This is a genomic window from Pseudomonas sp. GM79 (assembly GCF_000282495.1).
Classification (GTDB): domain Bacteria; phylum Pseudomonadota; class Gammaproteobacteria; order Pseudomonadales; family Pseudomonadaceae; genus Aquipseudomonas.
In genome coordinates this window covers 1-56,620 of sequence record NZ_AKJE01000041.1, presented here as the reverse complement: position 1 = coordinate 56,620, position 56,620 = coordinate 1, and the positions used below count along the sequence as shown (strand labels likewise).

Sequence of the window (56,620 nt, the reverse complement as noted above, 5' to 3'; positions counted from 1 at the left end):
GAAGGAATTGCCGCTGGGCACGGCCTATGCGATCTGGACTGGCGTGGGTGCGGTGGGCACGGTGATCGCCGGGATCATTTTGTTTGGTGAGTCCATGGCGTTGTTTCGGCTGGCGAGTGTGGCGTTGATTATTGCCGGGTTGGTTGGGCTCAAGGTTAGCGCTTAGGCCACTACCGCTTTCGCGAGCAAGCCCGCTCCCACATTTGACCGCATTCCCAATGTGGGAGCGGGCTTGCTCGCGAAGAGGCCCGCAAAATCACCGACTACCTGACGCCCCCACGCAATTCCCCCACCAACCCTTGCAGTGTCGCCGGTTCAGCCACTTCAACGGCCACCGCCGGCCCCGCCACCAATGTCACCCGCGACCACAACCGACGAAACATCCCCTTGTTCGGATCGCGACTGAAGAAACTCCCCCACAACCCCTGCAATGCCAGCGGAATCACCGGCACCGGCGTTTCTTCGAGAATCCGTGTCAGCCCGCCCTTGAACTCGTTGATCTCGCCATCGGCGGTCAACTTGCCTTCAGGGAAAATGCACACCAGTTCGCCGTCCTTCAGATACTGGGCGATGCGGGTGAAGGCTTTTTCGTAGATCTGAATGTCTTCCTGACGTCCGGCAATCGGAATCGTCCCCGCCGTACGGAAGATGAAGCTCAGCACCGGCAGATTGTAGATTTTGTAATACATCACAAAGCGAATCGGCCGACGCACTGCGCCGCCAATCAGCAACGCATCGACGAACGACACATGGTTGCAAACCAGCAATGCCGCGCCTTCATCGGGAATCAGCTCCAGATTGCGATGCTCAACGCGGTACATGGAATGGCCAAGCAGCCAGATCATGAAGCGCATGCTGAACTCGGGGACGATTTTGAAGATGTAAGCATTGACGCCAATGTTCAGCAGCGACACCACCAGGAACAGCTGCGGGATCGACAGCTTGGCAATGCTCAGCAAGACGATCGACACAATCGCAGAGACCACCATGAACAGGGCGTTAAGAATGTTGTTGGCGGCGATCACTCGCGCCCGTTCGTTCTCGACAGTACGCGACTGGATCAGCGCATACAGTGGCACGATGTAGAAACCGCCGAAGACCCCAAGACCAAGAATGTCGATCAACACCAGCCAGGCGTGACCGAACCCAAGGACTTCGATCCAGCCATGACCGGCAACGCTGTCTGGAATCGCGCCGGAGTGCCACCACAGCAACAGGCCAAACACCGTCAGACCGAATGAGCCAAACGGCACCAGACCGATCTCGACTTTGCGCCCGGAGAGTTTCTCGCAGAGCATCGAACCCAGTGCGATACCGACCGAAAACACGGTAAGAATCAGCGTCACCACCGTCTCGTCGCCGTGCATCCATTCCTTGGCATACGCCGGGATCTGCGTCAGATAAATCGCCCCGACAAACCAGAACCATGAGTTGCCGACGATCGAACGCGATACTGCCGGAGTTTGCCCCAGGCCCAACTTCAAGGTAGCCCAGGACTGGCTGAAAATGTTCCAGTTCAAACGCATTTCCGGCGATGCCGCGGCAGCCCGGGGAATGCTGCGGCTGGCCAGGTAACCGAGCACGGCGATGCCGATGATTGCCGTGGACACGACCGGCGCATAGTTGCCGGCCGACATCATGATACCGGCACCAATGGTCCCGGCGAGAATCGCCAGGAAAGTGCCCATTTCCACCAGGCCGTTGCCGCCCACCAGCTCTTCTTCGCGCAAGGCCTGCGGCAGGATCGAGTACTTCACCGGCCCGAACAGCGCCGAGTGGGTGCCCATGGCAAACAACGCGACCAGCATCAGCGACAGGTGATCGAACATGAAACCGACCGCACCCACCGCCATGATGACAATTTCCCCAAGCTTGATCAGACGGATCAGCGCGTCCTTGGCAAACTTTTCCCCGAACTGCCCCGCCAGGGCCGAGAACAGGAAAAACGGCAAGATAAACAGCAACGCACACAAGTTGACCCAGATCGAGCGGTCACCCTCGATGGTCAACTTGTACAAAATGGCAAGGATCAACGACTGCTTGAAAATGTTGTCGTTGAAGGCCCCCAGCGACTGCGTGACAAAAAACGGCAGGAAGCGCCGAGTGCGAAGCAAGGTGAACTGCGAGGGGTGACTCATCTTCCATGTGTCCCTGATGTTGGGTAGCTGATGCTGGATGAAAAAGCGGCGTGACAATTGTTATTGGAATGTCGAACGTCGATCCAGGCCACAGATTACCCAATCTTTGCCGGTTATTTGTTTAATCCTGCAATGCACGGCGAAACAAACAACTCACCTCGCCATGCGCCCTGCACCGTGCGTTTGGCAACAATCAGCCACATCACCGCCAGCAACGCCACCAGTACACAGCCAAAGACACTGAAAAACGTCAGGTGCAACGTGCTCGCCAGGTTCAACGTCGCCAAAGAATAGACGCCCAACGGGAAAGTGAAGCCCCACCAGCCGAGGTTGAACGGGATACCGGCGCGCAAGTAACGCACGGTGATCAACAGCGCAATCAGCATCCACCAGAGCCCGAAGCCCCACAGCGTGATGCCGGCCACCAAGCCAAGCCCTGCGGCGATCTCGCCGATACCCGGTAAACCGTTGGCGGCAAAGATCGCTGGCGCGTCGGCCCCCAACAGCAACATGCCCAGCGCACCGGTGCCAATCGGCCCAAGGGCCAGCCAGCTTGAGGCGGCCATGTTTTCGTGGGGCAATTTATGCAACGCCATACGCAGCAACAGGATAGTCAGAATGCTGAACGCCACCGGCAGGGAAAAGGCCCACAGCACGTAGCTGGTCACCAGCACCACCAGTTGTGAATGAGCATCGGCCAGATGCGGCGCCAGCAACCCGCCGCTGGCCGCCGCCACTTCCGCCGCCACCACCGGTAACAGCCAGACTGCGGTCATCTGGTCGATGCTGTGCTCCTGACGGGTGAACATCATGTAGGGAATCAATACGCCACAGGCCAGCGACATCGCCACGTCCAGCCACCACAGCACTTGGGCGAGATGAATCACACCGTCACCCCAGCGCGGCAAACCGAACAACAGAAGACCATTGATGAGGGTCGCAAGGCCCATGGGAATGGTGCCGAAAAACATCGAAACCGTGGAGTGCCCGAAAATCCGCCGCGCCTCGTCGAAGAACATGACCCAACGCGCGGCATACATGGCCGTGAACATAACAAACAGAACAATATTGAACAGCCACAGGCCTTCGGCAAACGCATGCAGACCGCGATTCGCCACCGGCAATTGCGCAAGCGCGAGCGCCAATACACCCGTGCCCATGGTCGCCGCGAACCAGTTGGGGGTGAATTGGCGGATGGCTTCTCGAGGGTGCTGCAAATGACTGAGCGGTTTGATACCGGGTTTAACGCTATGGGTGCAGGTCATGGTGAACTCCTGTCCTCTCGTGAGGTGGAGCTCATGATAGATCCGAATCGAATATCGATATAACTGGCAATATCTATAACTGTTATCTATTTTACAGATACATAATCAGACGCAGACTTTGACGGAGTGCATTGGTTGATCGATATTGCATTGAGTGAGTAACACCCGCCTTCGCGAACAACCCCGCCCCACACTGGATTGAGGGTGCCCACATATTTTGTGTTCACTGACGATCGAGTGTGGGAGCGGGCTTGCTCGCGAAGAGGCCCCCAAACACACCAAAAATCGAACTGACTCCCAACCTGCGACACCCCGCCACGTCACGACCTTGGTCGACACTGACTAACTCAAGCGGTCATGCGAGACTGTCCTGACCGGGCGGAGTCCCGGAGGTCTTTTTGTCTGGAGTTCCCATGTCGCTGTCCATCGGGCTGATCGCCACCGTCGCCCTGGCCTATATGGCCATCCTGTTCGCTATCGCCTTTTACGGTGACCGGCGCAGCACACCGTTGCCGCCACGGATGCGTGCCTGGGTGTACAGCCTGTCGCTGGCCGTTTATTGCACCAGTTGGACATTCTTTGGTGCCGTGGGCCAGGCGGCCGAGCAACTCTGGTCATTCCTGCCGATCTATCTCGGGCCGATCCTGCTGCTGGTGTGCGCGCCGTGGGTCCTGCAAAAAATGGTGATGATCAGCAAGCAGGAGAACATCACCTCCATCGCCGACTTCATCGCCGCCCGCTACGGCAAATCCCAGTCGCTGGCGGTGGTGGTGGCGCTGATCTGCCTGGTCGGCGTATTGCCCTACATCGCTTTGCAGCTCAAGGGCATCGTGCTGGGCGTGAACTTGCTGATTGGCGCCGGTGCTGACGCCATGGGCACACGCGCGCAAGACACGGCGCTGATCGTGTCGTTGGTGCTGGCACTGTTCACCATCGTTTTTGGTACCCGCAACCTCGACGCCACAGAACACCACCGCGGCATGGTGCTGGCGATTGCTTTTGAGTCGCTGGTCAAGCTGTTCGCTTTTCTCGCAGTCGGCGCGTTCGTGACCTACGGCCTGTACGACGGTTTCGACGACCTGTTCGACCAGGCCATGCTCGCCCCGCGCCTCGAGGCGTACTGGAAAGAAACCATCAACTGGCCGTCCATGGTGGTGCAAACCGGCGTGGCGATGATGGCGATCATCTGCCTGCCCCGGCAGTTCCATGTAACCGTGGTGGAAAACATCGATCCTCAGGATCTACGCCTGGCCAAGTGGGTGTTCCCGGCCTATCTGGCGCTGGCGGCGCTGTTTGTCGTGCCGATCGCACTGGCCGGTCAGATGATGCTGCCCAGTTCGGTACTGCCGGACTCATTCGTCATCAGCCTGCCTCTGGCCGAATCTCACCCTGCCTTGGCGATGCTGGCGTTTATCGGCGGTGCTTCGGCGGCGACCGGTATGGTGATCGTGGCCAGCGTGGCGCTGTCGACCATGCTTTCCAACGACATGCTGCTGCCGTGGTTACTGCGGCGTAACAACGCCGAGCGGCCGTTCGAAGTATTCCGCCAGTGGATGCTTTCGGTGCGCCGGGTGAGCATCGTGGTCATTCTGCTGTTGGCCTACGTCAGTTATCGACTGCTGGGCTCCACCGCGAGCCTGGCGACCATCGGCCAGATCGCCTTCGCCGCCGTGACCCAACTGGCCCCGGCCATGCTCGGCGCGCTGTACTGGAAACAGGCTAACCGTCGAGGGGTGTTCGCGGGGCTAGCCACTGGGACGTTCCTCTGGTTCTACACCCTGGTGTTGCCGATCGCCGCCAAGAGTCTCGGCCTGCCCCTGAGCAGTTTTCCGGGGCTGGCATGGCTGCAAGGCAACCCGTTGAACCTGCCGATCACGCCGCTGACTCAAGGCGTGGTGCTGTCCCTGGCGGGCAACTTCACCCTGTTCGCCTGGGTCTCGGTGCTGTCGCGCACGCGGGTTTCGGAGCACTGGCAGGCCGGCCGCTTCATCGGCCAGGAAATCAGCGCGCGACCCAACGCCCGCTCAATGCTGGCAGTACAAATCAACGACTTGCTGCAACTGGCTGCCCGTTTTGTCGGCGAAGAACGCGCTCGTCAGAGTTTCATCCGTTTCGCCTACCGTCAGGGCAAAGGCTTCAGCCCGACCCAGAACGCGGACGGTGAATGGATCGCCCATACCGAACGCTTGCTAGCCGGTGTACTCGGCGCATCTTCGACCCGGGCAGTGGTAAAAGCCGCCATCGAAGGTCGGGAAATGCAGCTCGAGGACGTGGTGCGGATCGCCGACGAAACTTCGGAGGTGCTGCAGTTCAACCGAGCCTTGCTGCAAGGCGCCATCGAGAACATCACCCAGGGCATCAGCGTGGTCGACCAGTCGTTGAAACTGGTGGCCTGGAACCGGCGCTACCTTGAGCTGTTCAACTACCCCGACGGTTTGATCAGCGTGGGCCGGCCGATTGCCGACATCATTCGCTACAACGCCGAACGCGGCCTGTGCGGCCCCGGCGAAGCGCAAGTGCATGTCGCCCGCCGCTTGCACTGGATGCGTCAGGGCCGGGCTCATACCTCCGAACGGTTGTTCCCCAATGGTCGAGTGATCGAGCTGATCGGTAACCCGATGCCCGGCGGCGGTTTCGTCATGAGTTTCACCGACATCACCGCGTTCCGCGAGGCCGAGCAAGCGCTGACCGAAGCGAACGAAGGCCTCGAGCAACGGGTCATCGAACGGACCCACGAACTGTCGCAACTCAACGTTGCCCTGACCGAAGCCAAGGGCACCGCCGAATCGGCGAACCAGTCGAAAACCCGTTTCCTGGCCGCCGTCAGCCATGACTTGATGCAACCGCTGAACGCTGCGCGACTGTTCTCTGCCGCCCTCTCCCACCAGGAGGAAAACCTATCCAGTGAAGCCCGGAAACTGGTTCATCACCTGGACAGTTCACTGCGCTCGGCCGAGGACCTGATCAGCGACCTGCTGGACATTTCCCGCCTGGAAAACGGCAAGATCAACCCTGATCGCAAGCCCTTCGAGCTCAATGATTTATTCCATACGCTAGGCGCCGAGTTCAAGGCTCTGGCGCAGGAACAGGGGCTGAAATTTCGCGTCAGGGGCAGCGCGCTGCGGGTCGATAGCGACATCAAACTGCTGCGACGGATTTTGCAGAACTTCCTGACCAACGCCTTCCGCTACGCCAAAGGGCCGGTGCTGCTCGGTGTTCGGCGGCGCAACGGCGAGCTATGCCTTGAGGTCTGGGACCGTGGACCGGGTATTCCAGAAGACAAACTGCAGGTGATTTTCGAAGAATTCAAACGCCTCGACAGCCACCAGACCCGGGCCGAGAAAGGTCTGGGCCTAGGCCTGGCGATTGCCGATGGGCTGTGTCGCGTGCTGGGTCACACCTTGCGCGTGCGTTCCTGGCCGGGTCGCGGCAGTGTGTTCAGTGTCAGCGTACCGCTGGCTCGGGTACAAGCCGCGACGCCGGCCAAAGTGGCCGAACTTAATGGCCATTTGCTAAGCGGCGCGCAGGTGCTGTGTATCGATAACGAAGACAGCATTTTGATCGGCATGAACAGTTTGCTGACGCGCTGGGGTTGCCAGGTCTGGACCGCGCGCAACCGTGAGGAATGCGCAACGCTGCTCGGCGATGGGATGCGCCCGCAACTGGCGCTGGTGGATTACCACCTGGACGATGGCGAAACCGGGACCGAGTTGATGGCCTGGTTGCGCACGCAACTGGGCGAGCCGGTGCCAGGGGTAGTGATCAGTGCCGATGGACGGCCGGAGACGGTGGCCCAGGTGCATGCAGCTGGCCTGGATTACCTGGCCAAACCGGTGAAACCGGCGGCGTTGCGGGCGTTGTTGAGTCGGCATTTGCCGTTGTAATGCGGCAGGTTTGAACCCTGCAGTGGGGCGATTGACGCCTTCGCGAGCAAGCCCGCTCCCACAGTGGATTGGTGTTGTTGCACAAATAGAGTGAACACCACAAACCCCTGTGGGAGCGGGCTTGCTCGCGAAGCTTTTCGGCTACTCCGGCAGTTCGGCCAAGCCATCGACATCCGTCATCGCTCGCTCCAGCAGGTCCGCCGGCAAGCTCTTGCTGGCCCGCGCTCCGAGCAACTTGAGCTGCTCGCTGCGGCTGACCAGGTTGCCGCGGCCTTCTGTCAGCTTATTGCGTGCAGAGCTGTAGGCCTTGTCCAGTTGCTGCAGGCGATTGCCGACTTCATCCAGATCCTGAATGAACAACACGAACTTGTCGTACAGCCAACCGGCGCGCTCGGCGATTTCCCGGGCGTTCTGGCTCTGGCGTTCCTGCTTCCACAGACTGTCGATGACCCGCAAAGTGGCCAGCAACGTGGTCGGGCTGACGATCACGATATTGCGGTCGAATGCCTCCTGAAACAGCGTCGGCTCAGCCTGCAACGCCGCAGAAAACGCCGCTTCGATCGGGACGAAAAGCAGAACGAAATCCAGGCTGTGCAAGCCGTCGAGCCGCTTGTAGTCCTTGCCGGCCAAGCCTTTGACGTGAGTGCGCAGGGACAGCACATGCTGCTTGATGGCGATCTGGCCGATGGCATCATCCTCGGCCGCCACGTATTGCTGATAGGCCGTGAGGCTGACCTTGGAATCGACCACGACCTGCTTGTCGCCGGGCAGGTAAATAATCACATCCGGCTGGAAACGCTCACCGTCCGGCCCCTTGAGATTGACCTGGGTCTGATACTCACGCCCCTTCTCCAGACCCGCGTGCTCAAGCACCCGCTCGAGAATCAGTTCGCCCCAGTTGCCTTGGGTTTTCTGCCCTTTCAAGGCGCGCGTCAGGTTGGTGGCTTCATCGCTCAGGCGCAGGTTCAGCTGTTGCAGCCGCTCCAGTTCCTTGGCCAGGGAAAAACGCTCGCGGGCTTCGGCTTGATAGCTTTCCTCAACGCGCTTTTCGAACGACTGAATGCGCTCCTTCAACGGATCGAGCAACTGCCCCAAACGCTGCTGACTGGTTTCGGCAAAACGCTGCTCACGCTCGTCGAAGATCTTGCCCGCCAGCTCGGCGAATTGCGCGCGCAGCTCGTCTCGCGAGCCTTGAAGGTCGTTGAGACGCTGCTGATGGCTTTCCTGCTGCTCACGCAGCTCGGCATTGAGGGAGGCGGCCTGAGCGTCGAGGCGACGCAACTCAGCCTCTTTGCCGGCGCGTTCGATGTTCCAGGCGTGAGATGCGTCGCGGGCGTCGTCGCGTTCGATCTGCAGCAGTTCGACTTCACGGCGCACCGCGGCCAGATCCGCTTGTTTGGCGGCATTGGCCTGGCTCAGGTCAGCGATTTCATCACGGCAAGTATCAAGCTGGGCATTCAAGCCGTCCTGCGTCAGTTGGGCAATGGCAAGGCGCTCTTCCAGTATTGCCAGCTCGGCCTGCCCCGCACTCGCCCGACGCTGAAGTTGCCAGGCCAGTACCAGTAACGGCAACCCAGCGCCAGCCAGCCCCAGCAATGCGCTGGTCAAGTCCATCGCCATAGCCACTCCTGCCGATTCGATAAAGCGTGAAGGTTAACCAAGGCGTCAGGTCTTGGACAGCTCAGTCTTCGCTCAGGCCCAGTTCCTGTTGCGCACGTCGGTCGCCCGCACGCGCGGCCTGACGCAGGAGCTCCTGGCCAATGCGCCGATCCCGGGCGTTACCGCATTCGCGGCACATTAGCAGGCCGAGACGGCTTTGCGCGGCCACCACGCCTTCACGGGCAGGCTGCTTAAGCAAGCGTCCGGCGAAGTGTTTGATGTTGGAGTTTTCGCCCAGGCGCGGGCTGTCGAGTAGCCACTCGGCCACGCGCATCGAAAAGCGCTTGGGTGGGGTAACACTGAGGGGGGTGGAAGCAGCAGAGATTGGTACTGAGCGAAACTTCATAAAGCACTGTAGGGCAGATCGGAAGGCGCGCCACTCTACTCTTTTTTTCGTACAGGTAAAGTCGAAAAAAGCCTGCACGCCCGTCCTAGAGCAAGCGCTTGGGACAATCCACAGAAGCTGTGGATAACTCAGTGGACAACCGCCTTTCAACTCGCGCAAAGCCGTGTGGCGTGGGGCTCGCAGTCAAACTGACGATTTTTTCACCAGTAAAAAAAAGCGATGTTTTTCATTGACTTAAATTTTCATTACAGGCACCCACTCCCGTTGAGGCAAGGATGACAGTGGGATGACAGTTCGCGCAATTTATGTGCACAAGTACCTGTGAGGCGGTTATATCGATGCGCTTTTTCGGCGCGCTTTTCGGTAGCGTCTGGGGATAAACCCGAGCAACCCTTGCCGCCGGTCGATCCTGACTCGCTCGTTCTCTCGGATCAACGGTCGGGTTCTGGGCTATTGCGGGGCACTGGCCTGCTCTTTGACCGCTCAATCGAGACTTGCCGACAGGCACTTCAGCGCTTTTTTTCAAACAGACTTCCCTTCCACAGCTCAATCCGTTAGTATCCGCGGCGTTAGTACCAAGCTGAAAGTCAATTCTGGTCGAACAAATCCCCCGGTCAGCCTTCCCTAAGAGAAGCCTCCACCGACAAAACGGGATCGACCACCTCGATGGTTTCCAGGTAAATCTTGCGCAAACACAGCCTTTGAATCGAAAGCAAAGGGTGTTGCCAAGCTCACTTACTCTGACCGAACCAGCCTGCAAATTGATCAGGATCTTCACCCCGGGCCCAGAACCTTTGCCCTTGATGTGTTGCCTGCCCTCCTAAGTACCTACCTGCCAGCCCAAGCGCGCCAATTTATCAGCGCTTCAAACTGGCTGCTTTGTTCCAGTCGGGTTCTTCGTTCGACCAATGGTGGTCGTCGTCACTGGAACGTTTTAACTTTGCACGGTTCTTATCCGTGTCGCTTGTAGGAACACCAATTATGTCCACTCAAATCCACACTCAGGATGCCATTCGCACCCTAACCAACGCTTTTGCTCCAATGAACTGCCTGATTATGGCCGCTCGCAAAGGCTGCTTCAGCTTCACTCTGGTCAACGAACACGGCATCGCTCGTCATAGCGAACGCCTGTACCCTGATCAATACTCCAGCGCAGAACCGCTGCAGGCTGTGATCGAGCGTACTCGCCAGGCACTGGTTGCCTGAGACGCCAGAAAAGCTGAAAACCTAAAAAGCCCTGCTGAAAAGCGGGGCTTTTTATTGCCCGATGTTTCTCATTTCGTAACCTGCGGCTAAGCACCAACCGATATAACGGTTATAACTCGAAGCTGGAAATATTTTAAAAACAGTCCTTTACAGCGAAATAATGACACTACACTTCAACTCAAGCGGCTTGATCCGCTTGCGGCGAGCCTGAATCGATCCAACTGCTGCCAAGGCCCTTCAGGTATCGCCGACCACTTCCTGTTTCGAGGGCTTTATGGGAATCGCTGCCAGCGAACTGTGTCGTTATGTGATCCGTCCGACGTTGATCTACCTCGGACGCCATAGCGCAACTGCCGAATCCCTGCTACTGGGCATCGCCGCCAGTCAGTCAGCCCTTGGTTCAGCCCTGCATGACCGCCGTGGACACGGCCTGTACCGAATCACCGAACCCCGCCACCAGGCCCTGTGGGATCACTATCTGGCCCTGGACCCGGATCGGGCAAGCCTGGTCCGCGGCCTTGCCAGCCAGCATGCTTTTCTCAGCGGGCCGCATCTGGAATTGACCGTCAACCTGCGTTACGCCACCGCCATTGCCTGGCTGCTGGTAGAAGAACAGAACACTCCCCTCCCCGCCTCCGATGACTTGTTGGGAATGGCCCGAATCTGGCGCCAGACTTTCCAGCCCCAAGGTCGTCTGCGAGATTTCACCTACGCGTGGCAAACCTGTGTTTCATCGTTGAATCAGGTCGCCTGCTAAGCCACCCATTTCCGAAAATCGCACAACAGGTAGCGATTTTGGTCGGATTGTCCTACAAAACCGCTCTAACTCAAGCGTTACAGGCTATAGCGCCCAGACGAAAATCTTGGTAATTTCCGCCCCGGTGATCACCAGGAATTCTAATAATGAAAAAAGTAATGCTCAAAACCACCATTAGCCTCGCCGTTGCCATGGCATCCACCCAACTCTTCGCAAGTGGCTTCGCGCTCAACGAACAAAGCATCAGCGGGATGGGGACAGGTTTTGCCGGGCGATCTTCATCTGCCGACGACGCATCTACAGTTTTTGGTAACCCTGCCGGCATGTCTCGCCTCAAGCGCGAACAAGTGAGCGGTGGTGTTGCATTTATCGACGCACACGCTGATATCAGTGATGCGAGCTCCAGCCCGAATAGTGGCACCAACAAAGGTGACATGGTCCCTTTCATGGGCGTGCCCATGGGCTACTACGTAAAGCCAATCGATGACCAGTGGGCATTCGGTTTCGGCGTCTACGCTCCATTCGGCCTGGTGACCGACTACGAGAACGGCTTCGCCGGCAAATACTTCGGCAGCAAGAGCGAAGTCAAAATCGTGACTCTCCAGCCAACCGTCAGCTACGCCTTCAACGACAAGGTGTCGATCGGTTTTGGTCCGACCATCAACCACATTTCCGGCACTCTGGAATCGAACCTGTCGATCACTCAGGCCGCGCCGGACGGCAAGGTCAAGATCGAGGGTGACGACACCGCGCTGGGTTACAACATCGGCGTGCTGGTTCAAGCCACCAACAGCACGCGCGTCGGCCTGACTTACCACTCGAAAGTGAAGTACAAGCTCGAAGGCGACACCAAGGTCAATTACAACCTCCTCGGTGCCGTTGGTCAGAACCCGAACCAGAAGTACGATGCGTCGCTGGACATCACCACGCCTGAATCGGTCGACTTCTCGGTCACTCATCAACTGGATGACCAGTGGACGCTCTACGCAGGTAGCACCTGGACTCGCTGGAGCCGCCTGAAAGAAATCACCGTCGAAAACAAAGGCGTTCCGGCCCTCCTCAATGGCCAGTTCGGTACCATCACCGAAGAGCAGAACTGGCACGACACCTGGGCGCACGCCATCGGCGCTTCGTACCAGTTGAACAAACAATGGGTTCTGCGTACCGGCCTGTCCGTTGACCAGGCACCGACCAATAACGAAAACCGGTCCCCACGCATTCCGACTGGCGATCGCAAGATTTTCAGCCTTGGCGCTGGTTGGAGCCCGACCGACGACCTGACCATCGACGTAGCGTACTCGTACCTGCGCGAAGAGTCGGTCAAGGTCAACAACAGCAACGGCCGTCAGAACTACAGCGCAGAGTATGAAAACTATGCGAACGGTTTCGGTGTTGGCGCGACATACCGTTTCTGATGATTCACGGCGACTCCCTCGCCGCCTGAATTGAAAAAGCCCCGCGCTCTTGTACAGAGGCGGGGCTTTTTAGTGCGTGTCGATCAGGGTTTCGATGCGAGGGCTTTCTCCACCGCCTCGATGAACTCAGGATTATCCGGCTTGGTCAGGCTGGAGAAATTGGCGATCACCTTACCTTGGCGATCGACCACGTACTTGTAGAAATTCCACTTCGGCGAACCGCTTTGTTCAGCGAGAACCTTGAACAAATGCGTTGCGTCATCGCCGCGGACTTTCTGCGGCTCGGTCATGGTGAAAGTCACGCCGTAGTTCACGTAACAAACCTTGGCAGTCTCTGCGCCATCCTTGGACTCCTGCTTGAAGTCATTGGACGGCACACCAACCACTTCAAGCCCTTGATCCTTGTAACGCTGATACAGCGCCTCAAGGCCTTTGAATTGCGGAGCGAAGCCACAGAAGCTCGCGGTATTGACCACCACCAGCGGCTTACCGGCGAAGCGCTGGCACAGATCGATGGATTCCTTGGCGCGCAGCTTGGGCAAAGAGCCTTGTAGCAACTCCGGGCATTCTGCCGCCTGGGCCAGCCCGGTAAAAGCCATCAACAATGCGGGAACTGCAAGCCAACGCATCAGCATGTCGGTGCATCCTTGAACAATCGTCAGAAAACGAAATTACTCGCCTTCGCCGCTCGCTAGCAAGCACCCATGCCCAGCTGCATCAATGCCAGGCCACCCTGATGCCAGCCCCACCATGCCAGGGCCAGCAACAATATCCCGACGCCGATAGCAGCCATCTGCGGCCAGAGACTGTTCATGCAGCACTCATCCGGGTTTGCAGACGCGCCACCGGCTGCTCGCGCACCGGCCAGTTCAGAGCTGCGGCCACCAGACTCAAGAGAATCGCCACTTGCCAGATCAAGTCATAACTCCCGGTTCGGTCATACACCACCCCACCCAACCAGCCGCCGAGGAACGAGCCGAGCTGATGGAAGAGGAAAACGATCCCACCGAGCATGGACAAATTTCGTACACCGAACAAGGTCGCCACCGTGCCATTGGTCAAGGGCACCGTCGACAACCAGAGAAACCCCATGGCCATGCCGAACAGATAAGCCGTGACCTGAGTGACCGGCGCCCAGAGGAACAGCACAATCACCACCGCCCGCAATAGATACAAACCGGTGAGCAAGCGCGGCTTGGACATCCGCCCGCCGAGCCAGCCAGCGGTGTAGGTGCCGAAAATATTGAACAGACCGATCAGCGCCAGCACCGTGGTGCCGACGGAGGCTGGCAAGTGCTGGTCCACCAGATAAGCCGGCAAGTGCACGCCGATGAACACCACCTGAAAACCGCAGACAAAAAAACCGAACGCCAACAGCCAGAATCCTGAATGGGAACAGGCTTCGCGCAGCGCTTCAGAGAGGGTTTGCTCGTGTCCGAGAACCGGCAGCGGCTTGTCCTTGAGCATGCTCACCAGCGGCACGATCAGCGCCACCACCAGGCCCAACACCAGCAATGCCGCAGACCAGCCAAGCCAGCCGATCAACCCCAGCGTGCCGGGCAACATGGCGAATTGACCGAAAGAACCGGCGGCGCTGGCGATGCCCATGCCCATGCTGCGTTTTTCCGGTGGCACGGCACGGCCGACCACGCCGAGGATCACCGAGAACGAGGTGCCCGACAGGCCGATGCCAATCAACAGCCCGGCGCTCAAGGACAAGGTCACCGCCGAATCGGACAGCCCCATGAACACCAGACCCAGGGCGTACAGAACACCACCGATCAACACCACCTTCGCAGCGCCAAAGCGGTCGGCCAGTGCGCCGGTGAATGGCTGCGCCAGGCCCCAGATCAGGTTCTGCAAAGCAATGGCGAAGGCAAACACCTCGCGGCCCCAGCCGAACTCGGCACTCATAGGCGCCAGAAACAGCCCGAAACCGTGTCGCACCCCCAAGGACAACGCCAGAATCAGCGCACTCCCCAACAGCACCCAACCGCATGTACGCCACATCGATGTCATTGTTGTTCTCCGGTAGCGGGTATATACCCGCTTAAGATCGAACAAACTGGCCTCAAGCCAGTTCGTCCAGCAGTTTCAGCAAGGTTTCACGCTTCTCGGCACCCAGACGGTCGATCAACCGCTGCTGCGCCGCTTCCCAGGCTGGCAACGCCGCCGCCAGGCGTTCGCGCCCTGTCTCGGTGAGCAGGACGATGCGATTGCGCATGTCCTCACCCTCGATCAGTGTCACCAGACCTTCGCCCTCCAGCACCCGCAGATTGCGCCCCAAGGTGCTGCGATCCAGGCCCATGGCCTCGGCCAGAGACGAGATGCTCGGCTGATCCAGACGCTGCAGATTGCACAGCAGAGAATACTGGGCAACGTTGATCCCGAAGCCGTCGAGGGCGCCGTCGTAGTGCCTGCTGACGCCACGAGCGGCGCGACGCAGGTTAGTGCACAAACATTGAGAAGGAAGCATAGTGCGTGTATATACCCGCGGTTAAATGAATGCAAATTTTTTGATACATATTACCCATAGGAGCGAGGCTTGCCCGCGAAGGCGGCGGCACAGCCAACATTGATATCGACTGACACTTCGCCTTCGCGGGCAAGCCTCGCTCCTACAGGGGTTCAGAGCAGTGCAAGCCCCACCAGCACCGCCACTTCCAGCAATTCCAGCAACGCCCCCGCGGTATCGCCCGTCGTCCCGCCCAATCGTCGCACCATCACTTGCCGCAACCAGACAAACATCGCTGCCGCCAGTGCAAGCGCCCATACGGCGCTGAAGCCAGCCATCAGCACACAGGCCAAAGCACTGATCGCCAACACCTGTTTGCCGGCCAAACGCGGCAGATGATCGGCCAGCGCCTGCCCCAGCCCACCGGGACGCACGTAAGGTGTGGAGAGGAATAAGCCCAGTAACGCGCTGCGGCTAATCAATGGAACGATGATCAGGATCACACTGTGCTGCTGCTCGATCAACGCCAGCAACGCGGCAAACTTGAGCAGCAATACCAAGATTAGCGTCACCACCGCGATAGGCCCGCTGCGCGGGTCTTTCATGATGGTCAAGGTGCGTTCACGGTCGCCGTAACCCCCGAGCCACGCATCGGCGCTATCGGCCAGGCCATCCAGGTGCAATGCCCCGCTGAGCACGACCCAAACACTCAGCAGCAGTGCGGCGTGAAGCAATAATGGCGCGCCCAGCAATAGCCAGTTCAGCCCCCACAGAATGGCGCCGAACAGCAAACCGACCAGCGGATAAAACAGCAGCGACCGGCCCAATTCCTCGGGCGTCGGCATACCCGGCAAACGAATCGGCAGGCTGCTCAAAAATTGCAGGGCGATCCAGAACGGCAACATGGTCAGATCGCTTCCCTTAACAAGACGCCGGGTTCGACCGACAACGAGAACAACGCACCGTGGCCAACTTCAACGTTGAGCAACTGCTCACGCGGCAATCCGCGCGCTTGAGCCAGCAACAAACGCATGACGCCGCCATGGCTGATCAGCAAGATTCGCTCACCCGCATAGGCCGTGTGCAGCCGTTCGATGGCCGCCAACACCCGCGCTGAAAAGTCCGCAACCGGCTCACCCTCGGGCGGCGTGAACGAATAAGGATCGGCCCAGAACAAGCCCAACGCCTCGGCGCTGGTCTCCATCAGCGCCGCCGCGCTCTGCCCTTCCCAGGCGCCGAAGTGCAGCTCTTGCAGGTCCTTATCCAGCTGCACTGGCAACCCCAGTTGCACCCCAAGCTCGTCCGCAAAGCGTGCGCAACGCTGCAACGGCGAACTGACCAGTCGATCCCAGGGCCCCTGCTCGATCACCGCGGCGCGCATCTGCGCCCAACCCTTGCCGGTCAGCGCATCGTCGAGGCTGCCGCGTAAACCGCCGCCGAGTTCGGTTTCGCCATGGCGCAACAGGTCCAGGCGCAAGGTCATGCCGGGCGATCCGCCACTGCGGCTTCGGCGAACGTCGCCATCTGCCCGTGCAGGTCGCAGGCCAGACGCAACAATGGCACGGCCAACGCCGCACCACTGCCCTCGCCCAGTCGCAGGCCAAGGTCCAGCAACGGTTCGGCGTTCAGGGTTTCGAGCACATGGCGATGGCCTGGCTCGGCGCCGCGATGACCGAACAGCAACCACTCACGGCAGGCCGGATTCAAACGCACCGCCACCAGCGCAGCGACACTGCAAATAAACCCGTCGACCAACACCGCGACACCTTCCTGAGCACAGGCCAGGTACGCGCCGACCAGCGCAGCGATTTCGAAACCGCCGAGGTTGAACAAAGTTTGCAGCGCATCGCTACGCTGAGCGCCATGCAACGCCAAGGCACGTTCAATGACTTGGGCTTTATGGCTGACACCCGCCGCGTTCAATCCGGTGCCCGGGCCAGCCAGATGCACCACCGGGCAATCGAGCAACGCACAGGCCAACGCGCTGGCCGCAGTGGTGTTGCCGATGCCCATTTCGCCACCGATGAACAACTGCGCGCCGGCTGCGATGGCGCGCTGCACACTGTCGCGGCCGGCCTGCAAGGCGAGTTCACCCTGGGCCTGAGTCATCGCCGGCCCCTGAACGAAATTCGCCGTGCCCGGGCCGATGTTCAGGTGACGCACACCCGGCAGGTTCAACGACGGCGTCACGGTGCCGAGGTCGACCACTTCCAGGGAAGCCCCCAACTGCCGCGCCAACACGCTGATCGCCGCGCCACCGCTGACAAAGTTGAGCAGCATCTGCCCGGTGACTTCCTGCGGAAATGCCGACACGCCTTCAGCAACCACACCATGGTCACCGGCAAAAATCGCAATCCACAGCTGATCGAGCGTCGGTTTGACCTGCCCCTGCAACCCGGCCAGTTGCACCGCCACCGATTCGAGCCGGCCGAGTGAGCCCGCGGGTTTGGTCAGTTGCTGTTGACGCGCCTGCGCCTGTTCGACCGCTTGCGCGTCGATGGGCTTGCACGGGTTCAGCCACCAGGCGTGAGTCATAACGCAGTTCCTTTCAAAGTCAGGGGCAGGCCGGCAACGGTCAGGACGACTCGCTGACAGCACTCGGCCAAGGCTTGATGCAGCCAACCGGCTTCATCGACATAGCGGCGAGTCAATTCGCCCAACGGCACGACACCCATCCCGGTCTCGTTGCTGACAAAAATGATTTCACCCGGCAATGACGCCAGGCAGTCCAGCAGGGCTTCGCGCTCGGCCGACAAGCGCTCGGCATCGTCGAGCATCAGCAGATTGGTCAGCCACAGCGTCAGGCAATCCACCAGCAAGCAACGATCGGCACTGGCGCTTTCGCGCAGCACGCGGGCCAGTTCCAGCGGTTCTTCGATCAATGCCCATTCGGCCGGACGACGGGCGCGGTGATGGGCCACCCGTTCGTTCATTTCACCGTCATGAGATTGGCTGGTGGCGATGTAGGTGGCTATATAAGTGACTTGGAGCTGACTGTCTGTCGCCAGTTTTTCAGCCAGACGGCTTTTGCCGGAGCGGGCGCCGCCGAGGATCAGTTGCAGCATGGTTTATTCCTTAAAATGTGCGGTGAGGCCACTTCAGTCTTCGCGAGCAAGCCCGCTCCCACAGGGGGAATTGTATTGGTCACAAAGTGGCGTAACACCTCACATACAATGTGGGAGCGGGCTTGCTCGCGAAGAGGCCAGCACATTCACTCTAAAAACCGCAGAGCTCACGCAACAGCGAAGTATCCAGATGCTTCTCCACCAGATCCGCCAACCGTTCGATATCGCGCTCGCGCAAAGCGTGGTAATCGACCTCCTGCACATCCTGCAACCCGGCCCAGCGCAACAGCGCACTGCACGCCGCCGGTGACTCGAACAGCCCATGCAAGTACGTGCCGAATATCTGCCCATCAACACTTTGCGCGCCATCGCAGCGACCATCGTCGAGCTGCACGGCGGCAATTTCCAGCGCCGCCCCGGTGGTCACGCCGGCATGAATTTCATAGCCACTGACCTGCGCATTTTCCAGTGCCAAGCGCCCACGCACATTGCGCAACTGCTTTTCTTCTTCGAGCTGCGTTTCGAACGCCAGCAGGCCCAAGCCAGCACTGGAACCCGGCGCGCCTTCGAGGCCCAGCGGGTCGTGCACCTGCTCGCCGAGCATTTGCAGACCGCCGCAGATCCCCAGCACTTTTCCGCCGTAGCGCAAGTGCCGCGAGATCGCCGTGTCCCAACCGTTGGCCCGCAGGTACGCAAGGTCGCTGCGCACGCTTTTCGAGCCGGGAAGAATGATCAGGTCGGCCGGCGGAATCGCCTGACCGGGGCCGATGAATTGCAGGTCCACTTGCGGATGCAGGCGCAGCGGATCGAAATCGGTGTGGTTGCTGATACGCGGCAGTACCGGCACCACCACTTTCAATACTTGATCGGCCTTGTCGGTCTGACGCTGATCGAGACCGTCCTCGGCCTCAAGATGCAGGTCCATCACATAAGGCAAAACGCCGATCACCGGTTTGCCAGTGCGCTCTTCCAGCCAGTCGAGGCCTGGTTGCAGCAAGGCGATGTCGCCGCGAAACCGGTTGATGATGAAGCCTTTGACCCGCGCCTGTTCGCTGGGGGACAGCAGCTCCAGCGTACCGACCAAATGCGCGAAAACTCCACCGCGATTGATGTCGGCAATCAGCACGACCGGGCAGTCCACCGCCTCGGCAAACCCCATGTTGGCGATGTCGCCGGCCCGCAGGTTGATCTCTGCCGGCGACCCCGCCCCTTCGACCATCACCACCGGATACGCCGCACTCAAACGCTCATGGGAGGCCAGCACCGCTTGCATGGCGATGGCTTTGTAGTCGTGATAGGCAACCGCGTTCATCGTCGTGACCGCGCGACCATGAATGATCACTTGGGCGCCGGTATCGCTATTGGGTTTGAGCAGCACCGGGTTCATGTCGGTGTGCGGTTCAAGGTTGGCGGCCTGGGCCTGCACCGCTTGAGCGCGACCGATCTCGCCACCGTCAGCAGTCACCGCGCTATTGAGAGCCATGTTCTGCGGCTTGAACGGCACGACACTCACGCCCTGGCGCGTGACCCAGCGACACAGCGCCGTCACCAGCGTGCTTTTACCGGCGTCGGACGTGGTGCCCTGCACCATCAACGTTGTCATGGGTTTTCCTTGGCATAGGTTTGCAGGGCTTGTTCGAGGCGTGACCAATCCGCCTCATCCGCCGGCAAGCCAAACCGCACGCTGCTGTTGTGGGTGAACAACCGCAGCAGAATGCCGCGCCGGGCCATGAATTCATGCAGCGCTTCGGCGCACTCGGTGATCAGCCATTGGAACAATGCGCAGCCGCCCTGAGGTTTGAAACCGTACTGCTCAAGCAGCAACGCCAGACGCTCGCCGGCCTCGTCAGTACGAATGCGCTGTCGGGTGTGCCCGTCCGTATCCGTCAGGCACGCCTGACCCAGCACTCGGGTCGGACCGCTTACCGCCCAAGGCCCGACCTGTTCGGCCAGCAGCTTGAGCAACTTGCGCTCGGCCAGCACAAACCCCAGTCGCACACCGGCCAGGCCGAAGAATTTGCCGAAGGAGCGCAGCACGATCAAACCGATCTGATTGGCAAACGGCGCCAGACTCAAATGCGGGGTGTTGTCCATGAACGCCTCGTCCACCACCAGCCAGCCTCCGCGCTGGGCCAGCCGCGCATGCCAATCCAGCAGGCGAGCCGGAGTCAGGCTCAACCCGGTGGGATTGTTCGGGTTGACCACCACCAGCACGTCGAGACTGTCGAGAAAGAAATCGACTTCCGACTCCAGCACTTCACGCACGATGTACCCGTTGCGACGCCAGGCTTCGGCGTGTTCGGCGTAACACGGCGACAGCACGCCGACCTTGCCGGCCCGGCGCAAACGCGGCAGCAATTGAATCGCCATTTGCGACCCGGCCACCGGCAACACCTGAGCCGCACCGTAATAGTCGCAGGCAGCCTGCTCCAGACCGTCATCGGTTTCCGGCAGCCGCGCCCAGGCCCGCAGCGGGATGTCCGGGACCGGGAATGGCCAAGGCGCCAGGCCACTGGACAGGTCGAGCCAATCGGCTTCGGCAATGCCGTATTCAAGCGCCGCCTTGCGCAAGCGGCCACCGTGTTCAAGCATAGAATTCAGCCCCCACGCAGAGAATCAGCAGCCATAACCATACCCCGCGCTGGACCAATTGCCAGCCACGGTCGATGGAATCGGCATCCGCCGGCACGCCTTCGCCCAATTGCGGACGCTGATGCAGTTCACCGTGATAAATCGCCGCCCCGCCCAACTCGACACCCAGCGCGCCAGCACCGGCCGCCATCACCGGCCCGGCATTCGGGCTGTCCCAGGTCGGGCCCTGGGTACGCCAGCACTTCAGCGCCAGTCGGGTTTTACCCAGCAGCGCGTAGGTCAACGCCACCAGGCGTGCAGGAATGTAGTTCAGAACATCATCGATCTTCGCCGCGGCCCAACCGAAACGTTCGAAGCGATCGTTGCGATAACCCCACATCGCATCGAGGGTGTTGCTCAGGCGATAGAGCACCACGCCGGGCGCACCCGCCACGGCAAACCAGAACAGCGCGGCGAATACCGCATCACTGCCGTTCTCCAGCACCGACTCGGTGGCGGCGCGGGCGACTTCGGTTTCATCCAGTTCGCTGGTCTGACGGCTGACCAGATAACCAACACGTTTGCGCGCCTCGATCAGATCATCGCCGCGCAGGGCCTTGGCCACCGGCTCGACGTGCTCGCCGAGACTGCGCATGCCGAGGGCACAATAGAGCAAGAGAATCTCGACAATCCAGCCAACGTAAGGCGCCCAGGAAAGTGCGGTGGCCAACAAGGTCAGCGGCACGACCGCCATCACCCAGGCCGTAACCCCGTGACTGCGCCAGCCGCGGCCACCGGAGTTGAAACGTTGCTCGATGCGATCGGCAAAACGACCGAACGCCACCAGCGGATGCCAGCGTTTGGGTTCACCCAGCAGCGCATCCAGCGCGACCGCGGCGACACTCAACAACGCCACACTCATTGACTCACTCCCCAATAATTTTCATACAGCAATTCGCTGAGTGGACGCGCCTGCGCCCAGCCTTCAAGTACCAGCATCGGCGCCGGATAGAATTCCTTGACCGGCCCCAGGCAAAGAACAGCCAAAGGCTTGGCCCCGGCCGGTAAGCCCAACAAGTCCGCCAGGGCTTGTGGCTCGAACAGCGACACCCAGCCCATGCCCAGGCCTTCGGCGCGGGACGCCAGCCAAAGGTTCTGGATGGCGCAGGACAGCGAGGCCATATCCATTTCCGGCAGCGTACGACGGCCGAAAATGTGCCGTTCACGATCGTCCATCAGCGCGGCAACCAGTACCTCGGCGCAGTCGTTGATGCCTTCGACCTTGAGCTTCATGAATTCGTCGGAGCGCTCGCCGAGGGCTTCGGCGGTGCGGATGCGTTCGTCTTCCACCAGCTGTTGGATCTTGCCGCGCAATGCCCGATCGCTGATGCGGATGAAACGCCAGGGTTGCATCAGGCCGACACTCGGCGCTTGGTGCGCGGCTTCGAGCAGACGCCTCAGTAACTCGGGTTCGACCGTGCCGCCGCTGAAGTGCCGCATGTCGCGGCGCTCGGCGATGGCTCGGTAAACGGCTGCGCGTTCGGCTTCGGAAAATGTGTTGTTCGTCATGGTCTCTTCGCGAGCAAGCCCGCTCCCACATTTGAATTGCATTCCCCTGTGGGAGCGGGCTTGCTCGCGATGGCGTCCTCAAGGTCAGGCACAAACAACGCAGCAATCGCCGATGGATTGGACGGAAAATAAAAGTGCACATAAGAAGCCGTCATCCGCCCCTCACGATAAACCGCCTCCGCCCCTCGCCCGCCATTGGGGCTCAAACCTCGAGCAATCGGCTCAAGCCCGGTGCTGGTCAGCGAGTGGTGATAGGTGTGCCCACGCAGCGAACCTTCCGGCAATTCGACCGCCTGCAAGGCCAACGCGGCAAGACGCTTCTGCATCACCGCCTCACCGGCCAGCAAGCCAACCAGTTCAGCGCGAGTGCCCTCGACATCGGTCAAGGAATCCAGCAGATACAGCATGCCGCCACACTCGGCCAGCAACGGTTTGCCCGCCGCGTGGTGAGCGCGGATCGCGGTCAGCATCGGCGTGTTTTGCGACAACGCTACATGGTGCAATTCGGGGTAGCCGCCCGGCAGATAGAGGCTGTCTGCCTCAGGTAACTCGCTGTCGCGGATCGGCGAAAAGAAAGTCAATTCGGCGCCCATGGCCCGCAGCAGATCCAGGCTCGCGCCGTAGGTAAACGCGAAAGCTTCGTCCCGGGCCACGGCAATCCGAACACCGGCCAGCAACGGTTCGGCTGCGATCATTTCAGGCGCGGCGAATTCCACGGCTGGCGGCAGCGCCACATCGCAACTGCTGGCCAGTGACTCGGCCGCTGCATCGAGACGCAGGTCGAGATCGTTCAATTCGCTGGCCTGAACCAGGCCGAGATGCCGACTTGGCAATTCGATGCCGGTCTCCCGGGACAGCGCGCCATACCAGCGCAAGCCTTCAGTCAGGCTGCCTTCGAGCAACTGCGCATGGCGCACGGTGCCGACCCGGTTGGCCAGCACACCGGCAAAAGGCAAATCCGGCTGATAGCGTGCAAGACCCAGGGCCAGCGCGCCAAACGTCTGCGCCATCGCGGTGCCGTCGATCACGCCGAGCACCGGCACACCGAAGTGCCGCGCCAGATCGGCGCTGGACGGCGTACCGTCGAACAGCCCCATGACGCCTTCGATGAGGATCAGATCGGCTTCGCCAGCGGCCTCCCACAATAGACGCCGACTTTCTTGCTCGCCGACCATCCACATGTCGAGTTGATAGACCGGTGCACCGCTGGCGCGCTCGAGAATCATCGGGTCGAGAAAATCCGGGCCGCATTTGAACACGCGAACCTTGCGCCCCCGATTGCGATGCAAACGGGCAAGCGCGGCGGTGACGGTGGTCTTGCCCTGACCGGAGGCCGGTGCGGCGATCAGTACCGCCGGGCATTGACGATGGCTATTCATAAAGTGCAGTTCACAACTCGACGCCTTTTTGCGCTTTGATTCCGGCCTGGAAGGCGTGCTTGATCATGCCCATTTCAGTGACGGTGTCGGCCAGTTCGATCATCTCGGGCTTGGCGCCGCGACCGGTGACCACCACGTGCTGCATCGGTGGACGGGCCTGCAAGTCGCTGAGCACCTGATCGAGATCAAGGTAGCCGTGCTTGAGGGCGATGTTCAACTCATCAAGCACCACGAGGCCAATGGCCGGATCACGCAGCAGTTCCCGGGACACCGCCCAGGCGGCTTCGGCGGCGGCGATGTCGCGCTGGCGATCCTGGGTTTCCCAGGTAAAGCCCTCGCCCATCACATGAAAACGCACCTGCTCCGGGAAGCGCCGGAAGAACAGCTCCTCGCCAGTGCTGGTGCGCCCCTTGATAAACTGCACCACGCCGCATTGCATGCCGTGGCCCATGGACCGCGCAAGCATGCCGAACGCCGAGCTGCTTTTGCCTTTGCCGTTACCGGAAAGCACCAGCAGCAAACCGCATTCATTCGGCGAGTTGGCGATGCGTTCGTCGATCACCGCTTTTTTGCGCAGCATGCGCGCCAGATGGCGTTCGTCACGATCGGGGGTATCAGTCATGGGGGAGCTCTCCGTTGAGGCTGGATAACGGCGGGCAGGCACAAGAATAGACGGCAAGAAGCCTGGCATCGCCCACCGTGATGCCGTTGGATGAATCAGGCCGGTCTCCGGGCTCATGAGCGGCTTGCGCCTGACTGCGCGCCTTCCCATGTCGACAGTCGACACAGTGGCTCAAGGCGCAGCTTTTACTCATTTACCGTTGCGGGGGCAGCGCCGGGATCATGATCATTCTTCGCTGGAAGAAATTCACTCACCGGCTTCCCTGTTTCACTCTGTCGACCAAGGTCACAGAGCACCTGAAACAAGCCGCGAAGGTTAGAGGGTTGGGGGTGGAGCGTCAATTAAAGCCGGGGCGCCGCTGAGCGAATAACTGCCGTCGATCAATTAACTGACGCCAATCTTGTGCCACACTGTCAGCAGTGATATCAAAGAGCCACAACCTGACAACACAATAACAAGGGTGAGCCACATGCAAGGCATGATCATCAGCAATCCGAAGCTGGAATTCCTGCGACCGGTGCTGGAACGCTGGTTTGACTGTATCGACCGCTACAACACCGTGCGCGGCGATAACGATACACCTTACTGGTACGACGAAAACGCCAACCTCGGCCTGCTCTCCGCCGCGGCCTGGATGGCAGAAATGGTCACGCTGGCACAGACGTCGACCCGCAAACAGATCGAAGAAGGCGAACGCAACGCCCGCGCCGATCTGTTTATCGCCAGCAGCGAAGAACGCGCGTATCTCCAGGCCACCCAGCGCTGGCCACGGGTCAATAGCCTGAACCTGACTCAGGCACTGGCGGACATCACCAGTGACGCGAAGCGAATCAGCTACGCCAGCGACCTGAAACTCGGCTGTCTGTTTGTCGCGCCACAAAAAGCCCAACACAGTGCCACCCCGGAAGAACTCCAGGACATGGTCGACGACCTGCAAAAGCAACATACCTGCGCCGTGGCCTGGTATTTCCCTTACGCCTACCGCAAGTTGCGCAATGAAGCCGGCAACTACCATCCAGGCATCGCTGTTCTGCTCAAGGAAGCCCGCGGCTGACCGGTTGAACCATCGAACGTCTACGCTTCTCTATGATTACGTCAATGCATTCATAGGGAAGATCAGTAATGCGCAACCCCCAACTCGTTTTCATCATCGCGCTCGCCGGAGGGCTCGCCGCCTGTGGTGAAACCTCCAGCCTGCAAGTCTCGGATGGCACAGGCCCCTCGCCCAAGCTGCCAGAACCGAATAAAACCCTGATCCCGACGGTGAACATCGCCCCGGCGATCGGCTGGCCTGAAGGTAAGAAACCCGTCGCCGCGACAGGGACTCAAGTGGCGGCGTTTGCCGAAGGCCTCGATCATCCGCGCTGGCTCTACGTATTACCAAACGGCGATGTGCTAGTGGCCGAAACCAACGCACCGCCCAAACCCGATGATGGCCAAGGCATTCGCGGCTGGGTCATGGGCAAAGTCATGGGCCGTGCCGGTGCCGGCGTCCCCAGCCCGAACCGCATCACCCTGCTGCGGGACAAGGACCACGATGGCGTTGCTGAAACCCGCACGGTATTCCTGGAAAACCTCAACTCGCCCTTCGGCATGACCCTGGTCGGCAATGACCTGTACGTCGCTGACACTGATCGCCTGCTGCGTTTCCACTATGAAAACGGTGAGACGGCGATCAAGTCGCAGCCCATCAAGGTGGTCGATCTGCCGGGTGGCACGCTGAATCACCACTGGACCAAAAACGTCATCGCCAGCAAGGATGGCAGCAAGCTGTACGTCACCGTGGGCTCGAACAGCAACGTCGGTGAAAACGGCATGGATCAGGAGGAAGGCCGCGCGGCGATCTGGGAAGTGGACCGCGCCACCGGCAACCATCGGATCTTCGCCTCGGGGATTCGCAATCCAAACGGCCTGGCCTGGGAACCGCAGAGCGGCGCACTGTGGACAGCCGTCAACGAGCGTGACGAAATCGGCAGCGACCTGGTGCCGGACTACATCACTTCAGTGAAGGATGGCGGGTTCTACGGCTGGCCCTACAGCTATTATGGCCAGCATGTCGACATTCGCGTCGAGCCGCAAAACCCCGATCTGGTGGCCAAGGCGATTGCACCGGACTACGCGGTGGGGCCGCATACCGCGTCACTGGGCCTGACGTTTGCCGAGGGCAGCAAACTGCCCGCGCCGTTCACCCAAGGCGCCTTCATCGGCCAACACGGCTCGTGGAACCGCAAACCTCATAGCGGTTATAAAGTGATTTTCGTACCATTCACCGCCGGCAAACCGACCGGGCAGCCGGTGGATGTGCTCACTGGCTTCCTCACTGACGACGAAAAAGCCATGGGCCGGCCGGTGGGTGTTGTGATCGATCAGCAAGGAGGCTTGCTGGTGGCGGATGATGTGGGGAACAAGGTGTGGCGCGTGTCCGCGGCTAAATAATGTGATTACTGCAAGACGAAAACCCTGTGGGAGCGGGCTTGCCCGCGATAGCGAAAGCCCAGACTACATCGATGTTGAATGTGCCGGCGTCATCGCGGGCAAGCCCGCTCCCACAGGGGATCAGCGTTACGACAGAGCGTGCGAGCGGCTATGACAACCTACGGATTATGTGCCAAATGCTCAGGTTGCAAGACGCGCTTGGCGCTCAGGTACGCTTTCTGCCAGTAAGCCTTGGACAAGCTGTCCAGCTTGACCGTGCCGCCCGTGGCTGGCGCGTGGACGAAGCGGCCTTCGCCGACGTAGATACCGGCGTGGCTGACCTGGGAGCCGCCATTGGTGGCGAAGAAAATCAGGTCGCCAGTTTGCAGGCCTTCCTTGCCGACACTGGGGGCTTGCATGCCGATCATCTCGCGGGTGGAGCGCGGCAAGGAAATGCCGGCGACATCGCGATAAACGTAACCGATCAGACCGCTGCAATCGAATCCGGAATCCGGCGTGTTGCCGCCCCAGCGATAAGGTGTTCCCACCAGGCCCAGCGCGCGAAACAGCACGTCTTCTGCCGCAGGGGAAAAGGCTTGGGAAGGACCGAAAACAATCGGAGCGCGGACCACCGGCGCAGGTGGCGGTGTACGGCTGGCGCAGGCGCTGAGCAGCACTGCGAAGAATATGAGTGTGAGGCGGGCCGACATCGTCATAAACAGAACATCCTGATCTGGCTGCGGCTTTTTCCACCGAAAAGGCAGAAAAGAAAACCGCCTGCGCAGAACGCAGGCGGTTTGCCATCAATAATAGATCAGGATTCTAGCGGCTACGCGGCAAACTTCAAGTAAGACTTTAAGTTCGCCTTACAAACTGTCCGCTTACTTGCGTGCCGTGACGATAGCCGGGGCCGCAGTCGGCGCCATCGCGAGTGCGCGCTTGGCTTCGATGAAGGTTTTGCTCCAGTAGCTATCGCCCAGACTATCAATCCGGACACCACCGCTTTTGCGGCTGCTGGAGTGGATGAACTGGTTGTCACCCAGGTAGATCCCGGCGTGACTGACACGACCGCGACGACCATTGGTGGCGAAGAACAGCAGGTCACCCGGTTTGAGGGCGCTGCGAGCAACCAGAGGAGCGTCAACATTGATCATTTCGCGGGTGGAGCGCGGCAGGTTCATGCCGGCCTCTTCACGAAACAGATAACCGATGAAGCCGCTGCAGTCGAAGCCGGCCTCGGAGGTGCCGCCGAAACGGTAACGGGTACCGATCAGGGACATGCCACGTTCGAGGATGCTGTCGGCGAGAACCGGAAGCTGGTAAGACTTGCCGCCGGCGAAGTCTGCCAGTTCTTTATCGGTGGCTAGCTCTTCCTGGAAAAGAACGGAAGAAGACTGCGCGGTAACTGAATTTGAAACCTGCTGTTTTGGCTCTTGCTGGGACACTGGAGAGTGGGCAGCGCAACCGAACAACAGGGTGACGAGTGCGAGAGGCACGAGGGGTGCGAAGCGATTTAGCATGGGCACGACCGTGGCTGAAAGTTTCTAAAGAAGCCGCGACTATGCCCGCTATCGACCTCATTTGCAAATTCAATCGATCTGTATGTGACTTTTCGGTTTCTCGTTTACATCTAAGCGCTTAAGCCCATTTTGAACCTTTGCGCAGCCTGCCCTCTTGCAGGAAAGCGGGTTTGTTGACGCCTGGAATATGCCGAAACCTGCGTAAAACCTGGGCTTGATCAGTTTTTTACCAACCCAGCGTTTCTTTCAGGAACGGGATTGTCAGCTTGCGCTGAGCTTGAAGGGAGGCCTGATCGAGACGTTCAAGCAGCTCGAAAAGCGCACTCATGCTGCGGGTCCCACGGGTCAAGATAAAATGCCCGACTTCGTCGGTCAGGTGCAGACCACGACGGGATGCGCGCAACTGCAAGGCACGCAGTTTGTCTTCATCAGAGAGTGGACGCATCTGGAAGATGAGTGCCAGCGTCAGCCGCGACTTGAGGTCTGCCAGCTTCACCGGCAGTTCACGCGGGGACGTCGAGGCGGCGATCAGCAGACGCCGGCCGCTGTCACGCAAGCGATTGAATAGATGAAACAGCGCCTCTTCCCAATCCGCCTTGCCAGCGACTGCCTGCAGATCGTCCAGACAGACCAGTTCGTATTGTTCGAGGTTATCGAGGATTTCAATGCCGCGGTCCAACAACTCGGCCAACGGCAGGTACACCGCCGGCTCCCCCAGTTGTTCGAAGCGCAGACACGCCGCCTGCAACAAATGCGTGCGCCCTACCCCGTCCTTGCCCCAGAGGTAAATCAGGCTTTCCGTCCAGCCAGCGTCGGCTTCGCAGAGCCGCTCGACATAGCCGAGTGCAGCGGCATTGGCGCCTGGGTAGTAATTGATAAAGGTAGCGTCATCACGCAGACGCACACCTAGGGGCAGCTGAATCGGTTTCATGCTGACTGAACAGTTCCAAAGGAACCGTTAGTGGCCTCTGTGTAAAGTTTGCGAAGTTTATACCCGTGGGGCTGGCCGCACAATGCGACAGACCACAAGCAAAATCAAAGGTTTGCGTTAACACACTGGTTTTTTGACAGTTTCTTTGGCGGTGCATGTGACAGCCACACAAGGGAGACGGGCAAACCTGGCACGCAACCAGACTGCCCGCTACGAGCGATCAAAAAACCTTACACCTCGGATTCTTCGACACCGCCGTAGATATCCGAGTCCTTATACAAATCGTGTACGTGACGCACCAGCACCATGATCACCGCCGCCACCGGCAATGCCAACAACACACCGGTAAAACCAAACAGCTCGCCGCCGGCCAGGATCGCGAAGATGACCGCCACCGGGTGCAGGCCGATCCGGTCTCCCACCAGCAATGGTGTCAGGACCATGCCTTCCAGCGCCTGGCCGACCATGAACACCGCGACAATACCGATCATGGGATACAAATCGCCACCGAACTGGAACAGACCGGCAATCAATGCCGCACCAATCCCGATGACGAACCCCATGTACGGCACGATCGCCGCCAACCCGGCAATCAGACCAATCAACAGCCCCAGTTCCAGCCCGACGATCATCAAGCCTGCGGCATAGATCACGCCCAGCGCCAGCATCACCAGCAACTGCCCGCGCACGAACGCCCCGAGTACCTCATGGCATTCTCCCGCCAGGGACATCACGCGCTCTTCACGATCACGCGGCAGCAGGCTGCGGATCTTGGCCATCATCAGATCCCAGTCGCGCAGCAGATAAAAACTCACCACCGGAATCAGCACCAGATTGGCCAGCCAGCCGATCAGTGCAAGACCTGAAGCCGTCGCCTGACTCAGCACCACGCCGACAACGTCGGTGGTCTGGCCCATGTGCTCGCTGAACGCCGCCTTGAGCTTGTCGAACCTCCAGAAACCGTCCGACAACCCCATCTTCGATTGCGCCCACGGCACGGCGGTGTGCTGCAACCAGTCGAGCATTTGCGGCGCCAGTTCATACAAGCGAAACAGTTGCTTGGCGAGCATCGGCACCAACACCAACAGCAACGCGGTGACGAGCAATGTGAACAAGGCAAACACCGCCACCACGCCCCAGGTCCGTGAAAGGCCGTACTTTTCCAGCCGATCCACCAGCGGGTCGAACAGATAAGCCAGCAACAGCGCCACCAAAAAAGGCGTCAGGATCGGGTGCAACAGGTAAACAAACGCGCAAAGCAGGACCACCCCACCGAGCCAGAACCAACGCCGTGTATCGGCCATGTACCACTCCTGCCTCTATATAAAGAAAAACTACCAGCGAAAACGTAACTGTGGTGTCGGTGCCGGGGCTGGCGCTACGGCCGGTGTCGAGCCAGCCGCCACGGGCTGAACAGGCGCCGTCGGAGCCTGCGCCTCACCGGCCGGAATTTCCTGCAACCTGCCCAAGGACAACTGCGCCCGCAGCTGATCGGGGCTGCCGTTGACCCGATAAAGCACGCGGTCGCCGTCGACACTTTGCAGGCGTGCGCCAAAAGGCTCCAGCAAACGCCCGAGCGTCGCATAACGCTCCAGGCTCATTCCCTGCACTTCCAGCAATTGCTCGCTCGAGGCACCCGGTTTGGCGGCAAAACGCGGCGCCAGGCGTTGACTGACAGCCAGCATCACCGCATCGGCCAGCGCAGCGGTATCGGCGCCCTGCACGCTACCGGCTTCTTTCTGATCGCCCAACCATAAACGCCACTTGGCTTGCCATTGGCCACCCTCTTCACGGGCATGCACCGCCAGCAAAGCGTCGGCATTGTAACGGTCGGATGCGTCACGCAACGGCGCCGGGTCTGCACTTTCCAGATTCGGCGCAGTGGCGACAATCTGCTCGTCCAGGTCCGCCAGCGGCAAACGCAGCGGCAGACCACGATGTTGCGCCGCTCGAAGCAGTGGCGTGGCGCTGGCCTGGCCATCGCCGACCAGGCTCGAACCTTCAGTGGAATCGTTCAACCACCAGCCGAGGATCGACGGCCGATTGGCACCCCATACGGCCAACCCGGCACGCCGCAAGGCCTGTTCGGTGGTGGCCGGGTCGAAATCGACTTTCAGCACTTGCGGTGGCCCGGCCTCATAACCGAACTGACTGATGATCTGCTGAGGGTCTTTGCGCACGGTCGCCAACCCCGGGCTCTGCGCCGCCTTGGGGTCGCCAGTCAGACGCAACACCAACGTATCCAGCGCCCGCTGAGTCGCCTGATCGCGCTCCTCCGGTGTCTGGCTGCTGACAGGCTCGCGTACTTGATAGAGGCCTTTGACGGTTTCGGCATGACCGGTCAGGCTGACCATGGTTAAACAGCCCACGAACAAGAATTTAAGAAAACGCATAAAAAGATTCCTGACGACAAGAGCGGCTGGAACAGACCGCGTGAAGATGATTGAACCAAGGGTCTGTTGACCACACGCTCAAGCAAAACATTCACCCGATCCCGGTAAGTTTTCGCACTGTCATAACGATAGACGGTTAACGTCGATACCTTATACAGCCATCCGGGACGCCACCAACACGGGCAATATGGGTTTTTTTAACGCGATATGCCCCTGCCCGTCGGCACGAGGATGGCCGCTGCCCCTCAAGCCTGATAAAATCGCGCGCCTTCGCAGACCGGCAACAGCCGGGCACCCTGAAATTCGCGTACGGCAATTGCCCTTCGCCAGCTTCAGTGGCCCCACTGGACTCGGTCGTTACCCCTGAATCCCCCCTAAAGGCCTGGATCATGAGCAAGCAACCCTCCCTGAGCTACAAGGACGCCGGTGTAGACATCGACGCCGGTGAAGCATTGGTCGAACGCATCAAGAGCGTCGCCAAGCGCACTGCGCGCCCGGAAGTCATGGGCGGCCTGGGCGGTTTCGGCGCCCTCTGCGAAATCCCGGCCGGTTACAAGCAACCGGTACTGGTCTCGGGCACTGACGGCGTCGGCACCAAACTGCGCCTGGCGCTGAACCTGAACAAGCACGACAGCATCGGCATCGACCTGGTTGCCATGTGCGTGAACGACCTGGTGGTCTGCGGCGCCGAGCCGCTGTTCTTCCTCGACTACTACGCCACCGGCAAACTGAACGTCGAAACCGCGACCCAGGTCGTGACCGGCATCGGCGCTGGCTGTGAACTGTCCGGCTGCTCCCTGGTCGGCGGCGAAACCGCTGAAATGCCTGGCATGTACGAAGGCGAAGACTACGACCTGGCCGGCTTCTGCGTCGGCGTCGTGGAAAAGTCCGAAATCATCGACGGTTCCAAAGTCGCTGCCGGCGATGCCCTGCTCGCCCTGCCGTCTTCCGGCCCGCACTCCAACGGCTACTCGCTGATCCGCAAGATCATCGAAGTGTCCGGTGCAGACATCGAAAACATCCAGCTCGACGGCAAACCGCTGACCGACCTGCTGATGGCCCCGACCCGCATCTACGTGAAGCCACTGCTCAAGCTGATCAAGGAAACCGGCGCCGTCAAAGCCATGGCCCACATCACCGGTGGTGGCCTGCTGGACAACATCCCGCGCGTTCTGCCAAAAGGCGCACAAGCGGTGGTTGACGTTGCAAGCTGGACTCGCCCTGCCGTGTTCGACTGGTTGCAAGAGAAAGGCAACGTCGACGAAAACGAAATGCATCGCGTGTTGAACTGCGGCGTCGGCATGGTTATCTGCGTTAGCCAGGAGCACGTTGAAACTGCGCTGAACGTATTGCGTGAAGCTGGCGAGCAGCCTTGGGTCATCGGTCAGATCGCTACCGCTGCCGAAGGCGCGGCCCAGGTTGAACTGAAGAACCTCAAGGCTCATTGATGTCCCAGACCTGTGATGTGGTGGTGCTGTTGTCCGGCACCGGCAGTAACTTGCAGGCCTTGATCGACAGCACGCGGACCGGCGACAGCCCGGCCCGCATCGCTGCGGTGATTTCCAACCGCGCCGACGCCTACGGCCTGCAACGCGCCAGGGACGCGGGTATCGACACCCGCACCCTGGATCACAAGGCTTTCGAAGGTCGCGAGGCCTTCGATGCCGCGCTGATCGAACAGATCGACGCCTTCAACCCCAAACTCGTGGTACTGGCCGGCTTCATGCGCATTCTCAGCGCTGACTTCGTGCGCCACTACGCGGGTCGCCTGCTCAACATCCATCCCTCGCTGCTACCCAAATACAAAGGGTTACACACCCATCAGCGCGCGCTGGAAGCCGGCGACACTGAACACGGCTGTTCCGTGCACTTCGTCACCGAGGAACTCGATGGCGGACCACTGGTCGTACAGGCAGTAATACCGGTAGAGTTGCACGATTCGCCGCAGAGTCTGGCGCAGCGAGTCCATACCCAGGAACACCTGATCTACCCGATGGCCGTACGCTGGTTTGCCGAAGGTCGTTTATCACTCGGTGAACAAGGTGCTTTACTGGATGGACAGTTACTCGCGGCCAGCGGCCACTTGATTCGAACCTAGGAGATTTTATGCGTCGCGCCCTGCTCTTCGCTTGCGCTCTGCTCGCCCTGCCGTTTGCGCAGGCCGCAGACCTACAACCTTTCTCCGCCAGCTACACCGCCGACTGGAAGCAGTTGCCCATGAGCGGCACCGCCGAACGCAGCCTGACCAAGGGCGCCAACGGCGTCTGGAAACTCAGCTTCAAGGCGTCGATGATGATCGCCAGCCTGACCGAAGAAAGCACCCTGACCCTGGACAAGGACACCCTGCTGCCGCAGTCCTACCACTTCGAACGTGGCGGTCTGGGCAAAGCCAAGAAAGCCGACCTGGACTTCGACTGGACCACCAAAATGGTCACCGGCACCGATCGCGGCGACGCGGTCAAGATCCCGCTGAACCGCGGCATGGTCGATAAATCCACTTATCAGCTCGCCCTGCAGCATGACGTGGCCGCCGGCAAGAAAAGCATGAGCTATCAGGTCGTCGACGATGGCGAAGTCGATACCTATGACTTCCGCGTGCTGGGTTCGGAGAAGGTCGACACCAAGGCTGGCCAGATCGATGCAATCAAGGTCGAGCGCGTGCGCGACCCGACACAAAGCAAGCGCATCACCGTGCTGTGGTTCGCCAAGGACTGGGATTACCTGCTGGTTCGTTTGCAACAGGTCGAAACCGACGGCAAGGAGTACAACATCATGCTCCTCGACGGTACGGTCAACGGCAAGACGGTCAAAGGCAGCTGATTCGCAACGACATGAAGGCCCCGCAAACGCGGGGCTTTTTTTCGTCTTGCATTTGGTTGGGCGAGCGCGATCAGCGCACGGTAAAGCGTTGCTGGGCCAGCAGACGGTCGCCCTGGAACACCATGAAGCGCCATTCACCGGGAACGACTTCATGGCTTTCGGTGAACTCGAAGGCCATCAGGTCCTGCGGAGCACCGGGTACCAGTTTTTGAGTGACTTCCAGTTTGTCGTGACGCACGCCATCCGGAGTACGGATGCCCGGCGTGAAATAGAGCAACGTCAGCGGCTGGTCTTCGGCGACCTTGCCGGCCAACTGGTAGCGCATACCAAACTTGGTGCCGAGTTTGGCGGGGACGATTTCGGTTTGCTGGATCTGTTCATTGCTGCGGCGCAAAACTCGCTCGCCCGATTGCAGTTCGGCTTTGGGGCCAGCGAACACGCCGTATTCCACTGGGCCTTCGACGCGGACTTCGGCACTGGCCAGACCACTGACAAACATCATTGTGGCCAGGGCGGTTAAACGGGTGAGGTGCATGGTGCGCTCCTTGATTGAGATGAGCGCGAGGGTATGACGCCGGGGTGACAGGACGATGACAAGTTCAGTGAAATCCTGTAGGAGCGAGGCTTGCCTGCGAAGAACGATGACGCGTAATGCCTGAAAAACCGCGGTGCATTCTTCGCGGGCAAGTCGGATCGCCGCACCGCTCGCTCCTACAGGTACTGCGTTTTAGTCAAATCGCCTGGCAAGAAAGTGGAACGCGAATTTGAAGGGATGCTCTATAACTTCAGGGTCTTTTTTGATCGAATGACTTTTCCCAATGTCTGCGAGGTTTCTTATGACTGTTACCGTCAACACCGTCTCCGCCGAAGGTTTTCGTCACAGCGTCCAGATCGATGATCACGAACTCTTTGCCGATGTGCCGAAAACCTCTGGCGGCGAAGGCACGGCACCTGAACCACACGACTACTTCGACGCAGCACTGGGTGCCTGTAAGGCCCTGACGCTGAAAATGTATGCAAGGAAAAAGGGCATCCCGCTGACGGGCGTCGAGGTTGAGGTCAAGCGCGACAACAGTGAAGAGCAGAAAGGCAAATACGCCCTGCACGTCGAACTCACGCTCAAGGGTGTCCTCACCGACGCCCAGCGTGACGAGTTGCACCGCGTGGCCGACCGCTGCCCGGTACACAAGCTGATGACCACTTCCGACATCAGCATCGAAACCCATCTGTCCGAAGGTGCGTTCAGCCAATAGCGGCAAGGCCTGCGCAAGCGGGTTATGCTCCCTGCGTCACCCGCTCAGCCTGGAATGCACCATGAACACGCCACTCGTGATCCGCCCTCGCGCCGAAGATGTCGAAGGCCAGCCGATTCTTCGCCCGTTGCCGTCAGCCAAATGCCGCAACGTCGGGCCTTTCGTGTTTTTCGACCACATGCTCGAAACCCGTTATCCGGCGGGCAAAGGCATGAACATCCGTCAGCATCCACACATCGGCCTGTCCACCCTCACCTACCTGTTCGAAGGGCAAATCCAGCACAAGGACAGCCTCGGTTCCGATCAGGTGGTGAATGCCGGCGATGTCAGCTGGATGACGGCGGGTAGCGCAATCGCCCACGTCGAACGCACACCCGAACCATTGAAAGACAGCGGCTTTACGATGCACGGCTTACAGATCTGGCTGGCTTCGCCCAAGGATCGTGAACACGGTCCGGGACATTACAGTCACCACCCGGCTGCCACGCTGCCTGTCAGCGATAACCTTGGCGTGAAGATACGGATGATCGCCGGGTCAGGCTTTTGCCTCGAATCGCCGGTCCCGGTGCTTTCTCCTACGCTGTATGCCGAATTGAACCTGCAAACGGCGACCACATTGCTGATTCCCACCGAGCATGAAGAACGGGCACTGTATTTGCTGAGCGGTGAAGCTCAACTGGATGGCGAGCCGCTGGAACCGCACTCGCTGGTGGTGTTGCCGGCCGGGGAAGAGATGACACTGTTCGCCGAGAGCGACTGTCATGCCGTGCTGTTTGGCGGCGCGCCGCTGGATGGACCACGGCGGATCAACTGGAATTTCGTGGCCAGTGATCCGGCATTGATCGATGAAGCACGTCGGCGCTGGGCGGCCGGGGACTGGCCGACAGTGCCGGGGGAAAGTGAGCGGATCGAATTGCCGAAACACCGAAGCCCGCCAACGCCCCTGTAATTGATCGGCTGATCGTTCCCACGCTCTGCGTGGTTGCAGCCCGTGACGCTCCGCATCACTGGACGCGGAGCGTCCCTAGAGGCATTCCCACGCAGAGCGTGGGAACGATCAAAAAACCCGCCGAAGCGGGTTTTTTTTACAACGGGGTTAAACCGACAGTTCAACTAACAGCTTGTTCAGACGGCGCACATAAGCGGCCGGGTCTTTCAAGCTGTCGCCGGCCGCCAGGGCCGCCTGATCGAACAGGATGTGCGACAGGTCGCCGAAGCGCTCGTCGCTCTGCTCGTTGTCGAGTTTCTCGATCAGCGGGTGAGCCGGGTTGAATTCGAAGATCGGCTTCGAATCCGGAACCTTCTGACCGCTGGCTTCCAGGATCTGACGCATTTGCAAGCCCAGGTCCTGCTCGCCGATGGCCAGAATCGCCGGGGAGTCGGTCAGACGATGGGAGACCCGCACTTCAGCAACGGAGTCGCCCAGTGCAGTCTTCAGACGCTCAACCAGGCCTTCTTTGGACTTGGCGACTTCTTCCGCGGCTTTCTTGTCTTCTTCCGAATCCAGATTGCCGAGGTCCAGGTCACCGCGTGCCACGTCGACAAAGCTCTTGCCGTCGAAGTCGTTGAGGTAGCTCATCAGCCACTCGTCGATGCGGTCGGTCAGCAGCAGCACTTCGATGCCTTTCTTGCGGAAGACTTCCAGGTGCGGGCTGTTTTTAACTTGCGCGTAGGTCTCGCCGGTCAGGTAGTAGATCTTGTCCTGACCTTCCTTGGCGCGAGCCAGGTAGTCGGCCAGACCCACAACTTGCTCGCCGTCGTCGCCCTGAGTGGACGCGAAACGCAGCAGGCCAGCAATTTTTTCTTTGTTGGCGAAGTCTTCTGCCGGGCCTTCTTTCATGACCTGACCGAAGTTCTTCCAGAAGCCTTTGTATTGCTCAGGCTCGTTCTTCGCCAGTTTTTCCAGCATGTCCAGAACGCGCTTGGTCAGCGCCGACTTCATGGAATCGATGATCGGGTCTTTCTGCAGGATTTCCCGCGACACGTTCAGCGACAGGTCGTTGGAGTCGACCACGCCTTTAATGAAGCGCAGGTACAGCGGCAGGAACGACTCGGCCTGATCCATGACGAACACACGCTGCACGTACAGCTTCAGGCCTTTCGGCGCTTCACGCTGGTACAGATCGAATGGCGCACGAGTCGGTACATAAAGCAGCGAGGTGTACTCGAGCTTGCCTTCGACCTTGTTGTGGCTCCAGCTCAGCGGGTTCTCGAAATCGTGAGCGACGTGTTTGTAGAACTCCTGGTATTCCTCGTCTTTCACTTCAGTGCGAGGACGAGTCCACAGGGCGCTCGCGCGGTTGACGGTTTCCCACTCGACGGCCGGCTGCTCTTCGCCTTCGGCAGCGGCCACTTCTTTCGGCAGCTCGATCGGCAAAGCGATGTGGTCGGAGTACTTCTTGATGATGTTGCGCAGACGCCAGCCATCGGCGAATTCGTCTTCAGCGGACTTCAGGTGCAGGACAATGCGCGTGCCGCGGTCAGCCTTCTCGACGGTGGCGATTTCGAATTCGCCTTCGCCCTTGGACGACCAGTGCACGCCTTCGCTGGCAGCGAGGCCGGCACGGCGGCTGAATACGTCAACTTTATCGGCAACGATGAAGGCCGAGTAAAAACCGACACCGAATTGACCGATCAGGTGCGAGTCTTTTTTCTGATCGCCAGACAGGTGTTTCATGAAATCGGCAGTGCCGGACTTGGCGATGGTACCCAGATGGGTGACCGCGTCGTCACGGCTCATGCCGATGCCGTTGTCTTCGAGGGTGACGGTTTTAGCGTCTTTGTCGAAGCTCACACGGATTTTCAGTTCCGCGCCGCCTTCCAGCAAGTCAGGCTTGGCCAGCGCTTCAAAGCGTAATTTGTCGACAGCGTCAGAGGCGTTCGAGATCAATTCGCGAAGGAAAATTTCCTTGTTGGAATACAGCGAATGGATCATGAGGTGCAGCAGTTGCTTCACCTCGGTCTGGAAGCCCAGGGTTTCCTTTTGAGTTTCCACACTCATGGTCATCAAACTCCAATCAGATGGCATAAGCCGCGACCTTGAAGGTCGACGGCGGGTTGTCCTCAGAGTTGGGGGCTGAGATCAGGATTTCAAGGGCTCTTCGATTTTGAAATGAGCGCGGGCCGTGGCAATGGGCTCGGCTTCAGTGCTTTGCCAGGCGGTAATCGCCACGTTTGCCACCCGCCGCCCCTGTCGGCACACCTGGCATCTGGCCCAGGTATCGCGAAACTGCCCCGCGCGCAGGTAGTCGAGGGAAAAGTCGATAATCTTCGGCACGCCGGGCGAGCCGGTGAAGATCAGCAGGTGCAGTGCCGCCGAGAGCTCCATGAACCCGGCAATCACCCCGCCATGGATCGCCGGCAATAAAGGGTTACCAATGTTGTCCTTGTTGGCCGGCAGGCGAAACAGCAGCTCATCCCCGACACGCGAACATTCGACGCCGATCAGTCTGGCGTAAGGAATCAGGTGCAGCAGAGAGGCGTAGTCCCCCTGCGCATGGGCCTGTTGAAGTTGCTCCTTGAACGTGTCTGTCATTTCGCACCTCCAGCAATGGCGCCGCCAAAACCTTTAGTGCCTTTGATGCCCTTGCCCATACGCATGAAAGTGCCCACCACATGGGCGATGGGCTGTTCGGGGTCGTCCTGATAGGCAAAACCGCGCGCAAAGATCACGTCGGTGGTCACTCGGTAGCATTGGGCGAAGCCGTACACGTCCTTGTGCGGCTCGGCGGCGTGCATGTAGTCGATCCGCAAGTCGAGCGTCGGACAGACTTCGAACTCAGGCAGCACGCAAAGGGTAGCCATGCCGCAGGCGGTGTCCATCAGCGAGGTCAACGCTCCGCCATGAATCACCCCGGTTTGCGGATTGCCGACGATCTGCGGGCTGTACGGCAGAATCACCGTCAATCCTTCGCTGCTGGCGCTGTGAACGCGCATGCCGAGTACCTGACAATGCCGCAATGCCGACAGGAATCGCGTCGCACGCTCAAAAACGGGGTTTTCGGCCATTGGATTAAACTCTTATTAGTGTTCCGGGAAAGTAGCAGGCTAGTGGGTAAAAGTTCCGTAGAAAAACAAACTTATATATCTGTGCGAATTAAGGAACTTAACCCTGATCGCTGCGCTCGAAAGGCCAGTAGATACTTTCCATCAGGAGAAACACCCCATGCGTAAGACTTTAGCTATTGCCTTGATGTTGACCGCTTCCCTCGGTCTCGCTGCCTGCGATAAAAAATCCGAGGACAAAGCTCAAGAAGCCACCAAACATGCTGAGCAAGCTCAGGAAAAAATGGGTGAAGCTCAGGATAAAGTGAACGAGGCAGCAAAAGAAAACGCCGAAGCTGCCAAAGCTCAGGCCGAATCTAACGCAGCAGCGACAAAAGAAGCCGCGCCAGAAGCACCTAAAAACTAAACGCGTTTTTAGTGCTAAAAGAAAACCCGCCAAGTGCGGGTTTTCTTTTGCCTGCGACTTTTGTTTGTCGTGCAGCCTTAGAGCAAAATCGTCCTAAAAGTCGGACTAATCATCAGCAACAATGAACACACTAAGCCGACGAACCACACCAGGCTGCGCTGCCAGGCCAAGTCCGCCCAATAGCACAACAGATATATGATGCGCGCGATCACAAAGAGGATTGCCAGCGTATCGATCAGCCATCCCGCTGTCTGCGTGGTATGCGCCATCAACACCCCCACCGCAAAGATCATGAACGCCTCGAAACTGTTCTGATGGGCCGCCAATGCACGGGCACCGAAGCCTGTAAGTTGCGCCTGCTGTTGGCGCGGCAGATGATTGTTGTAACCACCCTGCTCGTTCATGGCTTTGGCCACTGGAATCTTTGCCACGAAAATCAACAATGCGCTGATAAACACACACCAGAACGGAATACTCATCAAGCAGCCTCTTTGTTTGCTTCAGGCAATGGCGCCTCCGTAGGGGTATAGACCATCACATCAAGAACGTCGGAGTGAAACTCGCGGCGATACAACACCAGCACGACGCCCGCACTCATCAACATGAACAACCAGGGACTGACGAACCACGCCAGCATGGTCATGCCGAAGTAATAGGAACGCAGACCGAAGTTGAACTGGTTGGCCGCCATGGAAATGACACGTGCCGCTCGGGAAGCGAAGGCTTTACGCTCTTGCTCGGACACATGGCGCTCTCCGATCATCGGCGCCGAGCCCACGAGAATGGCCGCAAAGTTGTACTGACGCATGCACCAGCTGAACGTAAAGAACGCATAGACAAACACCAGCGCCAGGCACAACAACTTGATCTCCGACATGCCCTGGGAAGCCTGTTGCACCATCGGGATATCCGCCAGTAACGACACGGCTCTGTCGGACGCACCCAATACCGTGAGAATACCGGCCAGGATAATCAGCGTGCTGGAAGCGAAGAACGAGGCATTGCGCTCCAGGTTACCGATCACGCTGGCATCGGCAATGCGGTTGTCGCGCAACAGCATGCGGCGCATCCAGTCTTCGCGATACAGGTGCAACACGCTGGCCAGGCACGCGGTGTCGCGACCTTTCCATGTCGCATAACGGGTGTAGCCACCCCAGCAGATGACAAACCAGAGCGCGGCGAGGATGTGGATCAGATTGGCGTGGATGAACGACATGCAGGTCCTTGTGAGGTATAGGAGGAATACCGAAATCCTGTGGGAGCGGGTTTGCTCGCGAAAGCGGACTTCCAGTCAATATCGCTATTGAATGTTAAGCCCTCTTCGCGAGCAAGCCCGCTCCCACATTAGATTTGTGTACGGCCATAAAAAATGCCCCGTATCGATTGATACGGGGCATTTCCATTTTTGCCAGGACTCAGCGCGAGGCCCGCTTGTGGCGAGCCAGGAAGCAGCTTAAGCCAGCGCTTCTTCGCGCTTGCCCAGCAGGCGATCGCAGACCACCGCAACCACCAGGGTCATGAACGACGGCACCAGCCACGCCAGCCCCTGCTCGCTCAGCGGCAGGTGAGCCATCTGAGTCGGCATCCAGTCTGCCAGACCGGCCCCCTTGAGGGCATCGATCAGACCGAAGATGAACGACACCAGCATCACCGGACCGACGATGCGGCCCTGCTCATGCCAGAAGTCCTTGCAGAAGCTCAGCGCTACCAGGGCGATGCACGGCGGGTAGATGGCGGTCAGCACCGGGATCGAGAACGCGATCAGCTTGGTGAGGCCCAGATTGGACACCAACAGGGAGAACGCAGCCAGGATGATCACCAGCGTCTTGTAGGACAGTGGCAGTACACGGCTGAAGTATTCGGCACAGGCACACGTCAGGCCGACGGCTGTTACCAGGCAGGCCAGGGAGATCAGCACCGCGAGGAAACCGCTGCCCAACGACCCAAACGTGTGCTGAACATACGCGTGCAATACCGCCGCGCCGTTGGCAGCACCGGCGGCCACTTCATGGCTGCCCGAACCGAGACGGAACAGGCTGACGTAAACCAGCGCCAGACCCACGCCGGCAATCAGACCGGCGATGATCGCGTAACGGGTGATCAGCGCTGGTGATTCCACGCCACGGGAGCGGATCGCATTGACAATGACAATGCCGAATACCAGCGCACCCAGGGTATCCATGGTCAGGTAACCATTGATAAAACCCTGGGAGAACGGTGCTGCGACATATTCAGGAGTGGCCACGCCGATATCACCGGCCGGCAACGCAAACGCGGCGATGCCAAGAACGGCCAGGGCGATAATCTTCAGCGGTGCGAGGAAACGTCCTACGGTATCGAGCAGGCGGCCCGGGTAGAGCGAGATGAAGAACACCACCAGGAAGTACACCGAGCTATAGAGAAACAACGCCAGCGGGCTCTCGCCAGTCAGCGGCGCCAGGCCCACTTCGAACGACACGGTCGCGGTGCGCGGCGTTGCGAACAACGGGCCGACAGCGAGGTAGCACGCGGCTGCCAGCAGGCCACCAGCGACTTTACCGATCGGGCTGCTCAAGGCATCCATTGCACCACCGACCTTGGCCAGGGCGACAACGGTGATCACCGGCAAACCAACCGCGGTGATCAGAAAACCCAGCGCCGCCATCCAGACATTAGGCCCGGACTGCAAACCGACGATAGGCGGGAAGATGATGTTGCCAGCCCCGACGAACAGGGCAAATGTCATAAAACCCAGTGCCAGGATGTCCTGGCCTTTCAACACTTTCATTAAGGAAATACCACACTACTGAATCGGAATTTAGAGAGGGATTTCCCTTATGGGTGAGGGAAATGCTGTCGGCCCGTATAGGACTAACCCGTTTAGCGCGTCGCTGCCTTGTGGGCTGCGGACGCAAAAATGGCTGCTAGCCTAACGAATTTGCACGACAAACGCACTGTTACAGGGCGAACTATCCGATACGCGACATTTCAATGTCGCGTTTACATACCTAAATTTCACAACCGATCTCTGTGGCGAGGGAGCTTGCTCCCGCTCGGCTGCGAAGCAGACGCAAAAGGCAGGCAATAAGGTGTGTCTGAAACAATGATGTTGCAGGTTTTGGGGCCGCTCCGCAGCCCAGCGGGAGCAAGCTCCCTCGCCACAAAAGCCCTGCGAATATCTCTAATCCCGAAAACGACAAAGGCCACCCGAAGGTGGCCTTTGTCTGGTGAAGCGTCAGTTAAGCGCGAGGCTTACTTGACAGCCCAACCGGTCAGCTCGGCCAGGGCCTTGCCGATGTCTGCCAGCGAACGCACGGTTTTAACGCCTGCGTCTTGCAGAGCAGCGAATTTCTCGTCTGCAGTGCCTTTGCCGCCAGAGATGATTGCGCCAGCATGGCCCATGCGCTTGCCCGGAGGAGCAGTCACACCAGCGATGTAGGAAACAACCGGCTTGGTCACGTGTGCCTTGATGTAGGCAGCCGCTTCTTCTTCAGCCGAACCGCCGATCTCGCCGATCATCACGATCGCTTCGGTCTTCGGGTCTTCCTGGAACAGCTTCAGGATGTCGATGAAGTTCGAACCCGGGATCGGGTCACCACCGATGCCGACGCAAGTCGACTGACCGAAACCGGCGTCAGTAGTCTGCTTCACAGCTTCGTAGGTCAGGGTGCCGGAACGGGAAACGATACCGACCTTGCCTGGCAAGTGAATGTGACCTGGCATGATGCCGATCTTGCATTCGCCTGGAGTGATCACGCCTGGGCAGTTAGGACCGATCAGGACTACGCCCAGTTCGTCGCACTTAACTTTAGCGTCCAGCATGTCCAGGGTAGGAATGCCTTCAGTGATGCAAACGATCAGCTTGATGCCGCCGAATGCTGCTTCCAGGATGGAGTCCTTGCAGAAAGGAGCTGGAACGTAGATCACGCTGGCGGTGGCGCCAGTAGCAGCTACAGCGTCTTTCACGGTGTTGAACACTGGCAGACCCAGGTGCTCGGTGCCGCCTTTGCCTGGAGTTACACCACCAACCATCTTGGTGCCGTATTCGATGGCTTGCTGGGTGTGGAAACTACCTTGCGAACCGGTAATACCCTGGCAGATAACTTTGGTGTCTTTATTGATCAGGACGCTCATTATTTGCCCTCCGCAGCTTTGACAACTTGTTGAGCAGCGTCGGTCAGGCTGGTAGCAGCGATGATGTTCAAACCGCTTTCTGCCAGTACTTTAGCGCCCAGCTCAGCGTTGTTGCCTTCAAGGCGAACAACAACCGGGATTTTCACGCCGACTTCTTTCACAGCGCCGATGATGCCTTCGGCAATCATGTCGCAACGAACGATGCCGCCGAAGATGTTGACCAGTACTGCAGCGACGTTAGTGTCGGACAGGATGATCTTGAACGCTTCGGTAACGCGTTCTTTGGTAGCACCGCCGCCCACGTCGAGGAAGTTGGCTGGTTTGCCGCCATGCAGGTTGACGATGTCCATGGTACCCATGGCCAGGCCAGCACCGTTGACCATGCAACCGATGTTGCCTTCCAGTGCTACGTAGTTCAGTTCGAACTTGGCAGCGTGCGCTTCGCGCGGATCGTCTTGCGACGGATCGTGGAAAGTCTTCAGCTTAGGCTGACGGTACATGGCGTTGGCGTCGATGTTGATCTTGGCATCGAGGCAATGCAGATCGCCGTCAGCCTTGATCACCAGCGGGTTCACTTCCAGCAGAGCCAGGTCGTGATCCTTGAACAGCTTGGCCAGACCTACGAAGATCTTGGCGAACTGAGCAACTTGCTTGCCTTCCAGACCCAGCTGGAATGCCAGCTCGCGACCCTGGAATGGCTGAGCGCCAACCAGTGGATCGATAGTGGCCTTGAGGATTTTCTCAGGGGTGTCGTGAGCGATTTTCTCGATGTCCACGCCACCTTCGGTGGAAGCCATGAACACGATGCGACGGCTCGAACGGTCAACGACAGCGCCCAGGTACAGCTCTTTAGCGATATCAGTGCACGATTCAACCAGGATCTTGGTGACTGGCTGGCCATTGGCATCAGTCTGGTAAGTCACCAGACGCTTGCCCAACCACTGTTGAGCGAATGCTTTGGCGTCTTCTTTGCTGCGAACCAGCTTTACGCCGCCCGCTTTACCGCGACCACCAGCGTGGACCTGGGCTTTGACAACCCACTCGGTGCCGCCGATTTTGTCGCAAGCTTCTGCTGCTGCTTCCGGGGTGTCTACTGCGTAGCCGGTGGAAACTGGCAGGCCGTATTCAGCGAACAGCTGCTTACCCTGATACTCGTGAAGATTCATGCTTATTACCGTCTTCGTTAGGTACTGCGCATTCGGTGCTGCACCGTTCTGGTGCCGCACCACCTGTGACTGCTGCTTGCGTAGCTTTCCAGTTACCCGGTGCAGCTACGCAAGACTGCGTCCAGCGGACATTCCGCGGTGAGTCTTGCATGCAAGGCTCACGACGGGCCGTACCGCCGTGGTTTCTTATTGTCTTAACGCTTCTTGCGGTTGGCGATGTGGATGGCGCCGCCATTCACAGCCAAAGCTGCTTCGTGCAAGGCTTCAGACAGGGTCGGATGGGAGAAAACCATCATGCCCAGGTCTTCAGCGCTGGTGCCGAATTCCATACCGATCGCGCCCTGCTGAACCAGTTCTGCAGCGCTCGGGCCAATCACGTGGACGCCCAATACGCGGTCAGTCTTGGCGTCGGCAATGACTTTCACGAAACCGCCGGTGTCGTTGGCTGCCATGGCACGGCCACTGGCTGCGAACGGGAAGGTGCCAACGTTAACTTCAACGCCTTCAGCCTTCAAGGTCTGCTCGGTTTTGCCGACCCACGCGATTTCCGGGTGAGTATAAATAACTGACGGGATCAAGTCATAGTTCATCTGGGCTTTGTGGCCCTTGATGCGCTCGACAACCATGATGCCCTCTTCCGAAGCCTTGTGTGCCAGCATCATGCCGCGAACCACGTCACCGATGGCGTAAACGCCCGGTACGGTGGTGGCGCAGTGATCGTCAACGTGCACGAAACCGCGCTCGTCCAGGGTCACGCCGCAATCGGCAGCCAGCAGATCAGTGGTCACCGGACGGCGACCAACGGCTACGATCAGCTTGTCGAAAGTGATGTTCTGTTCGCCATTGGCATCGGTGTAGTTCACAACGACTTCGTCGCCGTTCACTTTGGAACCGGTAACGCGAGCGCCCAGCTTGATGTCCAGACCTTGTTTGGTCAGGGTTTTCAGCGCTTCCTTGGAAACGGCAGCGTCAGCGGCCATCAGGAAGGTGTCCAGCGCTTCGAGAACGGTAACTTCTGCGCCCAGGCGGGACCAGACCGAACCCAGTTCCAGACCGATCACGCCAGCGCCAATCACGCCCAGACGTTTTGGAACCGATTGGAATTCCAGCGCGCCAGTCGAATCGACGATCACATTCTGGTCGACCGGAGCCGGTGGAATGTCGATCGGACGCGAACCTGGAGCCAGAATCACGTTCTCGGCTTCAATGATTTCTACCGAACCGTCAGGCTTGGTGACTTCGACTTTCTTGCCGGCCAGCAGTTTGCCGTGGCCCTGGATCGAGGTCACACCGTTGGCTTTGAACAGGGTGGCAACACCCGAGGTCAGGCCTTTGACGATGTTGGCTTTACGGCCGACCATTGCTGGCACGTCCATGGTCACGCCAGCGTGGTTGATACCGTGGATCGCGAAGCCGTCTTGGGCTTCGTGGAACTTCCAGGAGCTGTCCAGCAGCGCCTTGGATGGAATGCAGCCGACGTTCAGGCAAGTACCGCCGAGGGCCAGTTTGCCTTCCTTGTCGGTGTATTTCTCGATGCAGGCAGTGGAGAGGCCCAGTTGCGCTGCTTTAATGGCAGCCACGTAGCCGCCAGGGCCCGCGCCAATCACTACCACGTCGAATTTCTGAGTCATGTGTCATTCCTTCTCGAATCAAACCGGACGGCCCCTTTTGGGGACCGTCGTGGGACGAAGCTGGTCATTACAGAAGGGCCGTCCATCACTGAGCGGCCCGTGCAACGAAATCAGATATCCAGCAGCAAACGAGCCGGGTCTTCCAGCAGGTTCTTGATGGTAACCAGGAAGGTCACAGCTTCTTTGCCGTCGATCAAACGGTGATCGTAGGACAGAGCGAGGTACATCATCGGACGGATAACGACTTGACCGTTGATCGCCATAGGACGCTGCAGAATGTTGTGCATGCCCAGGATGGCCGCTTGTGGCGGGTTGACGATCGGAGTCGACATCATCGAACCGAAGGTACCACCGTTGGTGATGGTGAACGTACCACCGGTCATTTCGTCCATCGACAGCTTGCCGTCACGAGCCTTCTTGCCGAAGGTGGCGATGCCGCCTTCGATTTCAGCCAGGCTCATCAGTTCGGCGTTACGCAGAACCGGTACAACCAGGCCGCGGTCGCTGGAAACAGCAACACCGACGTCGGCGTAGCCGTGGTAAACGATGTCGGCACCGTCGATCGACGCGTTGACAGCCGGGAAGCGTTTCAGTGCTTCGGTGGCAGCCTTGACGAAGAACGACATGAAGCCCAGGCGCACGCCGTTGTGGGACTTCTCGAACAGATCCTTGTACTTCGAACGCAGGGCCATGACTTCGGTCATGTCGACTTCGTTGAAAGTGGTCAGCATTGCCATGTTCGATTGAGCTTCAACCAGACGCTTGGCAACGGTGGCCCGCACGCGGGTCATCGGTACGCGCTTCTCGATGCGATCGCCGGCAGCGAACACCGGGGCAGCAGCGGCAGGCGCAGCAGCCTTGGCAGGCGCGGCAGCCGGAGCGGCTTTCTTGGCAGCTACAGCGGCAACAACGTCTTCCTTGGTCACGCGACCGCCTTTGCCGGTGCCGGCAACGGAAGCGATGTTGATGCCGTTTTCTTCAGCCAGCTTGCGAGCAGCCGGTGCAGCAACAGGATCGTCTTCGCCCGCTTCGGCAGGAGCAGCGGCAGCAGCAGGTGCAGCAGCGGCGGCTGGAGCAGCGGCGGCAGCACTGCCCTCACCGATGGAGCCCAGAACTTCGTCGGACAGAACGGTGTCGCCTTCGTTCTTGACGATAGCGCCCAGCACGCCATCAGCGGTGGCCAACACTTCCAGTACGACTTTGTCAGTTTCGATGTCGACGATCAGTTCGTCACGCTTGACGGCGTCGCCCGGTTTTTTGTGCCAGGTGGCAACGGTGCCATCGGCAACCGATTCCGGGAAAGTGGGGGCTTTGATTTCGATAGCCATTATCTGTGGGTCCTTAAATTCGGTTTCAGGTGCGCGAAGGCGTTAAACAGTAAAGGCGTCTTGCAGCAGTTGTTCCTGCTGCTCAGCGTGCATCGATGCATAACCACAAGCAGGTGCAGCAGAAGCCTCACGGCCCGCGTACTCGAGTACGAGAGACTTGTTGAGCGTACTGATGCTACGACGCAAGTGGTGTTGGCTGCAGTACCAGGCACCCTGGTTCATCGGCTCTTCCTGACACCAAACGGCATGCTTGGCGTTGGTGTAAGGAGCCAGGACTTCTTTCAGGTCGTCCTCAGGGAATGGGTACAGCTGCTCGATACGCACGATGGCGATGTCATCACGACCTTCGGCACGGCGTTTTTCCAGCAGGTCGTAGTAGACCTTGCCGCTACACAGAACAACGCGCTCGACCTTTTTCGGGTCCAGGGCATCGATTTCCGGGATAACGGTCTGGAACGAACCTTCGGCCAGATCTTCCAGGGTCGAGATGGCCAGTTTGTGACGCAGCAGCGACTTCGGAGTCAGGACGATCAACGGCTTGCGCAGCGGGCGAATCACCTGACGACGCAGCAAGTGGTAGATCTGAGCCGGGGTGGTCGGGACGGCAACCTGAACATTGTGCTCGGCGCACAGTTGCAGGTAACGCTCCAGACGAGCCGAAGAGTGCTCCGGACCCTGACCTTCATAACCGTGCGGCAGCAGCATGGTCAGACCGCAGAGACGGCCCCACTTGTGCTCGCCACTGGTGATGAACTGGTCGATAACCACTTGGGCACCGTTGGCGAAGTCGCCGAACTGGGCTTCCCAGATCACCAGCGCCTCAGGCGTGGTGGTCGAGTAACCGTATTCGAACGCCAGCACGGCTTCTTCGGACAGGAACGAATCGTACAGGTCGAAACGTGGCTGGCCCTTGTACAGGTTTTGCAGCGGGACGTAGGTACCCGCGTCTTTCTGGTTGTGCAAGACAGCGTGACGGTGCGAGAACGTACCGCGACCGATGTCCTGACCCGTCATGCGAATCGGGTGACCTTCGAACGCCAGGGTCGCGTACGCCATGGTTTCGGCGTAACCCCAGTTGATCGGCAGGCCGCCGGCTTGCATTTTCTGACGGTCTTCGTAGATTTTCGAGACCTGGCGCTGAACCACGAAGCCTTCCGGAATTTCCAGCAGCTTGGCGGACAGTTCCTGCAAGGTTTTCAGATCGAAGCGAGTGTCGTGACGCGCGGTCCAGGCGTGGCCCAGATACGGACGCCAATCCACGAACAACTCTTTGTTCGGCTCTTTGACCAGGCTTTTTACCACATGCAGGCCGTTGTCCAGCGCATTGCGGTATTCGTCGACTTTCGCCTGAACACGCTCTGCGTCCAGCACACCGCCCTGGGTCAGACGATCGGCATACAGCTCACGGGTAGTGCGCTGTTTGGTGATCTGCTGATACATGATTGGCTGGGTGCCGCTAGGCTCGTCGGCCTCGTTGTGGCCGCGACGACGGTAGCAGACCAGGTCGATCACCACGTCACGCTTGAACTGCATGCGGTAGTCGATGGCCAGCTGGGTCACGAACAACACGGCTTCCGGATCATCACCATTCACATGGAGGATCGGCGCCTGGATCATCTTCGCAACGTCGGTCGCGTACTCGGTGGAGCGCGAGTCCAGCGGGTTGCTGATGGTGAAACCGACCTGGTTGTTGATCACGATGTGCACGGTGCCGCCGGTCTTGAAACCGCGGGTCTGCGACATCTGGAAGGTTTCCATCACCACGCCTTGACCGGCGAATGCCGCATCACCGTGGATGGAGATCGGCAGAACCTTCTCGCCGGTAGGGTCGTTACGACGATCCTGACGGGCGCGAACCGAACCCTCGACCACCGGGGAAACGATTTCCAGGTGGGAAGGGTTGAACGCCATGGCCAGGTGAACTTCACCGCCGGTGGTCATCACGTTGGACGAGAAGCCCTGGTGATACTTAACGTCACCGGAACCCAGCTCGACCTTCTTCTTGCCTTCGAACTCGTCGAACAGCTCGCGCGGGTTCTTGCCGAAGGTGTTGACCAGCACGTTGAGACGGCCACGGTGGGCCATGCCGATCACGATTTCCTTGGTGCCGTAAGAACCGGAACGCTGGATCAGCTCGTCGAGCATCGGAATCAGGCTCTCGCCGCCTTCCAGACCGAAACGCTTGGTACCCGGGTATTTGGTCCCGAGGTATTTTTCCAGGCCTTCGCCGGCGGTGACGCGCTCAAGCAGGTGGCTCTTGATGTCGACGGAGTACGTCGGACGGCCGCGCACGCTTTCCAGACGCTGCTGGAACCACTGGCGCTGCTCGGAATCGGTGATATGCGTAAATTCAGCGCCGATGGTGCGGCAATATGTCTGCTGCAACGCTTCGTGAATTTCGCGTAGGCTCGCCTCCTCTTTGCCGATGAACAGGTCGCCGGCACGGAAGGTCGTATCAAGATCGGCATTGGTCAAGCCGTAATGATTGATTGACAGGTCTGCAGGTGCAGGACGCTGCCACAGCCCCAGCGGGTCAAGCTGGGCTGCCTGGTGGCCACGCATACGGTAGGCCTGGATCAATCGCAGCACTTCAACTTGCTTCTTCTCGTGCTCACTGCTCACGCTACCGGCGGAAACCGGTTGGGCGCGGCGCTGGTTCTTTGCCAGCAAGACGAAATGATCGCGAATTGTGGAGTGCGAAACATCGGTGGCAGTGTTGCCATCAGCAGGCAACTTCTGGAAGTAGGTGCGCCACTCTTCTGGCACAGCGTTAGGGTCGTGCAGGTAGAGCTCGTAGAGCTCTTCCACATAGGCAGCGTTACTACCGGATAGGTAGGCGCTGTTCCACATGCGCTGCATCACGCTTTCTTGCATGCTTGGTCACCCTCGGTTAGGGGAACACCACCGGCGTCGACACCGAGAAAACTTGCAGAAGTCCGAATGCAGCGACTAAAACAAGCCACTTAGGATCACGCTGATAGTCCGGGTACCAGCCCGGATGCCCCTGCTTGTCTCATTTCTTCAAAATAAGAGCCGCAGCCTTATAAGCTGCTGCCCAGGTTAAAACTACGGCGCCGGTTGAAGCCTGCGCCGTAGCATCTACGGGTACAGCGGTACAACTTTTACAACAGCCGGGTTACAGCAGCTGAATCACACGCCGCTTTGCAGCAGCATGTTACGGATGTGACCGATGGCCTTAGTCGGGTTCAGGCCTTTCGGACAAACGTTGACGCAGTTCATGATGCCCCGGCAGCGGAATACGCTGAACGGGTCATCCAGCGAAGCCAGACGCTCGGATGTCTTGTTGTCGCGACTGTCTGCCAGGAAGCGATAGGCTTGCAGCAGAGCAGCCGGCCCCAGGAACTTGTCCGGGTTCCACCAGAAGGACGGGCACGAAGTCGAGCAGCAAGCGCACAGGATGCACTCGTACAGACCGTCGAGCTTTTCACGCTCTTCAGGGGACTGCAGACGCTCGATGGCCGGAGCCGGCGTGTCGTTCTGCAGGTATGGCTTAACCTTTTCGTATTGCTTGTAGAAGATGCTCATATCGACGACCAGGTCACGGATAACCGGCAAACCTGGCAGCGGACGAACGATCAGCTTGTTACGTTTTACGACGGCAGACAGCGGCGTGATGCATGCCAGACCGTTTTTGCCGTTGATGTTCATGCCGTCGGAACCGCAAACACCTTCACGGCAAGAGCGACGATAGGAGAAACCTTCGTCCTGCTCTTTGATCAGGGCCAGCACGTCCAGCACCATCAGGTCTTTACCACCGGTATCAACCTGGAATTCCTGCATGAACGGCGCAGCGTCCTGATCAGGGTTGTAACGATAAACACTGACTTGCAACATGACGGCCACCCTTAATAAGTCCGAATCTTAGGTTCAAAAGTCGGAACAGTCTTCGGCGAGAAGTTCACAGCACGCTTGGCAACGCGCTTGTCACCCGGGAAGTACAGGGTGTGGCACAGCCAGTTTTCATCGTCACGGTCTTCGAAGTCTTCACGGGCGTGAGCACCGCGGGACTCTTTGCGCACTTCTGCAGCGATAGCAGTGGCTTCGGCCACTTCCAGCAGGTTCTGCAGTTCCAGCGCTTCGATACGCGCGGTGTTGAAGGCCTGGCTCTTGTCGTTGATCTTGACGTTGGCGATACGCACGCGCAGATCAGCCAGCTGAGCAATACCCTTCTGCATGTATTCTCCGGTACGGAACACACCGAAGTAGTTCTGCATGCAGCTTTGCAGTTCGCGACGCAGGGTTGCCACGTCTTCACCTTCGGTACGCTCGTTCAGAGCGGACAGACGTGCCAGGGCCGCGTTGATGTCAGCGTCGGTGGCGTCATCGTATTCGATACCGTCGCTCAGCGCTTTTTCCAGGTGCAGGCCGGCAGCGCGGCCGAATACCACCAGGTCGAGCAGCGAGTTGCCGCCCAGACGGTTGGCGCCGTGAACCGATACGCACGCCACTTCACCCACTGCGAACAGGCCAGGGATGATTTGGTCGACGCCTTCGTCGTTCTGGGTGATTGCCTGACCGTGAATGTTGGTCGGAACGCCGCCCATCATATAGTGGCAGGTCGGAACGACCGGAACTGGAGCAACAACAGGGTCAACGTGTGCGAAAGTCTTGGACAGTTCGCAGATGCCTGGCAGACGGCTGTGCAGCACTTCCTCGCCCAAGTGGTCGAGTTTGAGCATTACGTGGTCGCCATTCGGACCGCAACCGTTGCCGGCGATGATCTCTTTAACCATCGAACGGGCAACGACGTCACGACCGGCAAGGTCTTTGGCGTTCGGAGCATAACGCTCCATGAAACGCTCGCCGTGCTTGTTGATCAGGTAACCACCTTCACCACGGCAACCTTCGGTAACCAGTACACCGGCGCCGGCGATGCCGGTCGGGTGGAACTGCCACATTTCGATGTCTTGTACCGGCACGCCTGCACGCAGCGCCATACCAACGCCGTCACCGGTGTTGATCAGGGCGTTGGTGGTCGACGCGTAGATACGACCTGCACCGCCGGTGGCCAGTACGGTAGCCTTGGCGCGGATGTAGGTGGTTTCGCCGGTTTCGATGCAGATGGCAATCACGCCGACGAATGCGCCGTCCTGGTTCTTCACCAGATCAACAGCGTAGTACTCGTTAAGGAACGTGGTGCCAGCTTTCAGGTTGCCCTGATAAAGGGTATGCAGCAGCGCGTGACCGGTACGGTCGGAAGCGGCGCAGGTACGGGCAGCCTGCCCGCCTTTACCGTAATCCTTCGACTGACCGCCGAATGGACGCTGATAGATACGGCCTTGCTCGGTACGGGAGAACGGCAGACCCATGTGGTCCAGTTCAAACACCGCAGCCGGGCCTTCCTGACACATGTATTCGATAGCGTCCTGGTCACCGATGTAGTCGGAACCCTTGACGGTATCGTACATGTGCCAGCGCCAGTCATCGTTCGGGTCCGCAGAAGCGATAGCGCAGGTGATGCCACCCTGAGCCGATACGGTGTGCGAACGCGTCGGGAAAACCTTGGTGATCACGGCAGTCTTGTGACCGCCTTGTGCCAGTTGCAGCGCTGCGCGCATGCCGGCACCGCCGCCACCAATAATGATGGCGTCGAAAGAAATCGTTGGAATGTTAGCCATGGATCAGATACCCCAGAGAATCTGCACACCCCAGACGAAGTAAGCGAACATCGCAACGCCGCATACTGCCTGGAAAAGGAAACGTACTGCAGTCGCGGACTTGCCCAGCGCCATCGGCGTCAGGTAGTCAGTCGCGATGGTCCACATGCCGACCCAGGCGTGAGCGCCCAGGGCTACAAGGGCCAGCAGACTGAAGATACGCATCCCGTTGTGGGCGAACAGGGCATGCCATTGGTCGTAGCCAATGCCTGGATTCGCAACGAGGTATCCGATCAGGAAGATGAAATAAGCCGCGAGAACGACCGCAGACACACGCTGTGCCATCCAGTCATAGAGGCCCGAACGCGACAGGTTCGTAACGCTGGTTACCATATCCAAACTCCCGCCAGAACGATCAACACCGCAGATACGGCGATAATGATTTGCGAGCCCAGTTTGCCGCCTTCCAGCGTCTCACCGATGCCCATATCCATAATCAAATGGCGCACACCGGCTACCAGGTGATACAGAAGAGCGGACAGGAGGCCCCATGCTACGAACTTGGCCAGCGGGCTGGTCAAGCATGCCTTCACCTCGGCAAAACCTTCCTCGGAACCCAGAGATTTGCCCAATGCATAAAGCATGAAGCCAAGGCCCAGGAAGAGGATGATGCCGGAAACACGGTGAAGAAACGACGTAACGCCGGTGATGGGGAGTTTGATGGTCCTTAGGTCTAGGTTTACAGGTCGTTGGCTTTTCACGGCTTTTTTTCACACTGAAGAGCCCCTAACAATCAGGGCAAAGTTGTTGGGGAGTGCACTGGTCAGGTAACCACCACCCAGGGATGCGACCCCCAATAAAGCAGGCCCAAAAGCCCCTGGCGGTCGGTGGCCGAGTATAGACAGTTAGGCTACTAATGACAACGCGTTCACCTTCCCCTAATAGCTGATTGCACAAGTGACATAAAAGGCGTAAATGGCAGTCAATTTCGAGGAAAAAGTCCGGTTAAAGCCTTCTGGAGCAAGACTTTAGGCAAATTGACATTCGAATTTATCTCACTATAGTGGTGCGGGCCCTGCGTGGGGGGTCTGTCTGATGATTTCAAGCATAAATAGGAGGCCACATGGCTGACAAAAAAGCGCAGTTGATCATCGAGGGCGCAGCCCCCGTCGAGCTGCCCATTTTAACCGGCACCGTTGGTCCCGATGTTATCGATGTTCGGGGCCTGACGGCCACGGGCCGTTTCACCTTTGACCCTGGTTTCATGTCGACTGCCTCCTGCGAGTCGAAGATCACCTATATTGACGGCGACAACGGCATTCTGCTGCACCGCGGCTACCCGATCGAACAGCTGGCTGAAAAGTCGGACTACCTGGAAACCTGCTATCTGCTGCTCAACGGCGAATTGCCGACCGCAGAACAGAAGGCCCAGTTCGTCGGCACCGTGAAGAACCACACCATGGTTCACGAGCAGTTGAAGACCTTCTTCAACGGCTTCCGTCGCGACGCCCACCCGATGGCCGTCATGTGCGGCGTAGTGGGTGCCCTCTCGGCCTTCTACCACGACTCCCTCGACATCAATAACCCGCAGCATCGCGAAATCTCCGCGATCCGCCTGGTTGCCAAGATGCCGACCCTGGCCGCAATGGTTTACAAGTACTCCATGGGCCAACCCATGATGTACCCGCGCAACGACCTGTCGTACGCGGAAAACTTCCTGCACATGATGTTCAACACCCCGTGCGAGATCAAACCGATCAGCCCGGTACTCGCCAAGGCCATGGACCGGATCTTCATCCTCCATGCCGACCACGAGCAGAACGCATCGACTTCTACCGTACGCCTGGCCGGCTCGTCGGGCGCCAACCCGTTCGCCTGTATCGCCGCCGGTATCGCTGCACTGTGGGGCCCTGCCCACGGCGGTGCGAACGAAGCCGTTCTGACCATGCTTGACGAGATTGGCGATGTTTCGAACATCGACAAGTACATCGCCAAGGCCAAGGACAAGAACGATCCGTTCAAACTGATGGGCTTCGGTCACCGGGTTTACAAAAACCGCGACCCACGCGCCACCGTCATGAAGCAAACCTGCGACGAAGTGCTGAAAGAGCTGGGCATCACCAACGATCCGCAACTCGAACTGGCCATGCGCCTGGAAGAGATCGCCCTGACCGATCCGTACTTCATCGAACGCTCGCTGTACCCGAACGTCGACTTCTACTCGGGGATCATCCTCAAGGCGATCGGCATTCCGACCAGCATGTTCACCGTGATCTTCGCTCTGGCGCGGACTGTCGGCTGGATTTCCCACTGGAAGGAAATGCTCTCCAGCCCGTACAAGATTGGCCGTCCGCGTCAGCTGTACACTGGCTATGAGTCGCGTGATATCACTCGGCTTGAAGACCGCTGATAGGCGCTGTCTTGCGATAACGTCTTGAGCTGTACCGGAAACGGCCTCTATTGGATAGGGGCCGTTTTTGTTTGTGCCTGACGTTGAGTTACGCAGCGGCCTGAGGGCCGACCGGGGCTTTATGGTTGTGTACATATCCATTTCTTCGGTTGCGCCGGCTGGCGGTTCCGCTCTTACAGCGGGTCACTTTGGAAAAGCGCCAAAGTAACCAAAGCGCTCTTGCCCCTTTCGTTCGGTGCCTCGCCCAGGCTCGGCATGCCCTCGCTCCGGTCCTGCTCCG

Annotated in this window: 53 protein-coding genes and 1 riboswitch (1 of these 54 cut by a window edge); of the genes, 14 read left to right on the top strand and 39 right to left on the bottom strand. The window is 59.1% G+C overall.

Annotation, left to right across the window (positions count from 1 at the left end; all coding sequences use genetic code 11):
* Positions 1–166: the 3' portion of a quaternary ammonium compound efflux SMR transporter SugE gene (gene sugE / locus PMI36_RS16510; protein WP_008071553.1), read on the top strand. 149 nt of this gene lie to the left of the window's left edge; 166 of the gene's 315 nt are visible here — the last part of the coding sequence; its start codon lies beyond the left edge, outside the window; it ends in the stop codon at positions 164–166.
* A gap of 97 nt (positions 167–263) precedes the next feature.
* On the opposite strand, the gene PMI36_RS16515 is transcribed toward sugE, so the two are convergent.
* Both PMI36_RS16515 and PMI36_RS16520 read right to left on the bottom strand, forming a co-directional pair.
* Positions 264–2,138, bottom strand: a complete 1,875-nt coding sequence (locus PMI36_RS16515; RefSeq protein ID WP_008071552.1) for an MFS transporter — start codon at positions 2,136–2,138, stop codon at positions 264–266.
* 113 nt (positions 2,139–2,251) lie between these two features.
* Positions 2,252–3,403, bottom strand: coding sequence for a TDT family transporter (locus tag PMI36_RS16520; protein WP_008071551.1), 1,152 nt, complete (start codon positions 3,401–3,403; stop codon positions 2,252–2,254).
* 413 nt (positions 3,404–3,816) lie between these two features.
* Between PMI36_RS16520 and PMI36_RS16525 the strand changes: the two genes are divergently transcribed.
* Positions 3,817–7,287, top strand: coding sequence for a hybrid sensor histidine kinase/response regulator (locus PMI36_RS16525; protein ID WP_008071550.1), 3,471 nt, complete (start codon positions 3,817–3,819; stop codon positions 7,285–7,287).
* A gap of 141 nt (positions 7,288–7,428) precedes the next feature.
* On the opposite strand, the gene rmuC is transcribed toward PMI36_RS16525, so the two are convergent.
* Both rmuC and PMI36_RS16535 read right to left on the bottom strand, forming a co-directional pair.
* On the bottom strand, positions 7,429–8,793 hold the full coding sequence (rmuC, locus tag PMI36_RS16530; protein WP_162830921.1) for a DNA recombination protein RmuC: 1,365 nt from the start codon (positions 8,791–8,793) through the stop codon (positions 7,429–7,431).
* A gap of 175 nt (positions 8,794–8,968) precedes the next feature.
* Positions 8,969–9,292: a hypothetical protein gene (locus tag PMI36_RS16535; RefSeq protein WP_081499260.1), complete on the bottom strand. Its 324-nt coding sequence runs from the start codon at positions 9,290–9,292 to the stop codon at positions 8,969–8,971.
* 981 nt (positions 9,293–10,273) lie between these two features.
* Here PMI36_RS16535 and PMI36_RS16540 point away from each other — a divergent pair.
* The 3 genes from PMI36_RS16540 to PMI36_RS16550 all read left to right on the top strand — a co-directional run bounded on the left by PMI36_RS16540 (position 10,274) and on the right by PMI36_RS16550 (position 12,670).
* Positions 10,274–10,498: a hypothetical protein gene (locus tag PMI36_RS16540; protein ID WP_007898912.1), complete on the top strand. Its 225-nt coding sequence runs from the start codon at positions 10,274–10,276 to the stop codon at positions 10,496–10,498.
* A gap of 274 nt (positions 10,499–10,772) precedes the next feature.
* Positions 10,773–11,255, top strand: coding sequence for a hypothetical protein (locus PMI36_RS16545; RefSeq protein WP_007898914.1), 483 nt, complete (start codon positions 10,773–10,775; stop codon positions 11,253–11,255).
* Positions 11,256–11,401: 146 nt separating this feature from the next.
* Complete coding sequence (locus PMI36_RS16550) at positions 11,402–12,670, top strand: OmpP1/FadL family transporter (protein ID WP_008071545.1); 1,269 nt, start codon at positions 11,402–11,404, stop codon at positions 12,668–12,670.
* Between the two features lie 83 nt (positions 12,671–12,753).
* Here the strand turns inward: PMI36_RS16550 and PMI36_RS16555 are convergent, their stop codons facing one another.
* From PMI36_RS16555 to cobO, 14 genes are all read right to left on the bottom strand, one after another.
* Positions 12,754–13,305 (bottom strand): glutathione peroxidase, encoded by a 552-nt coding sequence (locus PMI36_RS16555; RefSeq protein WP_008071543.1) that lies wholly within the window; start codon positions 13,303–13,305, stop codon positions 12,754–12,756.
* Positions 13,306–13,361: 56 nt separating this feature from the next.
* Positions 13,362–13,484, bottom strand: coding sequence for a hypothetical protein (locus PMI36_RS32250; protein WP_008071541.1), 123 nt, complete (start codon positions 13,482–13,484; stop codon positions 13,362–13,364).
* Positions 13,481–14,689 carry an MFS transporter gene (locus tag PMI36_RS16560; protein WP_008013905.1) on the bottom strand — a complete coding sequence of 403 codons (1,209 nt, stop codon included), beginning with the start codon at positions 14,687–14,689 and terminating at the stop codon, positions 13,481–13,483. Before PMI36_RS16560 ends, PMI36_RS32250 begins: the two co-directional genes overlap by 4 nt.
* A 52-nt stretch (positions 14,690–14,741) precedes the next feature.
* A complete protein-coding gene (locus PMI36_RS16565) occupies positions 14,742–15,146 on the bottom strand; it encodes a MarR family winged helix-turn-helix transcriptional regulator (protein WP_008071538.1) in 405 nt (134 codons plus the stop codon).
* A gap of 152 nt (positions 15,147–15,298) precedes the next feature.
* Positions 15,299–16,030: an adenosylcobinamide-GDP ribazoletransferase gene (locus PMI36_RS16570; RefSeq protein WP_008071536.1), complete on the bottom strand. Its 732-nt coding sequence runs from the start codon at positions 16,028–16,030 to the stop codon at positions 15,299–15,301.
* A 2-nt stretch (positions 16,031–16,032) separates the two neighbouring features.
* Positions 16,033–16,608 (bottom strand): alpha-ribazole phosphatase family protein, encoded by a 576-nt coding sequence (cobC, locus tag PMI36_RS16575; RefSeq protein WP_008071525.1) that lies wholly within the window; start codon positions 16,606–16,608, stop codon positions 16,033–16,035.
* Positions 16,605–17,660 carry a nicotinate-nucleotide--dimethylbenzimidazole phosphoribosyltransferase gene (gene cobT, locus PMI36_RS16580; RefSeq protein WP_008071523.1) on the bottom strand — a complete coding sequence of 352 codons (1,056 nt, stop codon included), beginning with the start codon at positions 17,658–17,660 and terminating at the stop codon, positions 16,605–16,607. The genes cobC and cobT overlap by 4 nt, the downstream gene beginning before the upstream one ends.
* Complete coding sequence (gene cobU / locus PMI36_RS16585; protein ID WP_008071521.1) at positions 17,657–18,190, bottom strand: bifunctional adenosylcobinamide kinase/adenosylcobinamide-phosphate guanylyltransferase; 534 nt, start codon at positions 18,188–18,190, stop codon at positions 17,657–17,659. The genes cobT and cobU overlap by 4 nt, the downstream gene beginning before the upstream one ends.
* A 151-nt stretch (positions 18,191–18,341) precedes the next feature.
* Positions 18,342–19,793: a cobyric acid synthase gene (locus tag PMI36_RS16590; protein WP_008071519.1), complete on the bottom strand. Its 1,452-nt coding sequence runs from the start codon at positions 19,791–19,793 to the stop codon at positions 18,342–18,344.
* Entirely contained in the window at positions 19,790–20,782 is a 993-nt protein-coding gene (gene cobD, locus PMI36_RS16595; RefSeq protein WP_008071517.1) for a threonine-phosphate decarboxylase CobD, read from the bottom strand. The genes PMI36_RS16590 and cobD overlap by 4 nt, the downstream gene beginning before the upstream one ends.
* Positions 20,775–21,683, bottom strand: coding sequence for an adenosylcobinamide-phosphate synthase CbiB (cbiB, locus tag PMI36_RS16600; RefSeq protein WP_008071516.1), 909 nt, complete (start codon positions 21,681–21,683; stop codon positions 20,775–20,777). Before cbiB ends, cobD begins: the two co-directional genes overlap by 8 nt.
* A complete protein-coding gene (gene bluB / locus PMI36_RS16605) occupies positions 21,680–22,330 on the bottom strand; it encodes a 5,6-dimethylbenzimidazole synthase (RefSeq protein ID WP_008071515.1) in 651 nt (216 codons plus the stop codon). The genes cbiB and bluB overlap by 4 nt, the downstream gene beginning before the upstream one ends.
* Positions 22,327–23,709: a cobyrinate a,c-diamide synthase gene (locus PMI36_RS16610; protein ID WP_008071514.1), complete on the bottom strand. Its 1,383-nt coding sequence runs from the start codon at positions 23,707–23,709 to the stop codon at positions 22,327–22,329. Before PMI36_RS16610 ends, bluB begins: the two co-directional genes overlap by 4 nt.
* Before the next feature lie 10 nt (positions 23,710–23,719).
* The gene (gene cobO, locus PMI36_RS16615) at positions 23,720–24,331 is read right to left on the bottom strand and encodes a cob(I)yrinic acid a,c-diamide adenosyltransferase (RefSeq protein ID WP_008071512.1); all 612 of its coding nucleotides are present in this window, start codon (positions 24,329–24,331) and stop codon (positions 23,720–23,722) included.
* 81 nt (positions 24,332–24,412) lie between these two features.
* Positions 24,413–24,646: riboswitch (cobalamin riboswitch) on the bottom strand.
* 154 nt (positions 24,647–24,800) lie between these two features.
* Between cobO and PMI36_RS16620 the strand changes: the two genes are divergently transcribed.
* Both PMI36_RS16620 and PMI36_RS16625 read left to right on the top strand, forming a co-directional pair.
* Positions 24,801–25,385 carry a hypothetical protein gene (locus tag PMI36_RS16620; RefSeq protein WP_008071510.1) on the top strand — a complete coding sequence of 195 codons (585 nt, stop codon included), beginning with the start codon at positions 24,801–24,803 and terminating at the stop codon, positions 25,383–25,385.
* 68 nt (positions 25,386–25,453) lie between these two features.
* The gene (locus PMI36_RS16625) at positions 25,454–26,767 is read left to right on the top strand and encodes a PQQ-dependent sugar dehydrogenase (RefSeq protein ID WP_008071508.1); all 1,314 of its coding nucleotides are present in this window, start codon (positions 25,454–25,456) and stop codon (positions 26,765–26,767) included.
* A gap of 158 nt (positions 26,768–26,925) precedes the next feature.
* On the opposite strand, the gene PMI36_RS16630 is transcribed toward PMI36_RS16625, so the two are convergent.
* From PMI36_RS16630 to PMI36_RS16650, 5 genes are all read right to left on the bottom strand, one after another.
* Positions 26,926–27,462 (bottom strand): C40 family peptidase, encoded by a 537-nt coding sequence (locus tag PMI36_RS16630; protein ID WP_008071507.1) that lies wholly within the window; start codon positions 27,460–27,462, stop codon positions 26,926–26,928.
* Between the two features lie 165 nt (positions 27,463–27,627).
* Positions 27,628–28,266, bottom strand: coding sequence for a C40 family peptidase (locus PMI36_RS16635; RefSeq protein WP_008071506.1), 639 nt, complete (start codon positions 28,264–28,266; stop codon positions 27,628–27,630).
* A 226-nt stretch (positions 28,267–28,492) separates the two neighbouring features.
* A complete protein-coding gene (gene hda, locus PMI36_RS16640) occupies positions 28,493–29,197 on the bottom strand; it encodes a DnaA regulatory inactivator Hda (protein ID WP_007898944.1) in 705 nt (234 codons plus the stop codon).
* Positions 29,198–29,427: 230 nt separating this feature from the next.
* Entirely contained in the window at positions 29,428–30,501 is a 1,074-nt protein-coding gene (locus PMI36_RS16645) for an AI-2E family transporter (protein WP_008071505.1), read from the bottom strand.
* A 30-nt stretch (positions 30,502–30,531) separates the two neighbouring features.
* Positions 30,532–31,590, bottom strand: a complete 1,059-nt coding sequence (locus PMI36_RS16650; RefSeq protein WP_008071504.1) for a DUF2066 domain-containing protein — start codon at positions 31,588–31,590, stop codon at positions 30,532–30,534.
* A 389-nt stretch (positions 31,591–31,979) separates the two neighbouring features.
* Between PMI36_RS16650 and purM the strand changes: the two genes are divergently transcribed.
* The 3 genes from purM to PMI36_RS16665 are packed head-to-tail and all read left to right on the top strand — an operon-like array spanning position 31,980 to position 34,410.
* Positions 31,980–33,038, top strand: coding sequence for a phosphoribosylformylglycinamidine cyclo-ligase (purM, locus tag PMI36_RS16655; RefSeq protein WP_008071503.1), 1,059 nt, complete (start codon positions 31,980–31,982; stop codon positions 33,036–33,038).
* Positions 33,038–33,688 carry a phosphoribosylglycinamide formyltransferase gene (purN, locus tag PMI36_RS16660; protein WP_008071501.1) on the top strand — a complete coding sequence of 217 codons (651 nt, stop codon included), beginning with the start codon at positions 33,038–33,040 and terminating at the stop codon, positions 33,686–33,688. The genes purM and purN overlap by 1 nt, the downstream gene beginning before the upstream one ends.
* 8 nt (positions 33,689–33,696) lie before the next feature.
* Positions 33,697–34,410 (top strand): DUF3108 domain-containing protein, encoded by a 714-nt coding sequence (locus PMI36_RS16665; RefSeq protein WP_008071499.1) that lies wholly within the window; start codon positions 33,697–33,699, stop codon positions 34,408–34,410.
* 70 nt (positions 34,411–34,480) lie between these two features.
* Here PMI36_RS16665 and PMI36_RS16670 read toward each other — a convergent pair whose 3' ends face one another.
* On the bottom strand, positions 34,481–34,945 hold the full coding sequence (locus PMI36_RS16670; RefSeq protein ID WP_008071496.1) for a DUF3859 domain-containing protein: 465 nt from the start codon (positions 34,943–34,945) through the stop codon (positions 34,481–34,483).
* Between the two features lie 301 nt (positions 34,946–35,246).
* On the opposite strand from PMI36_RS16670, the gene PMI36_RS16675 reads away from it, so the two are divergent.
* Positions 35,247–35,663, top strand: a complete 417-nt coding sequence (locus PMI36_RS16675) for an OsmC family protein (RefSeq protein WP_008071495.1) — start codon at positions 35,247–35,249, stop codon at positions 35,661–35,663.
* A gap of 61 nt (positions 35,664–35,724) precedes the next feature.
* Positions 35,725–36,612, top strand: coding sequence for a pirin family protein (locus PMI36_RS16680; protein ID WP_008071493.1), 888 nt, complete (start codon positions 35,725–35,727; stop codon positions 36,610–36,612).
* A 147-nt stretch (positions 36,613–36,759) separates the two neighbouring features.
* On the opposite strand, the gene htpG is transcribed toward PMI36_RS16680, so the two are convergent.
* From htpG to PMI36_RS16695, 3 genes are all read right to left on the bottom strand, one after another.
* Positions 36,760–38,664 carry a molecular chaperone HtpG gene (htpG, locus tag PMI36_RS16685; protein WP_008071491.1) on the bottom strand — a complete coding sequence of 635 codons (1,905 nt, stop codon included), beginning with the start codon at positions 38,662–38,664 and terminating at the stop codon, positions 36,760–36,762.
* Positions 38,665–38,745: 81 nt separating this feature from the next.
* Positions 38,746–39,198: a PaaI family thioesterase gene (locus PMI36_RS16690; RefSeq protein ID WP_008071489.1), complete on the bottom strand. Its 453-nt coding sequence runs from the start codon at positions 39,196–39,198 to the stop codon at positions 38,746–38,748.
* Entirely contained in the window at positions 39,195–39,671 is a 477-nt protein-coding gene (locus PMI36_RS16695) for a PaaI family thioesterase (protein ID WP_007898969.1), read from the bottom strand. Before PMI36_RS16695 ends, PMI36_RS16690 begins: the two co-directional genes overlap by 4 nt.
* Positions 39,672–39,828: 157 nt before the next feature.
* On the opposite strand from PMI36_RS16695, the gene PMI36_RS16700 reads away from it, so the two are divergent.
* Positions 39,829–40,074, top strand: coding sequence for a hypothetical protein (locus PMI36_RS16700; protein WP_008071487.1), 246 nt, complete (start codon positions 39,829–39,831; stop codon positions 40,072–40,074).
* 77 nt (positions 40,075–40,151) lie between these two features.
* Here the strand turns inward: PMI36_RS16700 and PMI36_RS16705 are convergent, their stop codons facing one another.
* The 12 genes from PMI36_RS16705 to sdhC form a co-directional block, all read right to left on the bottom strand.
* The gene (locus PMI36_RS16705; protein WP_008071485.1) at positions 40,152–40,553 is read right to left on the bottom strand and encodes an MAPEG family protein; all 402 of its coding nucleotides are present in this window, start codon (positions 40,551–40,553) and stop codon (positions 40,152–40,154) included.
* Positions 40,553–41,290, bottom strand: a complete 738-nt coding sequence (locus PMI36_RS16710; protein WP_008071484.1) for a DUF599 domain-containing protein — start codon at positions 41,288–41,290, stop codon at positions 40,553–40,555. Before PMI36_RS16710 ends, PMI36_RS16705 begins: the two co-directional genes overlap by 1 nt.
* 237 nt (positions 41,291–41,527) lie before the next feature.
* Positions 41,528–42,841: a branched-chain amino acid transport system II carrier protein gene (brnQ, locus tag PMI36_RS16715; protein ID WP_008071481.1), complete on the bottom strand. Its 1,314-nt coding sequence runs from the start codon at positions 42,839–42,841 to the stop codon at positions 41,528–41,530.
* Positions 42,842–43,305: 464 nt separating this feature from the next.
* Entirely contained in the window at positions 43,306–44,187 is an 882-nt protein-coding gene (gene sucD, locus PMI36_RS16720) for a succinate--CoA ligase subunit alpha (RefSeq protein ID WP_007919877.1), read from the bottom strand.
* Positions 44,187–45,353 (bottom strand): ADP-forming succinate--CoA ligase subunit beta, encoded by a 1,167-nt coding sequence (gene sucC / locus PMI36_RS16725; RefSeq protein WP_007898980.1) that lies wholly within the window; start codon positions 45,351–45,353, stop codon positions 44,187–44,189. The genes sucD and sucC overlap by 1 nt, the downstream gene beginning before the upstream one ends.
* A gap of 194 nt (positions 45,354–45,547) precedes the next feature.
* Positions 45,548–46,984 (bottom strand): dihydrolipoyl dehydrogenase, encoded by a 1,437-nt coding sequence (lpdA, locus tag PMI36_RS16730; RefSeq protein ID WP_007898983.1) that lies wholly within the window; start codon positions 46,982–46,984, stop codon positions 45,548–45,550.
* A gap of 110 nt (positions 46,985–47,094) precedes the next feature.
* Positions 47,095–48,312 carry a 2-oxoglutarate dehydrogenase complex dihydrolipoyllysine-residue succinyltransferase gene (gene odhB / locus PMI36_RS16735; protein WP_008071474.1) on the bottom strand — a complete coding sequence of 406 codons (1,218 nt, stop codon included), beginning with the start codon at positions 48,310–48,312 and terminating at the stop codon, positions 47,095–47,097.
* 42 nt (positions 48,313–48,354) lie between these two features.
* Positions 48,355–51,186: a 2-oxoglutarate dehydrogenase E1 component gene (locus tag PMI36_RS16740; protein WP_008071472.1), complete on the bottom strand. Its 2,832-nt coding sequence runs from the start codon at positions 51,184–51,186 to the stop codon at positions 48,355–48,357.
* Between the two features lie 276 nt (positions 51,187–51,462).
* Complete coding sequence (locus tag PMI36_RS16745; protein WP_007898989.1) at positions 51,463–52,167, bottom strand: succinate dehydrogenase iron-sulfur subunit; 705 nt, start codon at positions 52,165–52,167, stop codon at positions 51,463–51,465.
* Positions 52,168–52,178: 11 nt separating this feature from the next.
* A complete protein-coding gene (sdhA, locus tag PMI36_RS16750; RefSeq protein ID WP_008071470.1) occupies positions 52,179–53,951 on the bottom strand; it encodes a succinate dehydrogenase flavoprotein subunit in 1,773 nt (590 codons plus the stop codon).
* 3 nt (positions 53,952–53,954) lie between these two features.
* Positions 53,955–54,323, bottom strand: coding sequence for a succinate dehydrogenase, hydrophobic membrane anchor protein (sdhD, locus tag PMI36_RS16755; protein WP_008071469.1), 369 nt, complete (start codon positions 54,321–54,323; stop codon positions 53,955–53,957).
* Positions 54,317–54,691: a succinate dehydrogenase, cytochrome b556 subunit gene (sdhC, locus tag PMI36_RS0129540; RefSeq protein WP_032830362.1), complete on the bottom strand. Its 375-nt coding sequence runs from the start codon at positions 54,689–54,691 to the stop codon at positions 54,317–54,319. The genes sdhD and sdhC overlap by 7 nt, the downstream gene beginning before the upstream one ends.
* Before the next feature lie 362 nt (positions 54,692–55,053).
* Between sdhC and gltA the strand changes: the two genes are divergently transcribed.
* The gene (gltA, locus tag PMI36_RS16760; RefSeq protein WP_008071464.1) at positions 55,054–56,340 is read left to right on the top strand and encodes a citrate synthase; all 1,287 of its coding nucleotides are present in this window, start codon (positions 55,054–55,056) and stop codon (positions 56,338–56,340) included.
* Positions 56,341–56,620 lie beyond the last annotated feature (280 nt).

What these genes read in the sequence shown, in the direction of transcription:
- PMI36_RS16620 (WP_008071510.1), top strand. Translation starts at nt 24,801, where the DNA reads ATGCAAGGCATGATCATCAGCAATCCGAAGCTGGAATTCCTGCGACCG.
- hda (WP_007898944.1), bottom strand. Translation starts at nt 29,197, where the DNA reads ATGAAACCGATTCAGCTGCCCCTAGGTGTGCGTCTGCGTGATGACGCT.
- cobD (WP_008071517.1), bottom strand. Translation starts at nt 20,782, where the DNA reads ATGCTTGAACACGGTGGCCGCTTGCGCAAGGCGGCGCTTGAATACGGC.
- PMI36_RS16545 (WP_007898914.1), top strand. Translation starts at nt 10,773, where the DNA reads ATGGGAATCGCTGCCAGCGAACTGTGTCGTTATGTGATCCGTCCGACG.
- sdhD (WP_008071469.1), bottom strand. Translation starts at nt 54,323, where the DNA reads ATGGTAACCAGCGTTACGAACCTGTCGCGTTCGGGCCTCTATGACTGG.
- lpdA (WP_007898983.1), bottom strand. Translation starts at nt 46,984, where the DNA reads ATGACTCAGAAATTCGACGTGGTAGTGATTGGCGCGGGCCCTGGCGGC.
- PMI36_RS16550 (WP_008071545.1), top strand. Translation starts at nt 11,402, where the DNA reads ATGAAAAAAGTAATGCTCAAAACCACCATTAGCCTCGCCGTTGCCATG.
- PMI36_RS16590 (WP_008071519.1), bottom strand. Translation starts at nt 19,793, where the DNA reads ATGACAACGTTGATGGTGCAGGGCACCACGTCCGACGCCGGTAAAAGC.
- purM (WP_008071503.1), top strand. Translation starts at nt 31,980, where the DNA reads ATGAGCAAGCAACCCTCCCTGAGCTACAAGGACGCCGGTGTAGACATC.
- PMI36_RS16690 (WP_008071489.1), bottom strand. Translation starts at nt 39,198, where the DNA reads ATGACAGACACGTTCAAGGAGCAACTTCAACAGGCCCATGCGCAGGGG.
- PMI36_RS16565 (WP_008071538.1), bottom strand. Translation starts at nt 15,146, where the DNA reads ATGCTTCCTTCTCAATGTTTGTGCACTAACCTGCGTCGCGCCGCTCGT.
- PMI36_RS16645 (WP_008071505.1), bottom strand. Translation starts at nt 30,501, where the DNA reads ATGGCCGATACACGGCGTTGGTTCTGGCTCGGTGGGGTGGTCCTGCTT.
- PMI36_RS16625 (WP_008071508.1), top strand. Translation starts at nt 25,454, where the DNA reads ATGCGCAACCCCCAACTCGTTTTCATCATCGCGCTCGCCGGAGGGCTC.
- odhB (WP_008071474.1), bottom strand. Translation starts at nt 48,312, where the DNA reads ATGGCTATCGAAATCAAAGCCCCCACTTTCCCGGAATCGGTTGCCGAT.
- PMI36_RS16665 (WP_008071499.1), top strand. Translation starts at nt 33,697, where the DNA reads ATGCGTCGCGCCCTGCTCTTCGCTTGCGCTCTGCTCGCCCTGCCGTTT.
- gltA (WP_008071464.1), top strand. Translation starts at nt 55,054, where the DNA reads ATGGCTGACAAAAAAGCGCAGTTGATCATCGAGGGCGCAGCCCCCGTC.
- sucC (WP_007898980.1), bottom strand. Translation starts at nt 45,353, where the DNA reads ATGAATCTTCACGAGTATCAGGGTAAGCAGCTGTTCGCTGAATACGGC.
- PMI36_RS16680 (WP_008071493.1), top strand. Translation starts at nt 35,725, where the DNA reads ATGAACACGCCACTCGTGATCCGCCCTCGCGCCGAAGATGTCGAAGGC.
- cobC (WP_008071525.1), bottom strand. Translation starts at nt 16,608, where the DNA reads ATGACCTTGCGCCTGGACCTGTTGCGCCATGGCGAAACCGAACTCGGC.
- PMI36_RS16705 (WP_008071485.1), bottom strand. Translation starts at nt 40,553, where the DNA reads ATGAGTATTCCGTTCTGGTGTGTGTTTATCAGCGCATTGTTGATTTTC.
- PMI36_RS16675 (WP_008071495.1), top strand. Translation starts at nt 35,247, where the DNA reads ATGACTGTTACCGTCAACACCGTCTCCGCCGAAGGTTTTCGTCACAGC.
- PMI36_RS32250 (WP_008071541.1), bottom strand. Translation starts at nt 13,484, where the DNA reads ATGAACAGTCTCTGGCCGCAGATGGCTGCTATCGGCGTCGGGATATTG.
- PMI36_RS16540 (WP_007898912.1), top strand. Translation starts at nt 10,274, where the DNA reads ATGTCCACTCAAATCCACACTCAGGATGCCATTCGCACCCTAACCAAC.
- bluB (WP_008071515.1), bottom strand. Translation starts at nt 22,330, where the DNA reads ATGACGAACAACACATTTTCCGAAGCCGAACGCGCAGCCGTTTACCGA.
- cobT (WP_008071523.1), bottom strand. Translation starts at nt 17,660, where the DNA reads ATGACTCACGCCTGGTGGCTGAACCCGTGCAAGCCCATCGACGCGCAA.
- PMI36_RS16650 (WP_008071504.1), bottom strand. Translation starts at nt 31,590, where the DNA reads ATGCGTTTTCTTAAATTCTTGTTCGTGGGCTGTTTAACCATGGTCAGC.
- htpG (WP_008071491.1), bottom strand. Translation starts at nt 38,664, where the DNA reads ATGAGTGTGGAAACTCAAAAGGAAACCCTGGGCTTCCAGACCGAGGTG.
- PMI36_RS16560 (WP_008013905.1), bottom strand. Translation starts at nt 14,689, where the DNA reads ATGACATCGATGTGGCGTACATGCGGTTGGGTGCTGTTGGGGAGTGCG.
- PMI36_RS16610 (WP_008071514.1), bottom strand. Translation starts at nt 23,709, where the DNA reads ATGAATAGCCATCGTCAATGCCCGGCGGTACTGATCGCCGCACCGGCC.
- PMI36_RS16525 (WP_008071550.1), top strand. Translation starts at nt 3,817, where the DNA reads ATGTCGCTGTCCATCGGGCTGATCGCCACCGTCGCCCTGGCCTATATG.
- PMI36_RS16635 (WP_008071506.1), bottom strand. Translation starts at nt 28,266, where the DNA reads ATGCTAAATCGCTTCGCACCCCTCGTGCCTCTCGCACTCGTCACCCTG.
- PMI36_RS16520 (WP_008071551.1), bottom strand. Translation starts at nt 3,403, where the DNA reads ATGACCTGCACCCATAGCGTTAAACCCGGTATCAAACCGCTCAGTCAT.
- PMI36_RS16710 (WP_008071484.1), bottom strand. Translation starts at nt 41,290, where the DNA reads ATGTCGTTCATCCACGCCAATCTGATCCACATCCTCGCCGCGCTCTGG.
- PMI36_RS16670 (WP_008071496.1), bottom strand. Translation starts at nt 34,945, where the DNA reads ATGCACCTCACCCGTTTAACCGCCCTGGCCACAATGATGTTTGTCAGT.
- PMI36_RS16535 (WP_081499260.1), bottom strand. Translation starts at nt 9,292, where the DNA reads ATGAAGTTTCGCTCAGTACCAATCTCTGCTGCTTCCACCCCCCTCAGT.
- sucD (WP_007919877.1), bottom strand. Translation starts at nt 44,187, where the DNA reads ATGAGCGTCCTGATCAATAAAGACACCAAAGTTATCTGCCAGGGTATT.
- PMI36_RS16740 (WP_008071472.1), bottom strand. Translation starts at nt 51,186, where the DNA reads ATGCAAGAAAGCGTGATGCAGCGCATGTGGAACAGCGCCTACCTATCC.
- PMI36_RS16515 (WP_008071552.1), bottom strand. Translation starts at nt 2,138, where the DNA reads ATGAGTCACCCCTCGCAGTTCACCTTGCTTCGCACTCGGCGCTTCCTG.
- purN (WP_008071501.1), top strand. Translation starts at nt 33,038, where the DNA reads ATGTCCCAGACCTGTGATGTGGTGGTGCTGTTGTCCGGCACCGGCAGT.
- PMI36_RS16700 (WP_008071487.1), top strand. Translation starts at nt 39,829, where the DNA reads ATGCGTAAGACTTTAGCTATTGCCTTGATGTTGACCGCTTCCCTCGGT.
- PMI36_RS16570 (WP_008071536.1), bottom strand. Translation starts at nt 16,030, where the DNA reads ATGTTGCCGTTCTGGATCGCCCTGCAATTTTTGAGCAGCCTGCCGATT.
- PMI36_RS16695 (WP_007898969.1), bottom strand. Translation starts at nt 39,671, where the DNA reads ATGGCCGAAAACCCCGTTTTTGAGCGTGCGACGCGATTCCTGTCGGCA.
- PMI36_RS16745 (WP_007898989.1), bottom strand. Translation starts at nt 52,167, where the DNA reads ATGTTGCAAGTCAGTGTTTATCGTTACAACCCTGATCAGGACGCTGCG.
- brnQ (WP_008071481.1), bottom strand. Translation starts at nt 42,841, where the DNA reads ATGAAAGTGTTGAAAGGCCAGGACATCCTGGCACTGGGTTTTATGACA.
- cobO (WP_008071512.1), bottom strand. Translation starts at nt 24,331, where the DNA reads ATGACTGATACCCCCGATCGTGACGAACGCCATCTGGCGCGCATGCTG.
- PMI36_RS16555 (WP_008071543.1), bottom strand. Translation starts at nt 13,305, where the DNA reads ATGCTGATGCGTTGGCTTGCAGTTCCCGCATTGTTGATGGCTTTTACC.
- cbiB (WP_008071516.1), bottom strand. Translation starts at nt 21,683, where the DNA reads ATGAGTGTGGCGTTGTTGAGTGTCGCCGCGGTCGCGCTGGATGCGCTG.
- PMI36_RS16630 (WP_008071507.1), bottom strand. Translation starts at nt 27,462, where the DNA reads ATGACGATGTCGGCCCGCCTCACACTCATATTCTTCGCAGTGCTGCTC.
- sdhA (WP_008071470.1), bottom strand. Translation starts at nt 53,951, where the DNA reads ATGGCTAACATTCCAACGATTTCTTTCGACGCCATCATTATTGGTGGC.
- cobU (WP_008071521.1), bottom strand. Translation starts at nt 18,190, where the DNA reads ATGCTGCAACTGATCCTCGGCGGCGCCCGCTCCGGCAAAAGCCGTCTG.